Source organism: Streptomyces griseobrunneus, from assembly GCF_046713465.1.
Taxonomy (GTDB): Bacteria; Actinomycetota; Actinomycetes; order Streptomycetales; family Streptomycetaceae; genus Streptomyces; species Streptomyces microflavus.
The window spans coordinates 1,128,294-1,185,013 of the sequence record NZ_CP177080.1; the positions used below are offsets into that span (position 1 = coordinate 1,128,294).

A 56,720-nucleotide genomic window follows, 5' to 3' on the forward strand; every position below is an offset into this window, starting at 1 on the left:
ATTCGGCGGCCTGACGGGCCACCAGCTTGATGTTGGGGTAGTTCTTGAGCGCGTCGGCGAAGCCCTGGCTGCGCTGCTTGGTCAGCTCCAGGTTGTCGATGCCGGCGAGCTCGACGACCTTGGCGTTCGCCTTGCCCTTGAGCTGTTCGCCGATGTAGTGCCCGGCGTTGAGGCCCATGCCGTAGTTGTCGCCGCCGACCCAGCAGCGGTAGGCCTGCGGGGAGGCGAAGATCCGGTCCAGGTTGACGACGGGGATGCCCGCCTTCATCGCCTCCAGGCCGACCTGGGTGAGCGCCTTGCCGTCGGCGGGGAGGATGACGAGGACGTCGACCTTCTTGTTGATGAGGGTCTTGACCTGCCCGATCTGGGCGGCGGTGTCGTTGGAGCCCTCGGTGATCTCCAGCGTCACCTCGGAGTACTTCTCCGCCCGGGACTTGGCGTTCACGTTGATGGCGTTGAGCCAGCCGTGGTCGGCCTGCGGTCCGGCGAAGCCGATGGTGACGGGCTTGCCCGGCTTGTCGTCGGCGGCGGGCTGGCTGTTGCTCGCGGGCTGCGCGTTCTTCGGCTCGTTGCTGGTGCAGGCGGTGAGGAGCGCGCCCGCGGAGATGGCTGAGGCTCCGAACAGCAGCCCTCTGCGGCTGGTTTCTGGCATGACGGTCTGACCCTTCATCCGGTGGGTGACGTGGGAAGTGCGGCTCAGGACGGGTAAGTACGTCTCAGGATGGGCGAGTTGCTCAGGTCTCCCCGCCGCGCAGGGTGCGGCGCTGGACGAGGACGGCGGCGACGATGATGGCGCCCTTGGCGATCTGCTGGACGTCGCTCTGGAGGTTGTTGAGCGCGAAGATGTTGGTGATCGTGGTGAAGATCAGGACACCGAGCACGGAGCCGACGATGGTGCCGCGGCCGCCGCTGAGCAGGGTCCCGCCGATGATCGCGGCGGCGATGGCGTCGAGCTCGTACAGGTTGCCGTTGGTGTTCTGGCCGGAGCCGGCCAGCACGATCAGCATGAAGGCGGCGATTCCGCAGCACAGCCCGGAGAGCAGGTAGAGGTACAGGCGCTGGCGGCGGACGTCGATCCCGGCGAGCCGGGCGGCCTCCGCGTTGCCGCCGACGGCGACCGTGCGGCGGCCGAAGGTGGTCCGGTTGAGGACCAGCCAGCCGATGACGGTGACCGCGGCGAACATGATGACCAGCGGCGGGATCCCGAGGATGTAGGAGTCCGGCAGGCCCAGGTTCAGGACGGAGTCGACGGTGACGATCTGGGTCTTGCCGTCGGTGATCTGGAGGGCCAGACCGCGCGCCGAGGCGAGCATGGCGAGCGTCGCGATGAACGGGACCATACCCCCGTACGCGATGAGCACACCGTTCACGAGTCCTGCGGCGAGGCCGACGACGACCGCGGTGAACGCGATGCCGGCGAAGCCGTACTCCTGGGTGGCCAGGGTCGTCGCCCACACCGAGGCGAGGGCGACCATGGCCCCGACGGAGAGGTCGATGCCGCCGCTGATGATGACGAAGGTCATGCCGACGGTGACGACACCGATGACGGAGGCCTGCGTCAGGATCAGCTGGAGGTTCCCGGTGTCCAGGAAGGAGTCCGGTTCGGTGATGCCGCCGACCAGGATCAGGGCGGCGAGGACACCGAGCAGGGACAGGATCCGGACGTCGAGCCGCAGGCCCAGGGCCGGCCGGCCGCCGCCCGGTTTCGAGGGCGGCGCGTCGGAGGGGCCGGCGAGGGCCCCCTTGTCCGGCCCGTTGTGCTGCGCCGACGGGGCGGGCTGTGTCATGGCGTCGGGCTCCCTTCCATCACGAGGTCGAGTACGCGGTGCTCGTCGAGCTCCTGGGCGGGGGCAGCGTGGACCACGCGACCCTCCCGGAGCACCAGCACCCGGTCGGCGAGGCCCAGGACTTCGGGCACTTCGCTGGAGACGAGCAGTACGGCGAGGCCTTCGTCGGCCAGCCGGCGGATCACGGCGTAGAGCTCGGCGCGGGCGCCGACGTCCACGCCGCGGGTGGGTTCGTCGAGCAGCAGGACCCGGCAGCCGCGCAGCAGCCAGCGGGCGAGGACGGCCTTCTGCTGGTTGCCGCCGGAGAGGGTGCGGACGGGGGTGTCCGGGTTGTCCGGCCGCAGCGAGAGTTCGCGGGTGGCCTGTTGCGCGGCCCGCCGCTCGCCGCCCCTGTCGATCCAGCCCACCCGGGCGAACCGGGAGAGGGAGGAGACGGAGACGTTACGGGTGACGGACTCGGTCATCAGCAGGGCCTGGGCCTTGCGCTCCTCGGGGGCGAGGCCGATCCCCGCGGCGACGGCGGCGCGGACGCTGCCGGGGCGGAGCTGCCTGCCCGCGACGGTGACGGTCCCCGTGCTCGCCTTGCGGGCGCCGTAGATCGTCTCCAGGATCTCCGAGCGGCCGGAGCCGACGAGTCCGGCGAGGCCGACGATCTCACCGGGCCGCAGTTCGAGGTCGACGGGGGCGAACTCGCCCTTGCGGGAAAGGCCTTGGACTTTCAGGACGGGTTCCGTGATGTTCACGGAGGCCTCGTCCGGGCGTGGCGGGAAGACGTATTCGACGTCTCGGCCGGTCATCATGGCAACGATGTCGCGTGTCGGGGTGTCGGCGGCGGGCAGCCCGACCGCGACCGCCCGGCCGTCCTTCAGCACGGTGACCCGGTCTCCGATGCGGCGGATCTCCTCCAGCCGGTGCGAGATGTAGACGACGGCGACCCCGTCGGCGGTCAGGCTGTCGACGATCCGGAAGAGGTTGTCGACCTCGTCGGGGTCGAGTGCGGCGGAGGGCTCGTCCATCACGATGAGCCGTACGTCGTGGGAGAGGGCCCGTGCCATGGAGACGATCTGCTGCTGGGCGGCGGAGAGGTCACCGACCGCCCGGGCGGGGTCGATCTCCGAGTGACCGAGGCGGGCGAGGAGCGCTTTGGCGGCCGAACGCCCCTCCCCCGTACGGACGATGAAGCCCGCGCTGGTCGGTTCGTGGCCGAGGAAGACGTTCTCGGCGACCGACAGCCCTTCCACCAGGTCGAGTTCCTGGTAGATGGTGGCAATTCCCAGGCGCATGGCGGCGATCGGGGACTTGAGCCGGACGGCTTCGCCGCGCCAGGTGATCTCGCCGTCGTCGGGCTGGTGGGCCCCGGCGAGCACCTTGATGAGGGTGGACTTGCCCGCGCCGTTCTGGCCGAGGAGGCAGTGGACCTCGCCGGCCTGGACCTCCAGGTCGACGCCGTCCAGGGCGCGTACGCCGGGGAAGGACTTGGTGATGCCGGACATGGTGAGCAGGGGTGGTTCTGGTGCCATGACGAATCCCCTCGGCGAATGGGGTCTCCCCGGTCCGGGCGGGTGCCGGTCGTTCGGGGAGGGCCGGTGAGCGGGCAGGGCGCAGGGCTGGAGGTGCCGTGGAGCCGGCGGCACCGCGAGCGGCTGCTGACGGGTGGTACGTGACGAGTACCTGACCAAGACGGTGGTGCGTACGGTGCTGGGTGCGGGTGAGGCGATCGGCGCGGGGTGACCGGGTGGGGCAGTTGGCGCGGGTGTGACGGGTGCGGGTGAGGCGGCGGGGCGGGGGTGACCGGGTGGGGCTTTTCTAGTGCGGTCAGGCCGGTGAGAAGAGGTGGTCGCTGATGAGCCGGGCCGCGCCGATCACTCCGGCGATGGGGCCCAACTCGCCCAGCACGATGGGGAGATTGCCGGTGGCCAGGGGCAGGGACTGCCGGTAGACCTGGGTGCGGACACTGGCGAGGAGGTTGTGACCGAGGCCGGTGACCCCGCCGCCGATCACCACCAGACCGGGATTGAAGAAGCTGACGAGGCCGGCGATGACCTGCCCGACCCGGTTGCCGCCTTCGCGGATCAGGTCGAGCGCGGCCGCGTCCCCGGCCGCCGCCGCGGCGGCCACATCGGCGGCGGTGAGACGTCCCGCCACCTCCAGCCGGGCCGCGAGCTCGGGCGAGCGGCCCTCACGGGCGGCGTCCTCCGCGTCGCGGGCCAGGGCGGCACCGCTGAAGTGGGCTTCCAGGCAGCCCTTGTTGCCGCAGGCACAGGCCCGGCCGTCCGGTTCCACCTGGATGTGCCCGATGTCCCCGGCGCTGCCCGTCGTACCCCGGTAGACCTCACCGCCGACGACGATCCCGCAGCCGATACCCGTACCGATCTTGACGCAGAGGAAGTCGCCCACGGAACGGGCGACGCCCGCGTGCTGCTCACCCATCGCCATGAGGTTCACGTCGTTGTCGACCATGACGGGGCAGCCCAGATCCTGGCTGAGCGCCTCGCGGACCGGGAAACCGTCCCAGCCGGGCATGATCGGCGGCGCGACCGGCACGCCTTCGGGGAAGCGGACGGGGCCGGGGACCCCGATGCCCGCGCCGTCGAAACCTTCGGCGAGGCCGGAGGCCCTGAGCTTGGCCGCCATCGCCAGGACCTGCTCGAAGACGGCCACGGGCCCCTCGCGCACGTCCATCGGCTGGTTGAGGTGTCCCAGTACCTCCAGCTCCGCGTTGGTGACGGCGACATCGATGGAGGTGGCGCCGATGTCGACCCCCAGGAAGCGCAGTTCGGGGGCGAGCCGGATGTTGTGCGAGCGGCGCCCGCCACGGGATGCGGCGAGTCCGTCGGCCACCACCAGGCCGGTCTCCAGCAGCCGGTCCACCTCGACGGCGAGCTTGGAGCGCGAGAGGTCGACCTGATCACCCAGTTGCGCACGGGAGTTGGGGCCCCCGTCACGCAGCAGTCGGAGCAGCCGTGCCTGATGCGCGTTCGCGGGTCGTGCCGTCATACGTCTCACGCGTCCCTCCCCGCCACATCCGGCCAGTCCGTCGGGCTTTCGAGGGGAACGTAGCAGCGCTTTCCCGGAGTGGGAAGAAGTTGCGCAGGAATCAGCCCCAACTTTCTCCACACCCAGGACAAAGGTGGACCGGGAACGCTCAGGGGCAGCGGATGACCTGACCGGCGTACGAGAGGTTTCCGCCGAAACCGAAGAGCAGTACGGGTGCGCCGGAGGCGACCTCCCCGCGTTCCACGAGCTTGGAGAGCGCCATCGGGATGGAGGCGGCGGAGGTGTTCCCGGAGTCGACCACGTCCCGCGCGATGATCGCGTTGACCGCGCCGATCTTCCGGGCGACCGGCTCGATGATGCGCAGGTTGGCCTGGTGCAGGACGACGGCGGCCAGGTCCTCAGGTGCGACGCCCGCCTTCTCGCAGACCTTGCGGGCGATGGGGGGAAGCTGGGTGGTGGCCCAGCGGTAGACGGACTGCCCCTCCTGCGCGAAGCGCGGCGGCGTGCCCTCGATCCGTACGGCGTTGCCCATCTCCGGCACCGATCCCCACAGCACCGGTCCGATCCCGGGGCCGCCCGGGGTGTCGGGGGCGGACGGGTCGGCGGTGACGACGGCGGCGCCCGCGCCGTCGCCGAGCAGGACGCAGGTGGTGCGGTCGGTCCAGTCCGCGATGTCACCCATCTTGTCGGCGCCGATGACCAGCGCCCGGGTCGCCGCACCGGCCCGGATCGTGTGGTCGGCGACGGCCAGGGCGTGCGTGAAGCCCGAGCAGACCACGTTGATGTCCATGACGGCGGGCGAACCCATGCCCAGCCGCGCCGCGACCCGCGCCGACATGCTCGGGGACCGGTCGATGGCGGTGGAGGTGGCCACCAGGACCAGATCGATGTCGGAGGGCTGCAGACCGGCGGCGGCAAGCGCCTTGGCACCCGCGTGTGCGGCCAGCTCGTCGACCGGCTCGTCGGGGCCGCCCACGTGCCGGGTCTTGATGCCGACCCGGCTCGTGATCCACTCGTCGCTCGTGTCGACCATGGCCGCCAGATCGTCGTTGGTGAGCACCTTGGCGGGCTGGTAGTGGCCGAGCGCCACGACACGTGAGCCGGTCATTCGGGTTCCCATCGTTGGGTAGGGCAGGAAACATCCAGTCTTGGTCGCTACCGCCCAGTACAAGGGCACGTGATCCCACAGGAATCCGGCCCACACGTTGGAGCATTGACAACAGCCCGGCCCCCGTGCTGTGCCGACGAGGTGCGTGTGCAGGACAATGACGGGGCCAGGCTTCGGCTCCGCACACCGACAGAATCGGGTTCAGCCTCATGGGACGGGTCACCGAGCGCCGCCGCACCCTCCGTATCCGGGACGGTGCCGTCTCCTCCCGCGCCGACACGCTGGTCGCGGAGGAGCCCCTGGAGATCCGGCTGAACGGAAAGCCGCTGGCCATCACGATGCGCACCCCGGGTGACGACTTCGCGCTGGCGGCGGGGTTCCTGGTGAGCGAGGGCGTGATCGCCGAGGGGGAAGAGGTGCAGTCGATCGTCTACTGCGCCGGGGCGACCGCCGACGGGGTGAACACGTACAACGTGGTGGACGTACAGCTCGCACCCGGGGTCGTGGTCCCCGACATCACGCTGGAGCGGAACGTCTACACCACCTCCTCCTGCGGCCTGTGCGGCAAGGCCAGCCTGGACGCGGTGCGCACCACCACCCGGCACCCGGTCGGTGACACTCCCCCGGTACGCGTGACGCCCGAGCTGCTCGCCGCCCTCCCGGACCGGCTGCGGGCCGCGCAGAAGGTGTTCGACCGGACCGGGGGGCTGCACGCGGCGGCTCTCTTCTCCGAGGAGGGCGAGCTGTTGGACGTCCGGGAGGACGTGGGGCGGCACAACGCTGTCGACAAGCTGGTGGGCCGGGCGCTGACGGACGGGCGGCTGCCGTTGTCGCGGGCGGTGCTGCTGGTCTCGGGGCGGGCCTCGTTCGAGCTGGCGCAGAAGGCGGTGATGGCCGGGATCCCGGTGCTCGCGGCGGTCTCGGCACCGTCCTCGCTGGCGGTGGACCTGGCGGCGGAGAGCGGACTGACCCTGGTGGGGTTCCTGCGGGGGCCCTCGATGAACGTGTACGCGGGTGAGCACCGGATCGCGCTGGAGGCGGGGGTCCACTGACGGCCTCGCCAGCCGGCCGGGAAGCCCCGGGGCTCACTCCCCGGCGAAGGACAGCCCCTCGGCGGCCAGCGCCTCGCGCAGCACCCTGATCGCCTTCGGGCCGACCCCGTGCAGCGCCAGCGCCTCCGCCGCCGTCACCTCGGTGAGCTGGGCGAGCCGGGTGTAGCCGGCGTGCCGCAGAGCGCCGCGGGCGGGGTTGCCCGCGCCGTGGGGAAAGTCGTCCTCGGGTTCGGTGGGCCGGTCGGCCATGACGGTCCTCCAGGTCGGCGCGGATCAGCGGTGGTGGGCAGCGGTCAGCGGCAGTCCACGCGGATCAGGGCCGGTCAGCGGTCACGAAGTCACCGTAACCGCCGGATCCGACACCGGCCCGGAACCGGCGTCCTCCCGGTCCCGCACCGGCTCCCGCTCCGGTTCCGGGTCCCGCGAGCGGCGTTTGGCGATGACCGCGCAGACCATCAGCTGCATCTGGTGGAAGAGCATCAGCGGCAGCACGGCGAGGCTCGCGTGCGCCCCGAACAGCACGCTCGCCATCGGCAGCCCCGCCGCCAGGCTCTTCTTCGACCCGGCGAACTGGATGGCGACCCGGTCCTCCCGGTCGAAGCCGAGCCGCCGCGCCCCCTACCAGGTCAGCGCGAGCATCACGGCCAGCAGGACCGCCTCCGCCGCGAGCAGGCCGCCGAGCCGGGCCGGGGTGACCTGGCTCCAGACGCCGGCGACCATGCCCTCGCTGAACGCGGTGTAGACGACCAGCAGGATCGAGCCACGGTCCACCAGACCGAGCACCTTCTTGTGCCGGGTCAGGAAGCCGCCGACCCAGCGGCGCAGGAACTGTCCGGCGAGGAACGGCACGAGCAGCTGGAGCACGATCTTCAGCAGCGAGTCCGCCGAGAAGCCGCCACCGGTGGAGCCGAGCAGGAGGGCCGCGAGCAGCGGGGTGAGGAAGATCCCGGTGAGGCTGGAGAAGGACCCGGCGCAGATCGCGGCGGGCACGTTGCCCCGGGCGATCGAGGTGAAGGCGATCGAGAACTGGATCGTCGACGGCACCAGGCACAGGAAGAGGAAGCCCGCCTGGAGCTCGGGCGTCATCACATACGGAACCAGCCCCCCGCTCGCCAGTCCCAGCAGCGGAAGGATGAGAAACGTGCAGGCCAGGACGGTGAGGTGGAGCCGCCAGTGTTTCAGCCCGTCCAGCGCCTCGGCGGTGGAGAGCCCGGCCCCGTAGAGGAAGAAGAGCAGGGCGACCGCCCCGGTGGAGGCCCCGCCCGCCACGTCGGCGGCGGCACCCCGGGCGGGCAGCAGCGCGGCGATGACGACCGATCCGGCAGTCCACAGTCAGCCAGCACGTCCGGCGGCTGGAGGAGGCGGCGGGCCGGCAGATGTTCGTCCGGGACACCCATCGGGTCGACCTGACCGAGGACGGGGAGGCGATGCTCGGTTTCGCCCGGACGATCCTGCGGGCGCACGAGCGGGCCGCGGCGTTCTTCGCGGGCACCCGGCTGCGCGGCCGGCTCCGCTTCGGGGCGTCCGAGGACTTCGTGCCGACCCGGCTGCCGGAGATCCTGGAGTCGTTCCGCCGCGACCATCCGGAGGTCGAACTGGAACTCACGGTGGAGCTGTCCGGGACGCTGCACCGGCAGCTGGAGGCGGGCAGGCTCGACCTGGTGCTGGCCAAGCGGAGGACGGGCGACACGCATGGCGAGCTGGTGTGGCAGGACGCGCTGGACTGGATCGGCGCGCCGCAGCTGCGGATCGATCCGGAACGTCCGGTGCCGCTCATCGTCCTCCCGCCGCCGGGCATCACCCGGGCGCCCTGGAGGTGCTGGAGGAGCACGGGCGGGCCTGGCGGATCGCCTGTACGAGTACGAGCCTGAGCGCCCTGGTCGCGGCGGCGCGGGCGGGGCTGGGGGTGATGGTGCACTCGCGGGGGCTGATCCCGCCGGGGCTCGTGCCCGTTCCGGCGCGGGCGGGGCTGACGGAGCCGGGCGGCGTCGGCTTCGTCCTGCTGCACGGGGAGCGCCGGGACGCGGCGCAGGAGGCGGCGGACGCGCTGGCGGCGGCCATCCTGGCGGGCGGGGACCGGCTGCACCGGGGAATCGGGGGATGGCATCAACAGGCGGATAACGCCACGGAATGCCCCGTACCCTCCGAGACCGGGAGTGATCACCTCGGTCGGATTCGGTGGAGATTTGACCGCGAGCCGCTTACGCCTCCGTCAGAAGTCCGCCCGAGCCTTGCCCATCTGGCCGGATTTCGACGGTTGACCTCTACGAATGCCACAGTTTACGGGGGGTTCGGACCCTCCCGCCGGGCCCCCGGTTGGGGTAGCGTCGCGGCGCTGTGCGGAGCGCCACGAGGAGCAGGTCATTGCGTGAATTCACTGTCCCACCCATGGCCGCGCCGCCTCAAGTCGGCGGTCTGGCCGACGCGGTCTTCGACTACGCGGACACCGATCCGCAGCGGGTCGCGCTCGGCCGCAAGGACGCGGGAGGACAGTGGCGCGATGTGAGCTCGGCGGCGTTCCGCGACGAGGTGCTGGCCCTGGCCAAGGGGCTGATCGCGCACGGGATCCGGTTCGGTGACCGGGTCGCTCTGATGTCCCGTACGCGGTACGAGTGGACGCTCTTCGACTTCGCGCTCTGGTCGGTCGGGGCCCAGTCGGTACCCGTCTACCCGACCTCGTCCGCCGAGCAGGTCCACTGGATGCTGCACGACGCCGAAGTGGTGGCGGTGATGGTCGAGCACGAGGACCACGCGATGACCGTCGGCTCGGTGATCGACCGGCTGCCGAACCTCAAGCGGCTGTGGCAGCTGGACGCCGGTGCGGTGGACGAGCTGGTCGGCGCGGGCGGGATGGTCGACGACGAGGTGGTGCACCGGCACCGGCGCGCGGTGACGCCCGAGTCCGTGGCGACGGTGATCTACACCTCGGGCACGACGGGCCGTCCCAAGGGGTGCGTGATCACCCATGCGAGCTTCATGTTCGAAAGCGACACGATGGTCGCCCGCTGGGAGCCCGTGTTCCACTCCAAGCCCGGCGACGAGGCGGCCACCCTGCTCTTCCTGCCGCTGGCGCACGTCTTCGGCCGGATGGTGGAGATCGCGGCGGTACGGGGGCGGGTCAAGCTCGGCCACCAGCCGGAGCTGTCGGCGAACGCCCTGATGCCGGACCTGATGACGTTCCGGCCCACCTTCATCCTGGCGGTGCCGTACATCTTCGAGAAGGTCTTCAACGGTGCCCGGCGCAAGGCCGAGGCGGAGGGGAGGGCCGGGCCGTTCGACAAGGCCGTGGACATCGCGGTGAAGTACGCCGAGGCGCTGGAGCAGAAGGCGTTCGGTCTCGGCCCCGGGCCGTCGGCCGGGCTGCGGATGCAGCACCAGTTCTTCGACAAGGTCGTCTACAAGAAGGTCCGCGACGCGATGGGCGGCCGGGTACGGCACGCGATGTCGGGCGGCTCGGGCATGAACCGCCGGCTCGGCCTGTTCTTCGCGGGCGCCGGGGTGACCGTCTTCGAGGGGTACGGGCTGACCGAGTCCACGGCGGCGGCGACCGCCAACCCGCCCGAGCGCACGCGGTACGGCACGGTCGGGCTGCCCATCCCCGGCACATCGGTGCACATCGCGGACGACGGCGAGGTGTGGGTGCACGGCCCCAACGTCTTCTCCGGCTACCTGAACAATCCGGCGGCGACCCGGGCCACCCTCGAAGACGGCTGGCTGGCCACGGGGGACCTCGGTTCGCTGGACGAGGACGGCTATCTGACGATCACCGGGCGGAAGAAGGAGATCCTGGTGACGTCCGGCGGCAAGAGCGTGTCGCCGGCCGGTCTGGAGGAGCGGGTGCGGGCCCATCCGCTGGTCGCCCAGTGCATCGTCGTCGGCAATGACCGCCCGTACATCGCGGCGCTGGTCACCGTCGACCAGGAGTCCGTGGACCACTGGCTCTCCATGCAGGGCCGCACGCCGCTCGGCCCCGCCGACCTGGTGCGCGACCCGGACCTGGAGATGGAGGTCCGGCGGGCGGTGGTGGCCGCCAACACGGCGGTGTCGCAGGCCGAGTCGATCCGTACGTTCCGGATACTGGCCCACCCGTTCACCGAGGAGCACGGGCTGCTGACGCCGTCGCTGAAGCTGAAGCGCAAGGCGATCGAGACGGCGTACGCGGTCGAGGTCGACGCGCTCTACCACTGATCAGGGCAGACGCGCCGCAGCGGGAATGACCGGGGCCGCCCGCTCGTTGTCGTGGGGAGTACCAACCGACGACGTAAGGATCGACCGCTCGTGAGCCAGGTCCCCTCCATCACCCTCAACAACGGCCTCGAAATGCCGCAGCTCGGTTTCGGTGTCTGGCAGGTGCCGGACGACGAGGCGACGACGGCGGTCGCGAAGGCCATCGAGTCCGGGTACCGGTCCATCGACACCGCCGCGATCTACGAGAACGAGGTGGGCACCGGCAAGGCCGTCGCCGCCTCGGGTGTCGCCCGTGACGAGCTCTTCATCACCACAAAGCTGTGGAACGGCGACCAGGGTTACGACAGCACGCTGCGTGCCTTCGACGCCTCGCTGGACAAGCTCGGCCTGGACTACGTCGACCTGTATCTGATCCACTGGCCGGTCCCGACCAAGGACGCGTACACCGACACGTACAAGGCGTTCGAGAAGATCTACGCCGACGGCCGCGCCAAGGCGATCGGTGTGTCGAACTTCTACCCCGAGCACCTGAAGCGGCTGCTGGACGAGACCTCCGTCGTCCCCGTCCTCAACCAGATCGAGCTGCACCCCCAGTTCCAGCAGGCCGAGGCGCGCGCCTTCCACGCCGATCACGGGATCGCCACCGAGGCCTGGTCGCCGCTGGGCCAGGGCAAGGGTCTCCTGGAGGTGCCGACGGTCGTCGCCATCGCCCAGAAGCACGGCCGCACCCCCGCCCAGGCCGTCCTGCGCTGGCATCTGCAGACGGGCAACATCGTGATCCCGAAGTCCGTGACCCCGTCGCGGATCGAGGAGAATCTCGACGTGTTCGGTTTCGAGCTGGACGCCGACGACCTCGCCGCCTTCGCGGCGCTGGACGAGGGCAAGCGGCTCGGTCCGGACCCGGCCGGGTTCAACATCGGCGCCTGAGCGCCAGGTTCGTCCGGCGCCCCCACCCCGACCGAGGTGGGGGCGCCTTCGTCGGTCCGTCTCCGGACACCCGGCCGGCGGTCCCACTCCAACTCCAACGGGGAGAGAGCAAGATGAGCAGCGATCCGGCGCCCGTCGTCGAGGCGGGCACGTACCGTCTGCGCAATGTCGGCAGCGGCCTGGTGCTGGAGGTGTACGGCGCGGCCAAGGGCAGCGGTGCCCGGGTGCAGCAGGGCAAGGAGGACGGGACGGCGGCCCAGCAGTGGCAGCTCTCCCCGGTCCACGAGGGCGCGGCCCTCTACCACCTGGTCAACGCGCACAGCGGGAAGCGGCTGGACGTCGCCAACGCCGACACGGAGAACGGTGTCCGCATCCAGCAGTGGAAGGCCAACAACTTCGGCGCCCAGGAGTGGCTCATCGAGCAGCACCTGGAGGCCCCGGGGACGGTGACGCTGGTCAGCTTCATCAGCGGGCTCGTCATGGAGGTCGCCGAGCGTTCGACCGAGGAGGGCGGGACGGTCCAGCAGTGGGAGGACACCGACTCCCCCTTCCAGTGGTGGCAGTTGGAGCCGGTGCCCTCCTGACGGCCCGAAGAGCGTCTCGGCCGCGGCGTGACCGAGGGCCCGAGGAACGTCTCAGTCGCGGCGGCCGAGGTGGACCGTGCGGGCGGTGAGCAGGTAGACGTCGGGCCGGTGGTGGAGCCCCGCCGGGTCCTCGGGGTCCAGCAGCCGCTCCAGCAGGGCGCGGTCCTCGGCGTCGAGCAGCTCGCCGAAGACCTCGTACTCCCGGGTCAGCTTGGTGATCACATGCTCGCGCGCGGGCGCGGAGAGCGGGGCCGGCAGGTCCAGCAGGAAGCTGCGCGTGCCCTGCGGGGTCAGCCCGACCGCCGCGATCAGGGCGCTCCAGTCCTCGGCCTCCCGCTTGCTGTCGGGGAGCTCGGTCCGCATCCGGTCGAACCGGGCGGCGGAGGCCGCGTCCATCCTGGCCTCCAGGCCGGGCCGTCCGATGCCGAGGTCCCTGGGCAGCCGCCGGGTGGGGAGCCCGCCCTCCAGGAGCGCCACGGTCCCGCCTGGGCGCAGGTTCTCGGCGAAGCCGGCGAGGGCGGCGCGCTGGTCGCCCATGTGGTGCAGGGAGTTACCGGCCCAGATGAGGTCGGCCTCCCCCAACCGAGCCGCGTCCTGCGGGAGTTCGGCCTGCAGTGTCCGGACGCGGTCGCTCACGCCGAGGCGCCGGGCCCGGTCCTCCGTCCGCTCCAGCAGGGCGGGCGTGGGGTCCACGGCGACGACTTCGGCCTCGGGGAACACCTCGGCCAGCAGACAGGTGACGACACCGGGGCCGCTGCCGACGTCCAGCACCCGGCGCACCTTAGGGGCGGTGGGCAGGGCGGCGATCCAGCGGGCCGCTTCCTCGTACGGACCGCTGTTGAGTTCCGCTTCCTGCTCCAGCATCGGGCCCATGACGTCCCAGTCGAACTCCGTGCCCGCGCCTGCGGCGCCCGGTCCGTGGGTGTGGGCGTGGGTGTGCGCGTCGTGGTGGCCGTGTCCGGCGTGGCTGCTCATGGCGCCACCCTCACCGGAGGTCAGCGTTCGGGCAAGTTCTGTTGCTGCTCCGGCAAGTTGCCGCGGTACTCCTGCGGGCTCACTCCCCGGACGCGCTTGAACGCCGTACTGAACGCGAAAGGGGCGCTGTAGCCGACCTTCCGGCCCACCGCCTCCACCGTGGCGTCGCTCTCCCGGAGCAGGTCGGCGGCGAGCGCGAGCCGCCAGCCGGTGAGGTACGCCATCGGGGGCTCGCCGACGAGTTCGGTGAAGCGGCGGGCGAGCCCGGCCCGCGACACCCCGGCCCGGGCGGCTAGCGAGGCGACGGTCCAGGGGTACGCCGGGTCGTCCTGGAGGAGCCGGAGCGCCACCCCGACGACGGGGTCGCTCATGGCCCGGTACCAGGCGGGGGCCTCGGCGCCGGGCCGGGAGAACCAGCCGCGCAGCACGGCGATGAGCAGCAGGTCGAGCAGGCGGTCCAGCACGACGTGCTGCCCCGGCTCGTCCTGGGCGATCTCCGCGTCGAGCAGCCGCAGCAGCGGCCCGGTCCGGGCGTCGGCGGGCAGCAGGAGCAGCGGGGGCAGTGCGTCGAGGAGCCGGCGGCTGATCTCGCCGTCCAACAGGTAGGTGCCGACGAGGACCGCCGTGGAACCGTGGGCGGCGTTGCCCCAGGTCCGTACCCCCAGCACCATCTCCTGGGAGAGCGGCTGCCCGTGGAGGGTGGTGCAGAGGCCGCCGGGGCCGACCAGGGCGTGCGGGTCGGTGCCGGCGGCGTCGGCGACGGTGTACGGGTGGGGGCCGCGGACCACCGCGATGTCACCGGGCACCAGGCGGACCGGCTCGGCTCCCTCCGGCGGGACGATCCAGGCCGCGCCCCGGGTGACCGACATCAGGCAGATCGGGGCGCGGTCGGCGACCCGTACCGCCCAGGGCGGCTCCATCACCATGCGCAGGAGGAAGGCGCCCCGCGCCCGCGGCCCGTCCAGGAGTCCGGCGAGAGCGTCCATGGCCGACAGCGTAGACGCAGGCGGAGGGAGCTGAGCGTCTCGACGATGTTCCCGGCGCCCGGGTCCCGGAAGTCTGGAGCCATGACGAAGAACACGGCGAACGAGACCACGAAGACGTATACGAAGAATGGCGCGGCCGGCTCCACCGCGCAGGAAGGGGCGCGGGTCATGGGCACGGTTCTGGTGACGAGTGGCACCGGCAAGACCGGCCGCCGGGTCGCGGAGCGGCTGGCGGCCCTGGGGGTGCCGGTGCGCGCCGGGTCGCGGGCCGGCGAGGTGCCTTTCGACTGGCAGGACGAGTCGGGGTGGGCGGCCGCGCTGGACGGCACGGAGGCCGCCTATGTGGCGTACTACCCGGATCTGGCGGTGCCCGGCGCGGCCGGGGCGATGGCCGCGTTCGGGCGGGTCGCGGCGGCGAGCGGACTCCGCCGGGTGGTGCTGCTGTCGGGGCGCGGCGAACCGCAGGCGGCCGTGGCCGAGGAGGCGCTGCGCGGCGCGTGCGGGGAGGTCGAGCTCACCGTCGTACGGTCGGCGTTCTTCGCGCAGAACTTCAGCGAGGGCGCCCTGCTGGACAGTGTGCTCGGCGGTGAGCTGGTCTTCCCGGCGGGGTCGACGGCGGAGCCCTTCCTGGACATCGACGACCTGGCCGATGTGGTGGTGGCGGCGCTGAGCGGGGACGGGCACGCGGGCGCGGTGTACGAGCTGACGGGGCCCCGGAGCCTGACGTTCGAGGAGGCGGCGGCGGAGCTCGGGCGGGCGGCTGGGCGGCCGGTGCGGTACGTGCCCGTGAGCGGTCCGGCGTACGCGGAGGTGCTGGAGGGGTTCGGGGTGTTCGGGCCCGAGGCGGGGTTCCTGGCCGAGCTGTTCGCGACGCTGCTCGACGGCCACAACTCCGCCACCACGGACGATGTGCGGCGGGTGCTGGGCCGGGAGGCGAAGGAGTTCACCGCGTTCACCCGCGAGGCGGCCCGGGACGGAGCCTGGCACGGCTGAGGGCCGATGCCCGGCACGGCTGAACTGGAGCGGGATCCTCCGGCGCCCCGTGCGCCGGAGGTACGGCCAGGAAACATTGCCCGAACAGAAGAGTGACCGACATATTGCCGGGGCGGGCCAGGGGCCATAACTTGCCTTTATGGAGCTGGAGTTGCGCCATCTGAGAACCGTCCGTGCCATCGCCGACACCGGCAGCCTCACCAAGGCCGCCGCCACGCTGGGCCTCGCCCAGCCCGCGCTCAGCGCCCAGCTGCGGCGGATCGAGAAGGCCCTGGGCGGCACGCTCTTCGAGCGTGACCACACGGGCGCCCGGGCCACTCCGCTCGGCGAGCTGGTGCTGGAGCGGGCCCGGGTGGTGCTGCCCGCGGTGAGCGAACTCCAGGCGGAGGCGGTGCGGTTCGCCAATGCCACCGGGCCGCTGGAGCGGTTCCGGCTGGGCGGTACGCACGGCCCGCTGCTCGGCGGTCTGGTCGACCGGATCGCCACGGCGCACCCGGCTGCGCCGGTCTCCACGTACACCTCGTGGTCGGTGGACGAGATCGCCGCCCTGACGATCGACGGGCGCCTCGACTTCGCACTGATCGGCACGTGCGGCGAGAGTCCGCCGCCGCTGGCCGAGCGGCTGGTCTGGGAGGTGGTGGGGGTCGACCCGGTCTTCGTGATGCTGCCGGAGGACCACCCGCTGGCCGGCGAGGAGGAGCTGGAGCTCGCCGCGCTCGCGGACCAGTGCTGGGCCGACGTTCCGGGGGACGGCTGTTTCGCCGACTGTTTCGCCACGGCGTGCGCGCGGGCCGGTTTCACCCCGGTGTCGGTGTACGAGACGGACACCTCTTCCGTCGTCCATCTGGTGCAGGTCGGGCGGGCGATCGGACTGTGCCGGGCGACGTTCCCGCCGGTCCCCGGCCTGGTGACCCGGCCGCTCGCGGGTTCACCGCTCAGCTGGCGGCACCTGCTGGGCTGGCACCCGCACTCGCCCGCCGCGGACGCCGCGGCGGTGGCGGTGGCCGGGCAGACCCGGGCGGCGTACGCGGAGGCCGTGTCGCGCAGCCCCCTCTACGCACGGTGGCTCGCCGGGAATCCGCGGTTCGGTCTGGTGAGCTGAGGCGGGCCTGCCCCTGGGGCCCCTATTCCGCTCCGTGGGCCGGTGCGGCGGCCGCGACCCTGGCGGCCAGCTCCAGGTCCTTCTCCGTGACCGCGCCACCGGCGTCGTGCGTATGGACGGAGAGGGCCACGGTGTTGTACCCGAGCGTCAGATCGGAGTGATGGTTCAGCTCCTCCTGGATCTGCGCGATGTGGACGGTCAGCGCGGCGGCGGCGAAGTGCGACGGCAGCCGGAAGGTCCGGGTGATCCGGTCCCCTTCCAGCGCCCAGCCGGGCAGCGCCTCAAGACGGTGTTCGGTCTCGGTCCTCGACAGCGGTTCGGCGGACATGGAGCGGCTCCCGTGGGTCTCGGATGGCGTCGTACGACCGGTCGTCCGACGTTACGGTCTCCCCATGAGAACTGTCTCCCCCGACACGGGCGTGGGTCCCCTGCTGCGCGGCTGGCGGGAGCAGCGGCGGATCAGCCAGCTGGATCTGGCGCTGCGCGCGGACTCCTCGGCCCGGCACATCTCCTTCGTCGAGACGGGCCGTTCGCGCCCCAGCGAGGAGATGGTCCTGCGCCTGGCCGAGCAGCTGGAGATCCCCGTCCGGGAGCGCAACGCCCTGCTGGTGGTGGCCGGTTACGCTCCACGTTACGCGCAGACGCCGCTCGACGACCCCGCGATGGCCTCGGTGCACGAAGGGCTGGATCGGCTGCTGGCGGGGTACGAGCCGTATCCCGCGCTCGTCGTGGACGGCATGTACGACGTGGTGGCGGCCAACCGGGGTATCGCCCTGCTCATGGAGGGGGTCTCCGAGGAGTTGCTCACCCCGCCGCTCAACGCCATGCGGATCACCCTTCACCCGGCGGGGCTCGCACCGCGCATCCTGAACCTGCCGGAGTGGCGGGCGGATCTGCTGGCGCAGATGGAACGTCAGATCGCGCTCGTACGGTCGCCGGAGCTGCGCGCGCTGTACGAGGAGGTGGCCGGCTACCCGGTCGCGGACCGGGGCGCCGGTGACCGGGCCGGGGAGCGTACGCCGTCGTTCGCCCTGCCCCTGGTGATCGAGCACGGGGGCCAGGTGCTGTCGTTCATCGCCTCCATCGCGACGTTCAACACACCGATGGACGTGACCGTGGCGGAGCTGGCCATCGAGACGTTCCTCCCCGCCGACCGGGAGACCGCCGCCTACCTGCGCGACCGTCTTCCGTAGCCCTCATCCCGCCCCGGCCCGGCGGCCGGAGCGGGAGGACGGGTCCCGTACGGGGTCAGACGCGGGCCCCGTTGTCGAGCGGGTCGCGCCGGGGTTCGCGGGCGCGCCGGGAGGCCTTCCCCGGTACGGGCGGCGGTGCGCCGGTGGTCCGTTCCAGGACGAGGGCACCCGGTACCGCGGTGAACACCGAGGACCAGGTGCCCACGCAGATGCCGATGAGCAGGGCGAGCGCGAAGTCGGCCAGCGAGTCGCCGCCCAGCACCGCGAGGGCGACCAGGATGAACAGGGCGCCCATCCCGGTGTTCACGGTGCGGGGGACGGTCTGGAGGACCGCCCGGCGCGCGATGGCGGAGAGAGGAGTCTTCCGGTTCCCGGCCCAGAGTTCCCGTACCCGGTCGAAGACCACCACCGAGTCGTTGACCGAGTAGCCGATGACGGTGAGCAGGGCGGCCAGGAAGATGCCGTCCACGGGCCTGCCCAGCCAGGCGAAGGCGCCCACGACGATCACCACGTCGTGCACCATCCCCACGACCGAGGCCACGGCGAACGTCCAGCGGAACCGCATCGCGAGGTAGGCGAGCTGGACGAACACGGCGACGCCCAGGGCGATCAGCGCGTTGCGCCGCAGTTCGTCGCCGAGGCTCGGGCCGATCAGCTCGTCCCGTACCTTCGTGGTCTCACCGCCCTCGGTGGCAAGCGCCTGCCGCAGGGTGTGCTCCCCGTCGTTGTCGAGCTTTCCGGTGCGTACGGAGATGTCGCCGTCGCCCGCCGTGGTGACCTCGGCGTCGCCGAAACCGGCGTCGGCGAGGGTGGAGCGGGCGGTCTCGACGTCGACGGGGCGGCTGGTGGAGTACTCCACCAGCCGGCCCCCGGTGAACTCGACGCCCAGGTCGACCCCGCGCACCACGATCCCCGCCACGGCGACGGCGACCAGCGCGGTGGAGACGACGAGCCACCGGACCGGCTTCCGGAAGAGCTGCGGGTCCTTTCGGGTCAGCCAGGTCCGTACGCTGCCGGGGCGCGCGATGCCGTTGACACCCCGGTAGTCGCTGACGAACCGGGAGCCCGCCGCGATCTCGGTGAGCGCCCGGGCGATGACCAGCGCGGAGAACATCGAGGCGATGACGCCGATGGCGAGGGTGACGCCGAAGCCCTTGACCGGGCCGGAGCCCAGGAAGAACAGCAGCCCGGCCGCGAGGAGCGTGGTGATGTTCGAGTCGGCGACGGCGCTGAACGCCTTCCGGAATCCGGTGGTCAGCGCCGAGCGCAGGGAGCGGTTCGGCTGCGCGGCGCACTCCTCCCTGGCCCGTTCGAAGACCAGGACGTTCGCGTCGACCGCCATCCCGATCGCCAGGACGAACCCGGCGAGTCCGGGGAGCGTGAGGGTGACACCGAGGCCGACGAGCGCGGCGTACGAGATCACCCCGTACGCGGCGAGGGCGACGGCGGCCAGCGCGCCGAAGAGGCGGTAGACGACGGTGATGAAGAGCGCGGTGGCGGCGGCGCCGATGAGCGCCGCCTGTGCGCTGGCGTCGATGGCGGCGGCACCGAGCGTCGGGCCGACGGTCCGCTGTTCGACGATCTCGACGGGGACGGGCAGGGCGCCGCCCTTGATGAGCAGGGCCAGGTCGCGGGCCTCCTTCGCGCTGAAGGAGCCGGTGATCTGCGTGCCGCCGGAGGGCAGTCCGGCCTGGCAGCCGACCGAGGGGTCGACCTGGGGCGAGGAGATGACCTTCTCGTCCAGGACGATCGCGACGCGCCGCCGTTCGTCCTGGACCGGGTGGCAGGCGGCCTCACCGGTCAGCCGGGTCCAGTCCTTCCCGGCGTCCTTGTGGAAGTCGAGGGAGACGGTCCAGCCGGCTGCCTGCTGGGCGTCGAAGGAAGCGGTGGCGTCCTTGACGCCCGCTCCGGAGAGGCGGGCGGGGCCGAGGCCGAGCTGTGTCCCCTGTTCGTCGGGGAGGGTCAGCCGGCCGGAGCCGGGCTCGGACTCCGGCCTGGACTCGGGTTCGGTGCCGGGGGGTGTGGCGCCCTGGACGGCATGGAAGCTGAGCTGCGCGGTTCGGCCGATCACGGCGGCGGCCTGGCGCGGGTCCTGGACGTCGGGCAGTTCGACGATGATCCGGTCCTCGCCGGACCGGGTGAGGACGGGCTCGGCGACCCCGAGGGAGTCGATGCGCTGGCGCAGGACCTCCAGGGTGCGGTCGGTGGTCTCCCGGTTCGCCTCGACGGTGGCGGAGTCCTCGGCCTGGAGCACCATACGGGTGCCGCCCTGCAGATCGAGGCCGAGTCTGGGTGACATGGTCAGGGTGATGACGACGGAGACGAGCAGGACGGCGGCAGCCAGAACCGCTCGCACCGTGGTGGCGCGAGTCATGGAAATCCTCCGGTGGGGCGTCGGCCGCCCTCACCTCAGCGAGGACGCGACGCCGGATCGGCAGAGCAGGACCGGTGGCCGGTCGTGGGACCGGCGGCCGTGCCCGGAGGACCGCGGACACCGGGCAGCGCGCCCCGGCGTCCGGAAGGTGTGCCGAAGGAGGCCGCGGTGATCTGCTCGACGGGGCCGCGCGGCATGATCGGCACCGGTGAGCAGGCAAGCGGCCCGTCGTAGGACGGCGGCGGCGCGTGGCCCGTGAGGTGGGCACGGCCGATACCCGCCCGGGGGGTCTGCGGGCCCGGATCGGCGGCCGGTGACCGGTCGTGAAGGGCTTGGGTGTGCGGCTGGGCGGGGGCGGGCCGCGCCTGGGGTCGCTGGGGGCCGGGCGGCTGGTCTCGGAGACCACGGCTGCCGGGGCCGGAGCCGGCGGCGCTCGGGGTCGTGCGGGTGCGCCGCAGGTCGTGGTGGGGGCCGCCGGGGTGGGCGGTGCGGTCGGTCTGCGGGGCGGGCGGCGGGGCCGTCGGCGTGTACGCCACCGTGAGCGAGAGGCTGTTGAGGGCGCCGACGGGGAGCGCGGCACCTGCTGCGGGGGCACCGCCGGCCAGGGTGAGGACGGCGAGGACCAGCGCGGCCAGCACGCGTCGTGTCCGTTGCGCCGGGCCGGTCTGCAGGCGCCGGGAGCCGTGCGCCGAACGGGTCGGCAGGCGCCGGGTGTTCCCCGCTGGACCGGTCTGCCGCAGCCGGAGCGCGTTGCCCCCGGGCGGCCCCGGGTGCGGGGTCACCTCGGGCGGCCGGGCAGGGCGGAGGCCGTCACTCCGTGGCGGAGCACGGAGCTGAGGATCTGTCCGGCCCCGCGGACGACGGTGGTCGACGGGTCGTCCGCCAGCCGGACCGGCGTGCCGAGGCAGCGGGCGATGCGGTCGGTGACGTCGGGGCGCAGCGCCCCGCCGCCGGCGAGCACCGGGCCCTTGCGCAGGGCGCCGCGGATCGCGCCGTGCCGGTCCTGCCGCCACATGGACATCACCATGTCGAGGACCGTACGGACGAGGGTGACGGGCAGCGTCTCCGGGTCCAGGTCGCTCAGCCCGGTCTCGGCCTGCCGGGCGTCGGCGATGCGGCCGCCGACGAGGAGCGTGACCTCGGTCAGCTCGGCGCCCATGTCGACGACGAGCAGCGGACCGGCGTCGCGCGGCCCGGCGTGCGCTGCGGCGGCCCGGGCGCTGCTGAGGACGAGGACGCGCGTCGGTCCAAGCCCGGCGAGCAGCTCCCGCGCGGCGTTGCGGTGACCGGCCCCGGCGAGGACGGGGTGGCTGAGGACGATCACGCTGTCCGTGCGGTCGGGGCCGAGGGCCGCGTCGGCGATACGGCCGAGCAGCCGCCCGCAGGCCTCGGGGTCGACGATGCGCCCGCGCCGGACGGGCCGTTCGGTGTCCCCGTCGAGGGCGCGGCCGAGAAGGGGGTCGGCGACCAGCCCGTGACCGGGCACCCAGGCCCGGGTGCGGGAGCTGCCGAGATCCAGGGCGAGTCCCCGGGCGGCCACGGTCCTGCCGCCGAGCCGGCGGTGTCCATGGCGCACCCGGAGCGCCCCGGGCTCACGCCCGGTCCCGAGCCCCACGGCACCGCTTCCGTCACGAAGCGGTCCAGGACCTTCGCCGGACCGGCCGGTCCCGCGCGTGGTCCGAGGGTCAGGGGTCGAAGGGTCAGGGTTCGGGAAGCCGAGGTTCGGAAGGCCTGGGACTTCGCCCCTGGGCCGGCCTGGCAGGGGCACGGCACGACCGTGTCGCTGTCCGTCGTGCAGAGAACGCATCGCCCCTCACCCCCGGCCCGTCACCGGCAGCCGTCCACGCACCCATCGGCCCGCTGATAGCGAGGCATGACCAAGCCCTCACTATGCAATACCGGGTGCGGGAAAGCCACTTCCTCCCCGATTCAAAGGAGCCCGACCCGTCTCAGACCTCCACGACCTCCACGACCTCCGCCACCTCCACTGTCCCCACGACCTCCGTCACCTCCACCGGCTCCACGGCAGCCACCACCGCAACGGTCTCCCCGGCCACCCCCGGCAGGAACTCCGCGATCAGCTCCGCGAACTCCTCCGGCGCCGCGATCCGGATCCCCAGCTCCTCCGCCTTGGTCCGCTTCGACCCGGCCTTCTCCCCCGCGACCAGCAGGCTGGTGCGCGCGGAGACGCTGGAGGACGACTTCCCGCCCGCCCGCTCGATCAGCTCGTTCATCTGATTGCGCGACAGCTTCTCCAGCGCCCCGGTCATGGCGCCCGTGACCACCACCTTCATCCCCGCCAGGGGCAGCTCCGCGCCGGTCCCGGCGTCACCCTCCTCCTCCGTGCCGGGCTCCGGCGGCGGGGTGGCGCCCGGCTCCGTCATCGTCACCCCGGCCCGGACGAGCTTCTCGATCAGCGGGGCCAGCTCCGCCAGCTCGGCGACGACCGCCGTGGCCTTCTCCTTGCCGATGCCGTCGACCCGCTGGAGCGACTCGGCGTCGGCGGCGACGATGTGGTCCATGGTCGCGAAGTACCGCGCGATCCTGCGGGACATGGAGCGCCCCGTCCCCCGTACGCCCAGGGCGCAGAAGACCCGGGACAGCGGGCGCGAGCGGGCGGTCCCGATGGCGGCCAGGAGATTGTCGGTGGAGGTCTCGCCCATCCGGTCCAGGGCGAGCAGCTGCTCCCGCTCCAGGGTGAACAGGTCGGCGAAGTCCGTGACCAGGCCCGCGTCGACGAGCTGGACGACCCGGGTGGCTCCGAGGCCCTCGATGTCGAGCTGGTCGCGGCCGCCGGCGTACGAGACGGAGGCGACCAGTCGGCAGTTGCGGCCGCGGGTGCACCGCCAGCGCTGCTCGCTCGTGTCGATCTCGGAACCGCACTGCGGGCAGCTCGCCGGGAACTCGATCGGCGTCTCGTCCCCGGTGCGCAGATGGGCGACGGGAGCCTCGATGCGCGGGATGATGTCGCCCGCCTTGTAGACCATGACCTGGTCGCCCAGGCGCAGATCACGGCGGGTGATGTCGGCCGGGTTGTGGAGGGTGGCGTAGCCGACGGTGGATCCGTCGATCTCGACGGGCTCCAGGACGGCGCGCGGCGCGATGATGCCGGTGCGGCCCACGTTCCACTCGACGGAGAGCAGGCGGGTGATCTTCTCCACGGCGGGGAGCTTGTAGGCGATGGCCCAGCGCGGTGCCCGGCTGCCGGACCCGGCCTCGCGCTGGTCGGCGGCGAGGTCGGCCTTGATCACGATGCCGTCGATACCGAACGGCAGCGCGGCACGCAGGGCGCCGATCTCCTCGACCCGCGCCTGCACCTCCTCCACGGTGGTCACCCGGAGCGGTGCCACCTCCGTGGCCGCGGCCGTGTGCACGCCGAGCCCGGCGACGTACGCGAGGAGTTCGCTGTGGGGCAGCTTCGTGAGGGTCGCGGCGAGCTCTCCGGAGCCGGCGAGCGGCAGGGCGCCGTAGGCGAAGAAGGTCGTCTCCACCCGGTACGCCCGGTCCTTGGCGCGCAGGGTGCCCGCCGCCCCGTTGCGCGGGTTGGCGAAGGGGGCTCCGCCGTGCTCCGTGCGGATCGCGTTGCCCTGCTCGAACTGCTCGTTCGTCATGAGGATCTCGCCGCGCACCTCGATGGTGACCGGTGCGTCCAGCCGCTCGGGCAGTCCGACGACCGCGGCGGCCGCGTGCGAGACGTCCTCGCCCGCCGTGCCGTCGCCCCGGGTGATCAGCCGCTCCAGCCGCCCCTCCCGATAGCGGGCGGCGACTGCCAGGCCGTCCAGCTTCGGCTCGACGCTCCAGGCGGCGACCGGTCTGCCGATCCGCCGCTCCAGCGAGGCGGTCCAGGTGGCGAACTGCTCGGCCGAGAACACGTTGTCCAGCGAGAGCATCGGCACCGTGTGCGGCACGTCTCCGACGGCGGCCCCGCCCGCGACCTTGCCGGTCGGTGACGACTCGAGTATCTCGTCGGGGTGGTCCGCCTCGTATGCGGCGATCCCGCGCGCCAGCCGGTCGTACGCGTCGTCGTCGAGGGTGCTCTCACCCGTGGCGTAGTACGCGGCGGCGGCCTGGGAGGCCTCTTCGACCGCGGCGGCGTAGGCGGCGGCATCGGCGAGCACAGCGGCTGAGTTCGTCATGGTGACCATCCTGCCGCCCACCACTGACAACGCCCTCGACAGCGCCTCCCCACCCCCTCTGCCGACGTCCCACCCGTCACTCCGGAAGAACGCGGTACACCTCCCCGTACGGGAGGGAATGGCACGCTCCGACGAGCATTTGAGAGAGCGCTCTCCCATCTCTCCCACATCCAAGTGCCGCCACATGAATGGGTGTTGCAATGCTTGCGCATTCTCAGCCCTCGCCCTCTCCCTCGTCCAGGCCAACGTCGGCAACGCCGCGGGCGACCGGGCCGCCGCCGAGGTCGCCACCCAGGCCGCCGCCGATGTGGTGCGGGTGGCCGAGTTCTTGGCGGAGTGCCCCTACACCCACCGGGCACCCGACGACCCGATCGTCTTCCCGGGGCTGCCGGGCGCCTCCCACATGCACAGCTTCTTCGGCAACGACACCACCAACGGGAACTCGGACCTGGAGTCGTTGGAGAAGGGCCGCACGAGCTGCTCGCCCGACACCGACCTCTCCTCGTACTGGGTGCCCACCCTGTACGACAGCGACCGGGAGGTGGAGCCGACCGGAACGACCTTCTACTACCTGGGCGAAGGTGTCCGCGACGACATCATCCGGCAGATCAAGCCCTTCCCCCGGGGCCTGCGCATCGTGGCGGGCAACGCGAAGGCGACCGCACCGCAGGAGAACACCATCGCCCGCTGGTCGTGCCTGCACGCCGGTCACGTCAACCCCTCGCAGGACTTCGTGAACTGTCCGCCCGGCACGATGCTGGAGTCCTACCTGGACTTCCCGCAGTGCTGGAACGGTACGGATCTCGACTCGGCCGACCACAAGAGCCACATGGCCTACCCCGTGGCCGGCGCCTGCCCGTCGACCCACCCGGTGCCGGTGCCCAAGCTCCGTCAGGTGCTGCGCTATCCGGTGAGCGGCGACCCGGCCCGCTTCCGGCTGGCCTCGGGCCCCGGCTACACGATGCACGGTGACTTCTTCAACGTATGGCCGCAGGAGGAGATGGCGCAGCGCGTACGCGACTGCATCAACGCCATCGTCAAGTGCGGGTTCGACGGCACTCCCTGATCCGACGTCGTCACCCGTCCGCCCATCCACGGGTCCATCCGTCCATCCGTCCATCCGTCCACCGGTGTCCGCCCCGGGGTCCAGGCCCCGGGGCCGCGCCCTCGGCCCGGTCCAGGACACCTCATGAGTCACGCCACCCGATCCAGGCCCCCCACCGCACGCCTCCCCGTCGTCGCGCTGAGTCTGCTGGCCCTGCTGGCTCTCACCGCGTCGGCCGGCTGCTCCACCGCGACGGAGCCCGCGCCCGCCGCCTCCCCGGTACACACGGCCGCTCCCCCCTCCACCACGGCCTCCTCCTCCGCCTCCACCACGCCCACCGACGCCGCCTGGGCCCAGCTGATGACCCCGATGAACGAGAAGGCGCTGGCCCTGCTCACGCTCGCCGCCGACCGGGCCACCGTGCCCCGGCTGCGGGCCTTCGCGACCCGGCTGCACAGCGGGCAGGAGGCCGAACTCGGGCGTCTGCGGCCCCTGCTGGCACGGATGGGGCTTCCGGACACCGATGTGCACGCGGGCCACGACATGCCCGGCATGGTGACGGAAGCGGACCTCGAAGCGGCCCGGGCGGCCGAGGGGCCGCGTTCGACCGGCTATTCCTGACCGGGATCCGGGACCATCTGCGCCACTCCGCGCAGGTGCCGCGGTCCGAGATCACCGCGGGCGCCAGAGCCGACGCCAAGCAGCTGGCCGCCGCCCTCGTCACGGCGCGCGAGGCCGCGCTCACCGAGCTGGAAGGGCTCCCGGGGGCGGCACAGGCCCTCGGCTGACCTGCGCGCTGGGCTGCGGGTATAAAGGGCTGCATGACAGCCGAAGTGGAGCCGCCCGTACGTCCGACCTTGGAGGACGTGGCGGCCGTGGCCGGTGTCTCACGGGCCACCGTGTCCCGGGTGATCAACGGAGCCACCACGGTGGACCCCGCCCTGCGCACCGTGGTGGAGGAGGCGGTGGCGACGACCGGGTACGTGCCCAACCGGGCGGCGCGCTCGCTGGTGACCCGGCGCACCGACTCCGTGGCCCTGGTGATCTCGGAGCGGGAACGGCGTCCGGTCTCCGAGCCGTTCGCCGGCCGGATGTTCTCCGACCCCTACTTCGGCCGGGTCGTCAGCGGGCTCCTCGAAGTGCTGCGTCCTGCGGGCATCCAGATGGTGCTGATGCTGGCCGACGACGAGACGTCCCGGAACCAGCTGCTCTCCTACCTGCGCCACGGCCACGTCGACGGCGTCGTCCTGGTCACCTCGCACGCGGACGACCCGCTGCCCCATCTGCTCCAGGAGACCCGGCTGCCCGCCGTCCTCGCGGGCCGCCCGCCGCGTCCGTCGTCGCTGGCCTACGTGGAGGTCGACCAGCAGGCCGGGGCGCGGCTGGCGGCCGACCATCTGGCCGCGCTGGGGCGGCGCCGGATCGGGACCATCTCCGGTCCGCAGGACAGGCCTGCGGGGCAGGTACGTCTCGCGGGTTTCCTGGAGGCCCTCGCCACGCACGGCATCGAGGACGTGGCCTGCGCGGAAGGGGACTTCACACATCTGGGCGGTGCGGCGGCGATGCGCCGGCTGCTGGAGGAACAGCCCGGTCTGGACGGGGTGTTCATCGCCTCGGACCTGATGGCACTGGGCGCGCTCCCGGTGCTGCAGCGGGCCGGCCGGGACGTACCGTCGGATGTCGCGGTGGTCGGTTTCGACGACAGCAGCGCGGCGGCCGCCTGCGACCCGCCGCTGACGACGGTTCGGCAGCCGGTGGAGGAGATGGCGGCGGAGATGGCCCGGCTGCTGCTGAAGCAGATCGGCGGGCCCGGCGGGCCCTCGCCCTCCGTGGTCTTCCCGCCGACGCTGGTACGACGCCAGTCGGCCTGATCCGAGGGGGCGGCGCTCAGGTCAACTCGGCGTCTCCGGCAGCGAGATCTCGCTGAGCACCGGTGCCGCCCGCACGACCGGACCCGGCCCGTCGACCGGGCCCGGCCCGCCGGCACCCCGCTCCCCCGGGAACGGCTCGTCCGCCCGGGCGGTGCCCGTGAAGCCCTCCGTCCGCACCGGCACCTGCGGGCCGGAGAACTCCAGCAGCCAGCGGTTCAGCACCCGGTGCACCGCCTCCGCGCCCACCAGCCCGCCGCCCGGCGGTGCGGGCGCGCCTTCGGCGGTCTCGGCGGCCACGATGTCCAGCGGGTCCGTCATCCCGCGCGGCCAGAGCAGGAACGGCCGGGCCTGTTCGCCGCCGAGTCCGCCGTGCGAGCCGATCTGCTCCTCGAAGGCGTGCACGGTGCCGGTTTCGGGGTCGTACATGGAGTTGACCATGACGTCGGCGACGTGCGGGAAGGTGTCGGTGCGCCGTACGGCGGCCGCCGCGCCGGTTCCGAAGACGGCGAGCGGACCCGTCCCGTCGGCCAGTTCGGCGGCGGGGACCTCGGTACCGCCCGGCCCGAGCACCACGGAGCCGTGTTCCTCACTGCGTACGAGGAGGAAGCCGATCCCCGGATGGTCGGCGAGCGTGGACAGCAGCGCCGGGTTGCGGCGGTCGATCTCCTCGCGCGAGGCGCGCCCCTCGATGTCGGGGAAGGAGACCAGGCCGAGGTTGCCGGAGGCCAGCACGATCGGTTCGGAGCGCTTGGCCGCGTGCTCCGCCTCCGGTTCCACCTCCGCGGGCGGGCGGTGCAGGGCGATCCGTACCGCGTCACGCGCCTCGGACGCGCTGTGCGTGCCGCGCGCCCTGCGCGGCACCGGGAGCCCGCAGCCCGCCCGTACGAGGTCCTTGAGCGTCAGCCCGTACCTTCCGGCGAAGGTCTCGCCGGGGCTCTGGCCGTGGTCGGAGAGGAGCACGATCCGGTACGTGCGCGGGGTGTGGTCGGCGATCTTGGAGATCAGCGCGAGCGAGCGGTCGAGGCGCTGGAGGACCTTCTCGGCGTCGCGGCTGTGCGGTCCGGAGTGGTGGGCGACCTCGTCGTAGGCGACCAGGTCGGCGTAGACGGCGGTGCGGCCGGCGAACATGTCGCCGAGGACGGCGGCGACGACCACATCGCGCTCGACCACGGTGGCGAAGGCCCGGATGAAGGGGTAGAGGCCGCCGCGCTTGACCCGGGGGGTGACCTTGCGGGCGCGGGCCCGGGTCGACTGGCCGATCTCGCGGCCGAGCTCGGCGGCGAACGAGAGGGCGGTGCGGACGGCGTTGGCCGGGTCGGAGAAGTAGGCGAAGTAGCCGGAGCGGGAGCGCCTGCCCTTGCCGCGCCGGGCGGCCATGGACAGGACCAGGGCGAGCTGTCCGGCTCCGCCGCTGAAGAGGTTGCCCCGGCTCGCGCCGTCGATGGTGAGGAGGCCGCCGTCCCGGGTGCGGGCGATGGCGCGGCGCTGCATTTCGAGGGCGCTGGCGGGGCGGCTGGAGACCATGACGGTGCCGGTCTCCTTCTCGTACCAGCGGAAGGCGGGGACGTCGTGGTTGGAGCCGTGCAGGATGGCGAGCTGGCTGGCGCCGGTCTGGCTGGACCAGTCGGTGCGCCAGGGGGTGAGGCGGTGTCCGGAGGAGTCGGCGAGCCAGCCGGCGACGGTCGGCATGAGTCCGTCGGCCGCGGCCTTCACCAGGACGTCGTGGCCGACGCCGTCGAGCTGGAGGAAGACGGTGCCGGGCGGTCCGTCGCGGTCGGGTCCCAGGATGTCCGGGGAGCCGCGCCGACGGCGCCGGTCGGCGAGGCGGGAGAGCCTGCGGCGGTAGGCCTCGTCGTCGCGGACGGCGAGTGCGGTGGAGGTGGCGGAGGCGACGGCGGACATCACGGCGGCGACGACGACCGCGGTCTCCGGGGCGGCGTCGCCGCGCCCGTCCGGGATGAGGCGCAGCGCTATCAGCAGCAGCGAGCCGTTGAGGAAGAAGACCAGCGCGCCGAGGACGAGCGCGGGGACGATGAGCAGGGCCCGGACGAGGACGGGCCACACCAGGGCGGAGAGCAGGCCGAACGCCCCCGCGCCCCAGGCCGCCGTGAAGGCGGTACGGGTGATGGTGTCGCCGTCGTCGGACTGGAGCCGGAAGTCGGGCAGGATGCCGGCGAGGGCGAGCATGGTGAGGGTGGACACCGCCCAGACCGCGATGATCCGCATCAGCGCACCGCCCGCAGTACGCCATCTCGCCGTACGCCGTCCCGGCGCAGGCCGTCTCCGCTCGTCCACGCCGGTCCACCTCACGCCTTCTCCCCCTGCGGGCCCGTCCGTCAGGAGCCCGCTCCCCAGCTTTTCACAGCGTCGGCCCCGGTCAGGGCCGTCGTGGTGGAGGCCAGGGGGCGCATAGGCTCGTACCGGCGGCGCTCCTGGGTACGGGATGGCGTGGGCCTCTCCGGGACATCGGGTCGCGGAGGCCGAAGAAGGAGGCGGGACGTGCCGGTGGAGGTCACCTGGTGGGGTCATGCCACCTGCACGATCGAGGACTCCGGGGTACGGGTGCTGACCGACCCCCTGTTCGTACGGCGCTTCGCGCATCTGCGGCGCCGCCGGGGTGAGGTGCCGCCGCCGCAGGCCGCGCTCGCCGAGGTGGTGCTGGTCTCGCATCTCCACTCCGACCATCTGCATCTGCCGTCGCTGTCCCGGCTGGCCCCCGGCACCCGGCTGATCGTGCCGAGCGGCGCGGTCGCGGCCGTGCCCGGGCTGCGGGCCCTGCGCCGGAGGCGGGAGCTCCTGATCACCGAGGTGCGGGCGGGCGACGAGGTACGGGTCGGCGAGGTGCGGGTGCGGGCGGTTCCGGCGCTCCACGACGGGCGGCGGCTGCCGGTCGGGCCGCGCCGGGTGCCCGCGCTCGGTTACGTGGTCGAGGGCGAGGCGCGGACGTACTTCGCCGGGGACACCGGGCTCTACGACGAGATGGCCGAGGCGGTGGGCGCGGTCGATGTGGCGCTGCTGCCGGTGGGCGGCTGGGGCCCGTACCTCGGGCACGGCCATCTGGACCCGTCCCGGGCCGCCGAGGCGCTGACCCTGCTGGAGCCTCGCTCGGCGGTGCCGGTTCACTACGGCACGTACTGGCCGATCGGTCTGGACGGGGTGCGGCCGCACGAGTTCCACGGGCCGGGCGACGAGTTCGTCCGGCAGGCGGGCATACGGGCGCCCGCGGTGGCGGTGCACCTGCTGTCCCACGGCGAGCGGGTCCGGCCGGAGGCCGGCCGGTGATCCAGGAGTTCCAGTCGGTGGTGCGGGAGCTGCCGGGTGAGTCGGCCCAGCAGGCCGTGGGCTACCCGACGCTCTTCCTCCTGGTGGCGCTGGGGTCCCTGGTGCCGGTGATTCCGACGGGGGCGCTGGTGAGTTCGGCGGCGGTGGTGGCGCTCCACCAGTCGTCACCGTTCTCGATGCTCTTCGTCTTCGCGGTGGCCTCGGGAGCGGCGTTCCTGGGGGACGTCTGCCTGTACTGGCTGGGGCAGCGGGGCGTGCGCTCGAATCACGGTTCGAAGTGGCTGGAGGCGCTCACGCGCCGGGCCGCGCCGGAGCGGCTGGCGCAGGCGCAGGAGAAGCTCGACGAGCACGGCGGGACGGTGCTGATCCTGTCCCGGCTGGTGCCGGCCGGGCGGATCCCGGTGATGCTGGCCTGTCTGCTGGGGAAGATGCCGCTGAAGACGTTCGCCCGGGGCGATGTGCCGGCGTGTCTGGCGTGGGCGGCCACGTACCAGCTGATCGGGATCCTGGGCGGCTCGCTCTTCCCGGAGCCCTGGCAGGGCGTGGTCGCGGCGGTGGCGCTGACCGTGCTGATCAGTGTGGCGCCGGCGGTGTGGCGGAAGCTGCGCGCCCGGTTCGGCCACGGGACGGGCGACGCGACGAGCTGAGGCCCCCGTCATGGGACGGGGAACGCGACGGGCCTAGTAGGGCTTGGTCTCCGCCGAGGGACGAGCTGACGTCTCCGCCTTCCCCACCGCTCACCTCCTGAAGGTCACCGCAGCTCGCCGAAGGCCGCTGCGAACCGGCTCAGTGCCCGCGCCACATGCGGCAGCTCCAGGGGCTCCTCGGCGGTGAGGGACTCCCGCTGCTCCTCGGCCGTCGCCCCCAGCAGCGGCCCGGTGGAGAGCCGTACGCGCAGGGCGCCCAGCTCGTCCCCGAAGCGGTGGCCGCCCGGGGTCGGGGCGCCGAGCCGGTCGGTGAGGTGCTCCTCCAGCTCCATGGAGTCCGTGACACCCAGGTCCGCCAGCCGGGAGCGGAGCGGGCCGAGGTCCGCGTAGAGGTGGCGGCCCGCCTGTGGAGGGCGGGCCAGGACTCCGGCGGTGAGGACCGCGCGGTGGGCGGCGGCGGCCACCTGGCACTGGAGCCCCGCGGCCTGCCGGATCCTCTCCCGTACGGCCTCCGGCTCCCCGAGGGCGTGGGCGGCGGCGGGCGCCAGCGGACCGGCGACCAGGGCCCCCAGCGCGGTCAGGACGTCCAGCGTGCGGGCCCGGCGCACGGCTCCCCGCCCGGTCTCCGGGAAGCGGGCGACGGCGACCGGCCAGGCGGCGGGGGTGAGTCCGCCGGAGAGGTCGCTGATGACGGTGACGTCGTCGGGGCACATCTCGGCGGGGCTGAGCAGGACGGTGTCGCGGGGCCGGTGCACGGTGTCGCGCCAGGTCTCGTCGCTGATGATGTGCATCCCCTCGCCGACCGCCGCCTCACAGGCCTCCCGCACCAGCTCGGGCGGGGCGACGGTGGCGGTGGGGTCGTCGGCGACGGAGAGCACCAGCAGTTTCGGCCGACCGCCCTCGGCCCGTACCCGGCGCACGGTCTCCAGCAGGGCGTACGGGTCGGGGACGCCCCCGCATTCGGCGGGCGTCGGCACCTGGTAGGCGGGCGTGCCGAGCAGCCGGGCCTGGGGCATCCAGGTGGCCGGGCAGGGGCGGGGCATCAGGACGTCACCGCCGTGCGCGGCGATCAGCGCGAGGAGGAGCGGCTGGTCGCCGGGGGCCGCCACGATGTTCTCCGGCCCGCCGTGCAGGCCGCGCCGGGCCCAGTAGGCGCAGGCCGCCTCGCGCAGGACGCGGCCGCCGCCTGGCGGCTCGGGGCGGGTGCGGTCCGCCGCGGCGGCCAGGACCGCGGCCAGTTGGGGGATGACGGGCAGGCCGGGGTCGGGGGCGGGCGGCCCGTAGCGGACGGGCCCGTGGTCCTCGTGCATTCCGGCCTCCTCCGCCGCCACCGGCCACGACTGTTCCGCTACGGCTCCGGGGCGCTCTCAGGGCCCTTTATACGGAGGTTCGGGCCGGGCCGCCCGCCCAATTGCGCACCCGGGGGGCCGGTGGCCACCCGCCGGGGGGTCCCTGGGCGGCTGCGCCGGTGGCCGGCCCACCGGGCGGATCCTGGGCCGTTGAGCCGGTGGCCGGCGCCGCGTGGTGAGGCTCTCAGCGCGCCTGCTGGTTCATCGGCCGGTCTCCGGGTATTCGCTGAGCCATGTCGCCCAAGTCGTCACCGAACACATCATCCGCCGCCCCCGCCGCCGACCGGGTGCGGAGCTGGCTGCAAGGACGGGACCTGGCCGTCTTCCAGAACGTCGCGGGACGGCACTGGCCGGGCGCCGACCCCCTGCTGCCCCAGCTGAGCCGGAGCGCCAACCACGGGCTGCTCTGGTTCGGGACGGCGGTCGGCATCGCGGCCCTCGGCTCCAGCGCCCGGTCCCGCCGTGCGGCGCTGCGCGGGGTCGCTTCGCTGGCCGTGGCGTCGGTGGCCATCAACACCGTCGGCAAGGGGGCGGTCCGCCGCCAGCGGCCGATACTCGATCATGTGCCGGTCATGCGGCAGCTGAAGCGGCAGCCGGTGACCACGTCCTTCCCCTCCGGCCACGCGGCCTCGGCGGCGGCCTTCGCCACCGGGGTGGCGCTGGAGTCGAAGGGCTGGGGTGCCGTCGTCGCCCCCGTCGCGGCGGCGGTGGCCGCCTCCCGCGTCTACACGGGGGTGCACTATCCGAGCGATGTGCTGGCCGGGGCGGCGCTCGGCGTAGGAGCCGCGTTCGCGCTGCGCGGGGTCGTCCCCACCCGGGGCCAGCTCCCCGCGCCCGGCCGCCCGCCCGGTGAGGCTCCCGCGCTGCCCGGCGGGAAGGGCCTCGTGGTGGTGGTGAACGAGGCGTCCGGGACGGCCACCGCGACCGCGTCGATGGTGCGGGAGGCGCTGCCTCTCGCCGAGGTGGTCGAGTGTGCGCCCGCCGACCTGTCCACCGCAATGGAGAAGGCGGCGGGCCGGGGGAAGGCGCTGGGTGTCTGCGGGGGCGACGGCACGGTGAACCTGGCGGCCTCCGTCGCGGCGACGCACGGGATGCCGCTTGCGGTCTTCCCCGGCGGGACCCTCAACCACTTCGCCTACGACCTGGGCATCGAGACGGTCCAGGAAGCGGCGGCCGCGCTCACGGCGGGCGATGCCATACAGGTCGACCTGGGCCGGTTCCGCCCCGGCCCGAAGGGGCCCGAGGGGGCCGACGGCTACTTCCTCAACGCCTTCAGCCTGGGCGCCTATCCGGAGCTCGTACGGAAGCGGGAGCACTGGTCGCCCCGGATCGGCGGCTGGCCGGCCGGGGTGCTCGCCGCCCTCCACGTACTGCGCGGACAGCGCCCTCTGGAAGCCGAACTCCAGGGACGCAGGCGCCCGTTGTGGCTGGTGTTCGTCGGGAACGGCCTCTTCCAGCGGGTCGGCCCGGCGCCCGGCCGGCGTCACAACCTGGCGGACGGGCTGCTGGACGTGAGGGTGGTGCACGGCGGCCGGGGCCCGGCGCTGCGTCTGCTGGCGGCGGCGGTGGCCGGACCCCTGACCCGCTCCCCCGCGCACGCCGCGGTACGGCGGCGCCGGGTGCGGATCGCCGGTCTGGCGCCGGGGACTCCGTACGCGTACGACGGTGAAGTGGCCCACTCCGGGACCGAGTTGCTGATCGACAAGCTGCCGGAGGCGCTGACGGTCTACTGCCCGATGCACGTGTAGCTCTCCCCACACCGCGTCCACATCCCAAGACGCCCATCTCATCATCCGGCATGGCGGCGTACGGTAGTTGCTGAATCGAGAGAGGACGCCGCCATGCCGGACGCTGCCATGCCGAAAGAAACCGCCGTCTACACCCACGGCCACCACGAGTCGGTGCTGCGCTCGCACCGCTGGCGGACCGCCGCCAACTCGGCGGGCTACCTGCTCGGTGAACTCCGGCCCGGCATGGCGGTGCTGGACGTCGGCTGCGGCCCCGGCACCATCACCGCCGACCTGGCCGCGCTGGTCGCGCCGGGCCGGGTGACGGCCGTCGACACCGGCACCGGCATCCTGGAGCAGGCGGCCGCGGTGGCCGCCGAACGCGGTCTGGAGAACGTCGAGTTCGCGGTGGCCGACGTCCACGCCCTGGACTTCCCCGACGACTCCTTCGATATCGTCCACGCCCACCAGGTGCTCCAGCATGTGGGCGACCCGGTGCAGGCGCTGCGCGAGATGCGGCGCGTCTGCCGGCCCGGTGGGGTGGTCGCGGCGCGCGACAGCGACTACGCGGCGATGGCCTGGTTCCCCGAGACCTCCGGGCTGTCGGAGTGGCAGGAGGTCTACCGGCGGGTGGCCCGCGCCAACGGCGGCGAACCGGACGCCGGGCGGATGCTGCTCTCCTGGGCGCGGCAGGCGGGGTTCCCCGACATCACCCCGACCGCCGCCGCCTGGTGTTTCGCCACCCCGGAGACCCGCGCCTGGTGGAGCGGGCTGTGGGCGGACCGTACGACGGACTCGGTCTACGCCGAGCTGGCGGTACGGGGCGGCCATGCGAGCACCGAGCAGCTGACGGCCATCGCGGCCACGTGGCGTGGCTGGGGCGTGGAGGACGACGGCTGGTTCATGGTCCCGCACGGCGAGGTGCTCTGCCGGGGGTGACCGGAGGCGCTACGGGGACAGCGCGCGGCCTCAGGGCCGGAGCCACTCCATGACGTGCCCGGTCGCCGCGAACCGTTCGTTCCCGGCGAGCTTCCCGGACTTGGTCTCGACGACCACGAAGCCCGCGCTCTCGTAGAGGGCGCGGGCGTTGTCGTTCCCGGCCAGGACCGTGCACTCGATCCGGGCCGAGTCGTCGGCCTCCAGCACATGGCGCAGCAGGACCCGCCCGATGCCCTGGCGGTAGCGGGCGGGGTCGACGTACAGCCAGGTCAGTTCGGCGTCCGCGAAGGCCGCGAAGCCGGCCACCACCGGCACCGCGCCCGTACGGTCCCGTGCCTCGGCCACCCAGAGGTCGCCGTCGAACAGCCCCTCCTCCTCGTGCGTCTCCGCGAGCGTGAGGAAGGCCTCCACGCCGACCGAGCCGCGCAGCTCGTCCAGACGGGCGGTGTCGTGGATGCGGGCGATGGCGTCCCAGTCCTCGGGCCGGTAGGGGCGGACGGTGACTTCCCCGGGCGTACGTCGTTCCATGGCGCGACCCTCGCACCGCGCCCCCACCGCGGCAACCGAATTCCTTGCGGACCGGAGCGGCCGGAGCGGACCCGAATCGATCACGCCCCCGGCGCACGCCAACTACCCTCGTACGCATGGAGATCCTGGGAACCACGCTGCGTATCTGCGTCGACGACCTGGAGGCCGCGGTGGCCTTCTACGAGGGGCTGACGAGCACCCCGGCCCTGCGCTTCGAGCGCGGCGGGGTCTCGGTCGCCGCGATCGGCTGCTTCCTGCTGATGAGCGGGCCCGAGTCGGAGCTGGAGGTGCTGCGCAAGGTGAGCGCGACCATCGCCGTCAAGGACGTGGACGAGGCGAACGCGGCGCTGACCCGGGCGGGCGCGCGGATCGTCGCGGGGCCGCTGCCGACCCCGGCGGGCCGCAACCTGATCGCGCTGCACCCGGACGGTTCGGTCTTCGAGTACGCGGACCGCAAGATCATGGCCTGATCCGCCCCGGGCCTGGGCGGGGGCGGCCCGTTCAGGCCGGTGCGAGAGCTCCGACGACGAGGTCGGCGAGCAGGGCGCCCGCGGTGCCGTCCGGGTCGAGATCCGGGTCGTAGATGGTCACGTTGAGCCCGACGCAGCGCGGGGAGGGGAGGGGACCAGCGTACGCAGCAGCGGGGCGAGTTCGCCGGGCAGCAGGCCGCCGCCGTCGGGGCTGTCGACGGCGGGCATGATCCTCGGGTCGAGGACGTCGGCGTCCAGGTGGACCCAGTAGCCGTCGAGGGCGGGCGTCTCCAGGCTCTCCACGGTGGTCCGCGCCAGCTCGGCGGCGCCCCACTCCCGGATCTGGCCGACGGTCGCGTGGGGGATCTTCAGGGCGGCCAGCTCGGCCCGGTCCTCGTCCCCGTCGCGCATGCCGAAGAGGTGGATGTCCTCGTCCTTGAGGTAGGGGCCGAGCCCGTCGATGTCGGCGAGGTCCGCCTGGCCGCGCCCGGTGGAGATCGCCGGCTCCTCGCCGCCCGCGGCCCCGATCCGGTCGCTGTTGCCGGAGTGCCGGAAGTCGGGGGACCCGTCGACGGCGGCGAGCCCGTACCGGCCGGGACGGCGCAGGGCGAGGGCGGCGCGCCCAGCTGGATCGAGCAGTCACCACCGAGGACCAGGGCGAACTCTCCGGCCCTTACGTGTCCTTCGACGCGGTCGGCGAGGGTGCGGGTGTACCGGGCGATGGCGGCGGCGTTGAAGACCCCGTCGCCCTCCTTCCACTCCCCCAGGTCGTAGCGCGGCGGGACCACGACTCCGCCCTCCAGCGCCCCGAGGCGCTGCACGATCCGCTGCTCGCGCAGTGCGCCCGCCAGCCTGTAGCAGCCCGGGACGGTACCGGGGGCGGGGGGCCGCAGGCCGAGGTTGGAGGGGGCGTCGAGGACCACGACGGTGCGCATGCGCCCCATCCTCGCCGCTGCTCCGGGCGGCCTCAAGAGGGATTCGGCGGCCCCCGGAAGAGTGTGAAGAGAGGGTTCGGCGGGCCCCGGAAGAGAGGGTTACGCGGCTTCGGCGGCCGGGGCCGTGATCGCCCAGCGTTCGTGGTCGCGCCAGGCGCCGTCGATGTGGAGAAAGTCGGGCGAGAACCCCTCCAGGCGGAAGCCCGCCCGCCGGACCAGGGCGATGGAGGCCGCGTTGCCGGGCTGGATGTTGGCCTCCAGGCGGTGCAGGCCGAGCGGCCCGAAGGCCAGGCCCATGACGAGGCCGAGCGCTTCGCCCATCAGTCCGCGCCCGGCCGCGTGGACGAAGGCCCCGTAGCCGAGGGCACCGCAGCGGAAGCCGCCGAGGGCGATGTTGTTGATGTTGATGAACCCGGCGATGGCCCCGTCCGCCTCGCCCTCGCCAGGCTCGCCGCGCTCGCAGACCAGAAAACCCTCGCGGGCCGGGTCCCGGACGAGGGTCTCGGTGTAGGCGGCGTAGGTGGCGGCGCGCTCCGGCGGGAAGAGCCACGGGCGGTGGAGGGTGCGGCTCTCCCGGGCGCGGGCCGTGAACTCCGCCGCGTCGGCGTCGTTGAAGCGGCGCAGGGCCGTTCGCGGGCCTTCGGCGAGGTACGGGGCGGTCGGGCTCCGGTGACCGTTCGGATCGGGCATCGCCCCAGCGTACGACGGGTACGGGAGGTAGGGGCGGCAGGCCCCCCCCGTCACGTGCGCCCCCGGCGTCACTTGCGCTTGCGGCGGAACAGATAGCCGCCGCAGACCAGGCCGATGAGGAACATCGCGAGCAGAGCGAGCCAGAGCGGCATGGTCACTTCGGGGACAATCACCCGGATGGTGACCTTCTGGGTGTTCACGCAGATGAACACGATGACGAGGGCGACCAGCACCGCGACGGCGATGCGCCCCGGGGTCCACAGCCCGGTGCCACGCCTGCCGTCGCTCGTCACGTCCTTGGGACTCATGGCCCGGTCCTTCCGCTCGCTCCTCGCGTCCGGCCCGTCCGTCGTGCCACGCGGCCGCCCCCCCGGGGGTTTCCCAGCATGGCCCTGTGCCGGGTCCGGGGGGCGGTGCTGTACGGCCGTTCGAGTGAACGGGGCGCGCTGGTGAACGGGGGTTCCGGGGGCGGACGGGGTGTCGGGGGCGGGCGGGGCGGTCAGCCGGCCGGGACCACCGGGAGCTCCAGCACCCCGGTGTCCTCGGGGGCGCTGACGACGGTGACGGGCTTGATGCCCCGGTTGCCGAAGTACGCGGTGTCGCTGGCGGCGATCACGAACTCCAGCCGGTGCCCCTTCTCGTACCGGTGGACGATGCCGGGCAACTCCACCGTGAAGGGCCGGGTGACATCGGGGACCCGGACCGGTGAGACGAGGCGGTTCACCAGTGCCCTGCTGCCGTCGGGGGCGACGTCGTACACCTTGGCGAAGAGGACGAGCCTGTCGGAGGCGTCCCCGCTGTTCTGGACCCGTTCCGCCTTCGGCGAGACCACCTTCAGGGTGGCCTTCGGGGCGCCGACCACGTCGACGGGTGCGGTGAGCGGGGCGCTGCGCCAGCCGAGGTAGGTGCCCTTGGTGTCGTACGGCTTCGAGTCGGGCAGTCCGATCAGCGGGGCGATCGAGCTCTCCGAATGGCTCGTCGGCACCAGCCAGTTGGTGTACTGGCGGCTGCCACGGACCACCTTGGAGCGGTTGTCGACCAGCTTGCCGTCGCCGGACAGGTACATCTTCTGCGACAGGGCGGGCACGGCGGCCGCCGTGCCGTAACCGCTCTGCCAGGAGCGGTAGTAGGCGAACTCGGGTCCGGTGTCGGTGTCCGCCTCCTTCTGGAGGTACCGGTCGAACCAGGCGAGCACGCGTCGGCCGACGTAACTGGTCTCCAGGTTGCCTTCGCCCAGGTCGAGTTCGCCGGGGACCTGGCCGCCGCTGTGGCCCCAGGACTGCCAGATCATCTTGGCCGTGGTGCCCTGCGCCTTGAGCGTCCTGTACGTGGCGGTGGCCTCGTTGAGGTTGAACAGGCTGTCGGCCTGGCCCTGGACGATCAGGGTGGGGGCCTTGACGCGGCTGAGATAGGAGACGGGCGAGACGCTGCGGGCGTAGTCGAGCATCGCGCGGGTTTCGTCGGCCGGGTAGCGGCCGGAGTTGAGGAGCCGGATGGTCTCGCAGGCCTGGGCGGCGAAGTGCAGGCAGTCCAGCCGGTTGAAGCGGGACGGGTCCAGGCTCGGGTTGAGGAGCGGCTGCCCCTCGCCGATCAGGTAGAACCCGTTGGTCCACTGCCACTTGAAGACGCCGGGGGTGTCGGAGGTGACGCCGGTGCGTGCCCCGGTGTTGTTGGGGGCGAGCGCGTAGGCGAGGTCGTTCCAGGTGATGAGCGGGACGAGGGCGTCGACGCGGGGGTCGGTGGAGGCGGTGGCCAGTTGGATGGCGCCGCCGTAGGAGCCGCCGATCATGCCGACACGCGGGTCGCCTTCGCCGTCCTGGACGACGTAGTCCGCGCGGGTGCCGTCGTCGGCTGCGCGGGTCCCGCCGAGGAAGTCGAGGAGTCCGCTGGCGGCCTTCCCGTCGATGGCGGGGTCATCCAGGGTGATCAGACAGCCGGACCTGCCGAAGCCGAGCCCGGAGTAGACGAGGCCGACGTAGCCGCGGGCGGCGACGGCCTTGCCGATGGCGTCGGTCGAGCCGTCGGACTTGCTGCCGCCGAAGCCGTTGGTGGCGAGGACGGCGGGGGCGGGACTGTCCGCGTCGACGCCTGCGGGGCGGTAGAGGTCGGCGTCGACCACGCAGGAGCGGCCGCCCGCCTGGACGGTGAACTTCAGCGGGGTGACGGTGTACGGGGCGGCTTCGGCGTGGGCCGGGCCGGAGAGGACGAGGGGGGCGGCGAGGGCGGCCGCCGCGACCGCGACGAGCGGGTTGCGCAAGCTGGGGACAGCACCTGACACGAAGACCTCCACACCGAGGACACCTTACCGACCGGTAAGTATTGGGCCGCGCTCATGCTGTGACACGTGTCATAGCCGTGTCAACGCTCAGGACAGCGGTTGTTGACGGACCTTCACATAAGGATGCCCGGAGGGAGCGACCTGAAGTGCCCGGGCCTAGAGGAGCGCGGGGGTCTCCACGGTCAGCGTGCAGCGGCCGCCGTCCACAGGGGCGTCGAGTACCGCAGGCACCCCCAGCGGGACCGTCAGCGCGGTCGGACCGTGACCGAAGCCCAGCTCCTCGATCACGGGTATCCCCAGCGGGCCGAACCGGTCGGCCAGCACCGCGCGGATCTTCTCGTACGGTCCGCACTCCTGCCAGGAGCCGCAGACGACCCCGGACACCCCCTCCAGGGCGCCGGAGCGCAGCAGCCGGGTGAGGATGCCGTCGAGCCGGTAGGGCTCCTCCCCGGTGTCCTCGATGACGAGCAGTCCGCCCCGGGCGCCGGCCCGGGCGTGCGGGGTACCGGCGTCGGCGGCGAGCAGGCTGACGCAGCCCCCGTACAGGACCCCCCGGGCCCGCCCCGGCAACAGGGCGGCGGCCGCGTCCAGGCCGAGGGTCAGGACGGTCTCCGGCTCGAAGAGGGTGGCGCGCAGGTGTTCACGGGTCGGGGCGTCCTTGAGGAACGCCTCGGTGGCGACCATCGGGCCGTGCAGCGTGGCGAAGCCGGACCGCAGCGCGAACGCCTCGTGCAGCACGGTGATGTCGCTGTAGCCGACGAACACCTTGGGCCCGGCGGCCCGGATCGCCGCCCAGTCGACCAGGTCCACCATCCGGTGCGCGCCGTACCCGCCCCGGGCGCAGAGCACGGCGTCCACGGCGGGGTCGCACCAGGCGGCCTGGAGGTCGGCCGCCCGGTCCGCGTCCGTCCCGGCCAGGTAGTCCAACTCCGGGTGTATGTGCCGGACATGAGGAGCCACGACGGGTTCGAGGCCCCAGTCGCGCAGCACCCCGAGCCCCGCCTCCAGCCGGTCGGCGGGGACGGGACCGCTGGGAGCGACGACGGCGACCCGCGACCCCGGGCGCAGCCGGGGCGGGCGGTCCAGAGGGGCCATCCGTGAAGGAGCCACCGTCACTTCTTCAGCTCCAGCGGCGGCACGTCGGCCCGGTCGATACCGAATGTCTGTACGTAGAGGGAGAGTTCGGCCTCCAGCGCCCGAACCAGGGTCTCCGCCCGCCGGAACCCGTGCCCCTCCCCCTCGAACGCGATGTACGCGTGCGGGACGCCCCGCCCCGCGACGGCGGCGAGGAACCGGTCGCACTGGGCGGGCGGGCAGACCTCGTCGTCCAGCCCCTGGAGCAGCAGGAAGGGGGTGGTCAGCCGGTCGGTGCCGTTGATCGGCGCGCGTTCGCGGTAGCGCTCGGGGACCTCGGCGGCCGGTCCGATCAGGGACTCCAGGTACTGCGACTCGAAGTCATGGGTGCCGGCCGTCGACCAGCCCTCCAGGTCCAGGACGGGGTAGAGGATCGTGCCGCAGGCGTAACGGTCGGTGCCGGTGAGCGAGGCGGCGGCGGTCCAGCCGCCCGCGCTGCCTCCCCGGACCGCGAGCCTGCGGGGGTCCGCCGCGCCCTCGGCGACCAGGGCGTCGGCGACGGCCGCGCAGTCCGCCACGTCGACGACTCCCCACTGTTCGCGGAGCCGTTCGCGGTAGTGGCGGCCGTAGCCGGTGGAGCCGCCGTAGTTGACGACGGCGACACCGATGCCGCGCGAGGTGAAGTAGGCGGTCTCCAGGTCGAGGACGAGCGGTGCGTGGCCGGTGGGGCCGCCGTGCGCCCACACGACGTACGGGGGCAGTTCGCCCTCGGGCCCGGTGCGTTCGGGGCTGTGCGGCGGGTGGATGTGGGCGTGGATCTCCCGGCCGTCGGGTCCGGTGAACGTCCGGTCCTGCGGCACGGAGCAGTAGGCCGGATCGACCGCGTCGCGGTGGGCGAAGCCGATGACGCGGGTGCGGCCGGTCGCCGTGTCCAGCTCCACGACCTCGGGGCCGGTGCGCGGGCTCGCCGCGACACCGACGACCCGGCTGCCGTGCACGGTGAGGGTGTCGGACCAGCTGGTCCAGTGCCCCGGTACGTCGGCGAGTTCACCGGTCTCCGGGTCGAGGATGCCCAGGCGCTGGGAGCCCCGGCCGTGCAGGACGGCGATCAGCCCGTTCTCCAGCGGATGGAACCAGCGCAGCCCGATCTTCCACAGCGGCCCGCCGAACTCCTCGCCCCGGGGCGGCAGAAGCCGACTGCTGGGCACCGCGCCCCCGGCCACGGCGTCGGGGCGGATGCGCTGGAGCTCCCACCAGCCGGCCAGGTCGGAGACGAACAGGAGGCTGCCGTCGCGGTCCCACTCCACCTGGCAGACCGACTCGTCGACATCGCCCACCAGGGGCCGCACACCGGTGAACTCACCGGCGTCGGTGATCTCGGCCAGCATCACCACCGTGCCGTCCCACGGCATCCGGGGGTGGTCCCAGGCGATCCAGGCGGCCCGGCGCCCGTCATGGGAGACCTTGGGTCCGGTGACGAACCGGTGGCGGCCGTCGGAGAGCTCCCGTACGGCCGAGCGGTCGTCGGCGGCCGAGCCGTCCAGCGGTACGGCGGCCAGGACACGGCGTACGTCGGTCGGTCCGGGCCCGGTGAACTCCTCCAGCACACACCACACTTCGCCCCCCGCTCCCCGGTCCGGGTGCACCTGGGGGTCCACCCAGCGCAGTCCGCCGCCGACGTCCGAGACCGGGGTGAGCGGCCGGGGGGCGTCCGGCCCGTCGGGGGCGTAGGCGTAGAGCCGCTGGTCCGCGAAGTGGACGAACACGACGAGCGGCCCGCCCTCCTCGCGCGCCACGCCCGCCCAGGGCTGTCCGCCGTACTCGATCACCCGGCTGCGCGGATTCCACGGGGCGGGCAGCACGGGCGCGGTGGTGCCGTCCGGGCGGCGGCGCACCAGGGCGCGGCGGCCGCCCTCGGCCGGGCGCGGCTCGGTCCACCACACCTCGTCGCCGACGGTGCCGAGGTGGTCGGGCCGGCCGTCGTGCGAGGCGGCGAGGGCCGCGTCGATCGGTGACGGCCAGGAGCCGTACGGGGCTTCGGGCACGGTGTTCACGTTGGAGGTCCCCCCTGGGTGCTGGTCAGGCGGTGCGGGTCAGGCGGTGCGCAGGTAGTGGTCGAGGACGCGGACGCCGAAGTGGAGGGCGTCGACGGGGACGCGCTCGTCGACGCCGTGGAAGAGCGCCTGGTAGTCGAAGCCCGGGGGCAGCTTGAGCGGCGAGAAGCCGTAGCCGGTGATGCCGAGCCGGGAGAACTGCTTGGCGTCGGTGCCGCCCGACATGCAGTACGGGACGGTGTGCCCGTCGGGGTCGAACTTCTGGACGGCGGCGCGGAGTTTGGCGTACGTGGGTGAGTCGACCGGGGCCTGCAGGGCGATCTCTCGGTGGTCGTACTCCCAGGAGACGCCGGGCCCCGTCAGCCGGTCCAGGGTCTCTCGGAACTCGTCCTCGCCGCCCGGCACCGTACGTCCGTCGATGTAGGCGGTGGCGTGGCCGGGGATGACGTTGACCTTGTAGCCGGCCTCCAGCATCGTCGGGTTGCTGCTGTTGCGGACGGTGTTCTCGACGAGGGCGGCGGCCGGGCCGAGCTTGCCGAGGAGCTGGGCCACGTCGAAGCCGGGCTCGTCCAGGTCGGCGGTGATGCCGTGCAGGGCGGCGATCTCGGTGATCGCGGCGCGGACGGTCGGGGTGATCCTGATCGGCCACTCGTGCTCACCGATGCGGGCGACGGCGGCGGCCAGTGCGCTCACCGCGTTGGCCCGGTTCACCTTGGAGCCGTGCCCCGCCCGGCCCTCGGCGGTCAGCTTGAGCCAGCCGGTGCCGCGCTCGCCAGCCGCGATCGGGTAGAGGGAGAGGCCGTGCCCGGCGTGGAAGGTGAACGCGCCGGACTCGCTGATGCCCTCCGTACACCCCTCGAAGAGCTCCGCGTGCCGGTCGGCGAGGAAGCCGGAACCGTCCTCGGCGCTGGCCTCCTCGTCGGCGGTGTAGGCGATGACGATGTCGCGGCGGGGGCGGAACCCCTCGCGCGCCCATCCCCGTACGACGGCGAGGACCATCGCGTCCATGTTCTTCATGTCGACGGCCCCGCGCCCCCACACCACCCCGTCGCGGACCTCGCCGGAGAAGGGGTGCACGGACCAGTCGGAGGGCTCGGCGGGCACCACGTCCAGGTGGCCGTGGACAAGCAGCGCGTCGGCCGACGGGTCGGTGCCGGGGATCCGGGCGACGACGTTGGTCCGGCCCGGGGTGCGTTCCAGCAGCGTCGGTCCGATCCCGGCGGCGGCGAGCCGCTCGGCGACGTACTCGGCGGCCGGGCGCTCCCGGCAGTCGCCGCCGCCCCGGTTGGTGGTGTCGATCCGGATCAGTTCGGACGTGAACGTGACCACTTCGTCGAGGGCCTGCTCGTCCACGAGGCCGAGCGGGCCGGGGGCGTCAGCCATATTGTTCCTCCACGGCGGACGACACGATGGTCGTCACCGCCTTGAACGTGCGGATACCTTCGTACATCGTCCCGCTGGTGTAGGCGACGCGCCTCTCACCGCTCGGCGCGACGCCGGGCACCACGGTCGCCGCGGCAGCCAGATGCTCGGCGTCGAACTCCAGCTCCACGGTGTACGTCCCGCCGGTGACGGGGGTCTGACGGACGGCGAGCGCGGCGGCGTCACGCGCGGCCGTCCGGATGTCTGCTGCGGTACGGGCGGGGGTGCGGCACACGGCCGCGTACCGCGATACATGGTCCTTGACGGCGACCTTGCGGGCGCCCGGGGCGTATCCCTCGGCGTCCACGCAGGTCAGGTCGTCGCCGGTGACGAGGACGACGGGCACGCCGTACTCGGCGGCGACATGGGCGTTGAGGAGGCCCTCACTGGCGCGGACCCCGTCGAGCCAGACGCCGGTGATGGAGTTGGCGAGGTAGGTGTGGGCGAGGACCCCCTCGGTACCGGCTCCGGTGTGGTAGCCGACGAAGGCGATGCCGTCCACGTCCCCGTGCTGGATGCCCTCCACCATCGAGAGGGACTTGTGCCTGCCGGTGAGCATCTGGACCCGGTCGTCCAGCTGCTCCAGCAGCAGGTTCCGCATCGACCAGTGGGCCTCGTTGATGAGGACCTCGTCGGCGCCGCCGTCGTAGAAGCCGAGCGCGGCCGCGTTCACGTCGGAGGTGAACATCGGTCGGCAGCGCTCCCACTGCGGGGTGCCCGGCAGCACATCGGCCGGCCAGGTCACTCCGGTGGCGCCCTCCATGTCGGCGCTGATGAGGATCTTCATGCCGCCACACCGTACGCCCCGGCGGCGGACGGGGCCAGGGAGGGTGCCCCTGTCGCCGCTCCGGACCGCCGAAGGTCCCTCCGGTGGGCTCCTGCGGAGGGACCCGGCCGGTGTGCCCCGCTTCCGGCGGGTGTGCGCAGCTCCGGGCCGGTGAGCGCCCGGGCGAACACTATGAACGCAAAGCGCACGGGGGTTCTCCCCCGGGCGGGCCGCTTCCCAGCATCCCCGCATCGCGGTGCACGTCAGCGCCGTGGAGAGAGCCAGGAGCCGCACCCGTGCGCATCACCCCCCACGTACCCGCCCGCCCCGTCCCGCTGTACGGCCGGGCGCGGCGCCCCTCCGCCGTTCTGGCGGCTCTCCTCGCGGCGGTGGTCCTCGGCACGGCCGGCAACGTCCCCGTGGCGCGGGCGGACTCCGCGGCCGCCACCGCCCCCACCGCCGCCGACTGCCCGTCCGCCCTGGCCGGCCAGGCACGGTGCCACACCGGCCGGGACGCGAACGGGGCGCACTACGCGATCGCCGTCCCCGAGCGCTGGAACGGCTCCCTGGCCGTGCACGCCCACGGCGGTCCCGACCTGGGCGAGGCCTCCGACCCGTCCCGCTCCACCGGCGACCTGGAACGCTGGGCCGTCATGGTGAAGGAGGGCTACGCCTGGGCCGGCTCCTCCTACCGGCGCGGCGGCTACGGGACGCGGATGGCGGCCGCCGACAACGAGAGCGTGCGCCGGGTGTTCGTGGACCGGTTCGGGAAGCCGGGGCGGACCTTCGTGCACGGCCAGTCCTGGGGCGGCAACGTCGCCGCCAAGGTCGCGGAGACGTACGGCCGCGAGCCGGGCGGGTACGACGGTGTGCTGCTGACCAACGGGGTCCTCGGGGGCGGCTCGCGCGGCTACGGCTACCGTGTCGACCTGCGCGTGGTGTACCAGTACTACTGCTCCAACCACCCGCGCCCGGCCGAGCCGCAGTACCCGCTCCGGCAGGGGCTCCGCCCGGACTCCACGATGACGGCCACCGGGCTGCGCGCCCGGCTGCGGGAGTGCACCGGGTTCGACGCCGACCCGTCGGAGCGGACCGCGCTCCAGCAGCGCAACCTCGACGACATCCTCGCCGTCACCGGCATCCCGGAGCGCGCCCTGGAGTCGCACCTGCGGTTCGCCACGTTCACCTTCCGCGACATCGTCCCGACGCGGCTCAGGGGCCGTAACCCCTTCTCCAACCAGGGTGTGCGGTAAGCCGGTTCGCACGACGACCGGGCGATCAACGCGGGCGTGGAGCGATTCTCGGCCGACCCCGCCGCGCGCCGGGACCTGTCCTGGGACAGCGACCTCACCGGCCGGGTCTCCCTGACCGCCTGGCTGGAGCGGGCGTGGGGCCGGATCGACGGGGTGGGCATCGCGCCCTGAGCCCCGTCGTGCCTTGAACCCCGTCGCGCCCTGCCGCGCCACGGCTCCGGGCGCGTCACGGCTCCGGGCGCGTCAGCCGGTCCCGGCCTCGCCCAGCAGCTCCTCGATCCGGGCCAGCTCCTCCTCGCCGAACTCCAGGTTCGCCACGGCCTCCACGTTGTTCTCCAGCTGGGTGACGCTGCTCGCGCCGACCACGGCCGAGGTGAGACGGCCGCCGCGCAGCACCCACGCCAGGGCCAGCTGAGCGAGGGACTGGCCGCGCTCCTTCGCCAGGGCGTCCAGGGCGCGCAACCGCTCCACCAGCTGAGGCGTGAGGGCGTCGGACGTCAGGAACGGGCTGTCGCCCGCCGCCCGGGAGCCGGCCGGGATGCCGTTCAGATAGCGGTCGGTGAGGATGCCCTGCTCCAGCGGGGAGTACGCGATGGAGCCGACGCCCAGCTCGTCGAGCGCGGTGAGCAGCCCGTCCTCGGGGCGGCGGTCGAGCATCGAGTAGCGGGGCTGGTGGATGAGCAGCGGCGTGCCCAGGTCCTTGAGGACCGCGGCGGCCTCCCGCGTCTCCTCGGCGGAGTAGTTGGAGAGTCCGACGTAGAGGGCCTTGCCCTGGCGTACGGCGGTGTCGAGCGCGCCCATGGTCTCTTCGAGCGGGGTCTCGGGGTCGGGGCGGTGGGAGTAGAAGATGTCGACGTACTCGACGCCCAGGCGCTTGAGGCTCTGGTCCAGGGAGGAGCGCAGGTACTTCCGCGAGCCCCACTCCCCGTACGGGCCGTCCCACATGTGGTAGCCGGCCTTGGTGGAGATGACGATCTCGTCGCGCAGCCGGGCGAAGTCACCGGCGAGCGCGCGGCCCAGGGTGAGTTCGGCGGAGCCGGGTGGCGGGCCGTAGTTGTTGGCCAGGTCGAAGTGGGTGATGCCCAGGTCGAAGGCGCGGCGCAGGATGCGGCCCTGTTCCTCGGGGGTCCTGTCCCCTCCGAAGTTGTGCCAGAGGCCGAGGGAGAGCGCGGGCAGCAGCAGGCCGCTGCGGCCGGTGCGCCGGTAGGGCATGGCGGAGTAGCGGTCGGCGGACGGCAGGTACATACGAATGGCTCCGCGGGGAGAGGGCCGGGGGGACAGCCTCCAGGCTTCCGCAGATCGATCCAGCAGTCCAACAGGAGATTCCGCTCGGATTCATCGCCTACATTGCTCAATCATGGAATTGCGTCAGCTGGAACACTTCGTCGCCGTCGCCGAGGAGCAGCACTTCACCCGCGCCGCCGAGCGGCTCGCCGTCTCCCAGTCGGGGCTCTCCGCCTCCGTACGGGCCCTGGAGCAGGAGCTGCGGACCCCGCTGTTCAGCCGCACCACGCGGACGGTCCGGCTCACCGAGGCGGGCCGGGCGCTGCTGGTGGAGGCGGAGCGCACGCTGGCGGGGGCGCGGGCGGCGCGGGACGCGGTCGACGCCGTACGGGGGCTGCTGCGCGGGACGCTGACGGTGGGGGTCGAGCAGTGCGTGGCGGGGGTGAGCCCGGCCCGGCTGCTGGCCGCCTTCCACCGGGAGCACCCGCAGATGGAGCTGCGGCTGCGGCAGGAGGGGACGAGCAGCCTGCTGGACGGGGTGGCCGGGGGGCGGCTCGACCTCGCGTTCGCCGCCACGGTCAGCCCGGCGGAGTGGCGCGGGGAGCTGATGCCGCTGGCGCGGGAGCCGATGGTGGTGCTGTGCGCGGCGGGCCACCGGTTCGCCGGGCGGGCCGGGGTGGCGTGGGAGGAGCTGCCGGGTGAGTCGTTCATCGACTTCCACCCGGACTGGGGGCCTCGGCGTGCGGCGGACGAGGCGTTCACGGCGGCGGGGGCCCGGCGGACGGTGGGCCTGGAGGTCAACGACGTACACAGCCTGCTGGAGCTGGTGCAGGAGGGGCTGGGGATCGCGGTGGTGCCGTACCACTTCTCCCGCAAGCCGGAGGCGGCGCGGCTGGTCGCGGTGGAGGTGGCGCCTGCGGGCGGGCGGCAGGCGGTGTACGAGAGCGTGGTGGTGCTTCCGGCGGCGCGGAGCCTGAGCCCGGGGGCGCGGGCGCTGATGCGGCTGGTGCGGGAGGACGCGGTACGGGAGCCGGAAGTCCGGGAGCCGGCGGTGCCGGAGACGGGGGTACCGGAGCCGGAGGCGCGAGAGCTTGCCGGGGCAGGAGGCCGGGGCGCCGGAAGCCGCGGTGAGCTGAGCCCTCGGAGCCCGTAGGGGACCCGTGGGCTCAGCTCACCCCCGTACGCCTCAGTCCTCGTGGCCCAGCTGGAGGTCGCGTTCCGTGCGGCCGCCGCCCGCCACCTGGAGCACGGTCGCGACCGGCGGGTACCCGGCGGCGATCACCGTGTACTCGCCGGACGACAGGTCCACGAACCGGAACGATCCGTCGGGCCCGGTGGTGAGGGTGTGCACCACGTTGCCCGCCGCGTCCAGCAGGGTGACCCGGGCGTCCTCCACCGGACGGCCACCGGTGGCCCGGACGACGCCGCGCAGCACGGCCCCGCCCGCCAGCTCGATGTCCTGCCGGGTCTCACGGGCCGCCTGGACACTGACCGGGAGGGCGGCGGGGCGGTAGGCGGGGGCACTGGCGGCCAGGGTGTACTCGCCCGCGACCAGTTCGGTGATGACGTAGGTGCCCTCACGGCCGGTGCGGGTGGAGGCAACGACCTCGCCGCGTACGTCGGTGAGGGTGACGGCCGCGTCCCGGACCGGCACACCGTCCGCCGTCAGGACGGACCCGGCGAGCCGTCCGGCGCCGCCGAGGACCACGTCCAGCTCGACGGGGCGGTGGCCCACGGTGACGCTGACGGCCTGCGGCTGGTGGCCGCCCGCCGCGGCGATGAGGACGTAACTGCCGGGGCCCGGGACGCTCAGTGCGTAGCGCCCGTCCTCGCCACTGGCCCCGCGTCCGATCTGCTGCCCCTGGACGTCGATGAGTGTGAGGGCGGCCCGGTCCACCTTCGTACCGTCCGGGTGCTGGACGCTGCCGCGGACGGGCACCCCGGAGTGGTGACCGGCCCGGGGCCGGCCGGAGTCGGTGCGGGCGGCGGGGATCGGCGAGGGCTCGGTGGCCGCTTCGGGGCTGTGGTGGGACACCAGCGGTTTCTCCTTGAGGAAGAAGGCGAGGACCAGGCCGAGGACGAGCACCGGCACGAGGTAGAGGAAGATGCGCGGCATCGCGTCGGCGTACGCCTGGATGTAGGCGTCGCGCAGCGCCGGTTCCATCGCGTGGACGATCTGCGGGGTGATCGACTCGGGGGCGGGCAGTTCCACGCCCGTGGGCAGGCGGAGGTCGAGCGCGTCGGAGAGCCGCCCGGCGAACAGCGTGCCGAAGATCGCGGCGCCGACGCTGCCGCCGATCTGCCGGAAGTAGTTGTTGGCGCTGGTCGCGGTGCCGAGGTCGGCGGGGCGTACGGAGTTCTGCACGGCGAGCACGAGGACCGACATGACCAGGCCGATGCCGGTGCCGAGGACGGCCTGCCAGAGGCTGTACTCCAGTCGGGAGGTGCCCACTTCGAGCCCGGAGAGCAGCCACATGCCGACGACGGAGACGGCGCTGCCGACGATGGGGTAGATCCGGTAGCGCCCGGTACGGGTGATGAGCTGGCCGGAGACGATGGAGCCGCCGACGATGCCCAGCATCATCGGGAGCATCAGGAGCCCGGATTCGGTGGCGCTGGCCCCGTCGACCATCTGGAGGTAGGTCGGCAGATAGCTGGCGGCGCCGAAGAGGGCGACACCGACGACCGCGCCGACCAGACCGGTGACGTTGAAGACCGAGTCGCGGAACAGCCGCAGCGGGATGATCGGTTCGGCGGCGCGGTGCTCGACGGCGACGAAGAGCAGCGTCGTGACGACGGCCCCCGCCGACAGGCCGAGGATGGTGCGCGAGGACCAGGCGTACTCCGTGCCGCCCCAGCTGGTCACCAGCACCAGGCAGGTGGAGGCGAGGGCCAGCAACACGGCGCCCAGGACGTCGAGTCGGGGGCGTACGGCTGGCTTGGGGAGCTTGAGCACGACGGCGATCACGGCGAACGTGACCAGCCCGAACGGCACGTTGATGTAGAAGCACCAGCGCCAGGAGGCGTGGTCGGTGAAGAAGCCGCCGAGCAGGGGCCCGGCAACGGAGGCGAGGCCGAAGACCGCGCCGATGAGGCCCATGTAGCGGCCGCGTTCCCGGGGCGGGACGATGTCCGCGATGATCGCCTGGACGCCGATCATGAGACCGCCGCCGCCGATGCCCTGGATCGCGCGGAAGGCGATCAGCTCGTCCATGGTCCGCGACCAGCCGGCCAGCGCGGAGCCGATGACGAAGACGACGATCGCGAACTGGAAGACGCCCTTGCGGCCGAAGAGGTCGCCGAGCTTGCCGTAGAGCGGCAGGACGATGGTGGATGCCAGGAGGTAGGCGGTGACCGCCCAGGACATCTTCTCCAGGCCGTGCAGCTCACCGACGATCTTCGGCAGGGCGGTGGCGACGATCATCTGGTCGAGCGCCGCGAGCAGCAGGGTGAGCATCAGCCCGAGGAAGACCATACGGACCCGGCGGGGGCTGATCTCCTCGGCCGCCGGGAGCGGGCCGGGGTCGGCCGGTGGTGGCGGCGGCTCCCCCACGGGAGCTGCCGCACCGTCCGGCTCGTCCTTCACCAGCGTGATACCGCCCACCACGTAACGCTCCCCTTCGTCGCACCTGCGCCGCCCATTTCTCGCATCGCGCGGCAAGGCAGGGCAAACGTGATGAGGGGCGCGCAGGGCGCGTTGGGAGGGCTTATGCGCCGGTGGGAGCCGCTACGGCACACAACCGGCCACCCCGGAAAACCACCCGATCCGGTGAGGCCGGCCGTCCAGCGGCAGCCGGGCCGCGGGGCCCGGCACGGATGGGCCGCCTACTTCTCGACCTCGGTGGCGAGGTTCTGGAGCAGCTCGTCGTAGATGCGGCCGAGACCCTTGGGGGCGAACGTCCGCTCGAAGAACCCGCCGATGCCGCCCGCGCCGTCCCAGACGGTCGTGACGACGGCCTTGGACTTGCCCTCACCGGCCGGGGTGACGGTCCAGGTGGTGACCATGGAGGAGTTGCGGTCCTTCTCCACGAGCCGGCCGTCGGTCGGCTCGGTGACCTCCAGCAGGCAGTCACGGACCCGCTTGCTGGTCGCCTGGAGCTTCCAGTGGACGAGGGTGCCCTCGCCGTCGCCGCCCTCCCGGACCTCGTACTCGCTGAAGTGTGCGGTCAGCACCTTGCCGCGGACGTCCTTGTAGTCGGCCAGCGCGTCGAACACCGTCTCTGCGTCCGCCGCGATGATCCGCTCCGTCGTGGCCTCGACCTGCGCCATGGCTGTTCCTCCAGCACTTCGGTTGTTCGGGGTGATTCGGGGTTGGGGGGTGTCCTGGGCTGAGCCAACCACCTCCGGTACGGCCCCTCAAAATCGGGGTCCTCGAGCCGCTCGGGGTGCGGTCAGCACGATCAAGGGAACAAGTGTTCTATTCTGTGGCCAGTGCTACCGAGGAGGCGTCCATGCGCTGGGACAATCTGGTCGAAAACAGCCCCATGACCGGCAACAGCGCGCTCTTCGCCGCGGACGCGGTGACCACGCGCACCTTCGACACCCCGGAATTCCGGGGCATCACCTTCCACGAGATCCGGGCCCGTTCGATCCTGAACAGGGTGCCCGGGGCCTCGCGGATGCCGTTCGAATGGACGGTGAACCCCTACCGGGGCTGCTCGCACGCCTGCTTGCACTTCACTGCATGACCCTATTGAGCCCCGGGAGGGCCGATGCTCAGCACTCCGAAAGCGGACAGGGCCTGGAAAGTCATGACAAAGTCATTCCCGGCTCCGGAGGCGCCAGGCCAGCATGCCGCCCCGAGCGAGGCGGAGAGGACGGCTTACACCGTGCTGCTGCGTGAACCGACTGCGCGCTCAGGCGGCGCCGACGCGAGTCAGTGGCTGCTGCTGCGCGACCGCACAGCGAAGCGCTTGTAACGACGCACCAGCAGCAGCCACTTCGGGAACACATCAGTCGCCCAAGACGCCGTCGAGGCAGTCCTGCACCGGCCTGTGCAGGCCGGTGCCGAACCAGCCCGCGGACCATCGCCCCGGGAGCCCCGGACAGCCCCTGCGGCTCCCGTGATGCTCACCGCGGCGCCTCCGTGTGGACGCTCAGGTCAGCGTTGGCCGCCTGTGTCGTCGCGCTCTTCGTCGACTGGGAGTGGCCGCCGGCCGCCCCCGGGGTTCTCGCTACAGATGACCGCGGAGGACGCTTCTCGGAAGTTGCACCTGAGCCGCTGTTCTGACGGCGCATCATATCGTGGGAAGGCCGGGTGACCGGCCCTCCCACCCGCAGATACGTCGGCGTCGCCGGCGGGGTCAGCCCATCCCCGGGAGCGGCTCGATCCGTACCGATCGCGGATCGAACGGCGCCCTGCCCGGACGGCCGGGCAGAAGCGTTACCGTGGCCAGCGTCACGACGACCGCGCGATGCCGGTCCAGCGCCAGATCCTTCCAGGCCTTGGCGGGATCTTCGGCGGTCACGATGTCCACCAGGATGCGCGACCGCTGCGGGTGCGCCATCTGTGCCTCGACGTCAGCCAGCCGGGCCTTGATCCTACGGGTAGCAGCCTTGAATTCGGCGGCGTCCGCATCGTCGTCATCCGCGAACTCATCGGTCAGGGAGCTGATCCGGGACCGCAGGGCAACGGCCTTCGCCCGCAGCTCCTCCGTCCCCGGTGCGCTCTCGTCGACGAGGAGATCGACGGCGTCGGGGCGCGACAAGCGCCGGATCACGTACTCCTCGACGGTAAGGTCGATCGGTTCCGTACCGCGCGCCAAGTGCTTTGTCGTCCGGCACCGGTACAGCGGCGTCGTGATGCCCCGCGTGCCTTTCGGGCCGCCCCGCGACCCGGACGTCACGGTCGTCCCGTCGTCGCAGACACCGCACCGGGCGATCCCTGACAGCAGCCACCGCCTTCCCGGCCCCGGGCTCGTCGCCCGGCTCTCGTCCTCAAGGACGTGCTTCGCCTCCCGCCATATGGCCTCGTCCACGATGACCGGCCACTTCCCCGGGTGCAGCTCGCCGCGGTACTGACGCAGCCCTGCGTAGCGCTCGTTCAGGAGTACGCCGCGGATGGCGTTGTATGACCAGGGTTTGCCGTTGCGGTTGAGGATGCCCCGCCCGTTGAGTCCGGCGGCCATGCCGGAGAGGGTCGCTCCGGCGAGCAGAGCGTGAAAGCAGTCCTTGACCTCGGCGGCCTCGTCTTCGACGAGTTCCGTGCCGTCTGCGGTGTAACCGAAGCAACGCGGCCCGCTCGGCGGCAGGCCGCGCTCGACGCGCTGGCGCATCTCCCGCTGCTCCCGCTCCGACATCTGCTCGACCTCGAACGTGTCGACCTCGCCGAGAAGGCCGGCGAGGAGGCGGCCAGCGGCCGTCGTGAGGTCCAACTCGGGTCCCTTGACGCACAGCACGGACACCTCGTGCTTGCGGAGAATCTCAATTCCCTCGGCCCGTTCGCGCCGGTTCCGCCAGAGCCGGCCGAGCATGTAGACGATGATGACGTCGACTTCGTCGCGCTGTACGGCAGCCATGAGCAGCTCGTACTGGGGGCGGTGCTTGCCGTGGGTGGCCGACTTGTCGTTGTCCCGGAAGCGGCGCCCCTGCAAAGGGATTCCGCGCCGTTCGGCCAACTCGGCGGTGTCCTCGCCTTGACGGATGACACCGTCTTCGTCGCCATTATCCGCCTTGCTGATGCGCTCGTATGACGCACCCCTACTAAACGGGGTCATAGATTGAAGTATAGGTACAGGTCGGGGCATCCAGGGTGCGCCCGCCCCACCCCCAGAACTCCGTGCCCGGCTCCACCTGGACGTCCGGGGCCTTCGCGGCGTGCGCGTGGTGGGCGCGCATGCTCCGTTCGGTGTACGGGTCAAGGGGGGCGAGTACCTCGGCGATCGCCAGCAACTGGGAGGCGACCGCGTCGGGTTGGGCGACGGCGCTGGCCGCCTCCTTCCAGAGTGGCGCACCGGAGGCGGCGAAAGGGACGTTTGTCACCCCTCGGCAGGACGCGACGGCGAGGATGCACGCCTGTGCGGGGACGCGACGAGGCCGGGCTGACGGCTGCTGTACGCGCTCGATGCCTACACTCAGGCGCATGAGCTTCACAGCACTCCATCGCGCCGTCGGAGCGACACCAGGCCCACTGACCGACGATCTCCTCGACGCGGCCGTTGCTGCTGGTACGACGGAGGCAAACGACCTGGATTGGAAAAGGCAAGCTGCCTCCGGCGAAGGGGCTGACGCAAACAGACTTCCCCAAGGACGTCGCAGCGATGGCGAACAGCGGCGGTGGCCTGATCGTCTACGGCGTGGAAGAGTCGCAGAAGGCAGCGACCGGGCGCGTCGACGCCGGCGAGTTCGATGAGACCTACGAACGGACGCTGCGCAGCGCCGCAATCACCGCCATCTCCCCGCCCGTGTTCGGCCTGAACGTGCACCGTCTCGGAGGTGGCGGCAAGCGGGCCATCGCCGTGGAAGTCCCCGCAAGCATCGATGGACCCCACCTGATCTACAGGAACGACTACTTCGGCGCGCCCGTCCGGAATGACTCCGACACCGCGTGGATGAAGGAACGGCAGATCGAAGCCATGTACCGCGCCCGGTTCGAGGAACGCCGACACGCGAGGGAGGCGCTGGACGCACTGTTCAGTGAAGCGTCCGCTGGACGGGACTTCGACACGCGCGCCTGGCTGATACTGACTTCGGCTCGTCGGGGTGAATGTGTGTGGAGTCCCTGACGGGTGTGGGTGGGTGGCTGTATCCGTGGTGTGTGAGATATGCAGATGGGGGTGGGCTGACGCCTACGGGTCGTCAGCGTCGGGAGTCTGTACGGATGCAGGCGGCGGAGCTGTTTGAACAGCAGATCAAGCCGTCGGAGGTTGCAGGGCGGCTGAGGGTGAGCGTGAACAGTGCGGTCATTCCGTACGGCCTCAGCGGCAGTCGCGGCCAACTGCTGGACCGAGTGGCGTTGTTCAGCCGTGAGCGGACCGTCTGGGATCTCACTGATCAGATGGTCGACGCCCGGGTCCGGTCCGTGGCCTGGCCGGGCGCACAGGCTGATGACCAGATCGAATTCAGCGCCGACCACCACAGTCTGCACCTCACCGTCAGGGCCATCCCAGAAGTGCCCACCCAGCCACAGCCGCGGCCTGACTTCGTTCCACGGCGTCTGCGGGTCGGGGACACCCCCGCCCCTCTGACGTGTCCTCACGGATGCTCCTCTCCGTGGACCCAGCGACACGGTCAGGCGACCGCCTTCCCTGCTCGATGCGCTGTCGTCGTCCCTTGATTGTCAGGTCACGCACTGCGGTCCTACTCACACGGACCCCCGGCTCGACCCGCCAGCGCCTGCGTGACTCGGCAGCGGACACTGGACATGCTGGTGTTAGACGCCCACACCCAGCTCCGCCTCGCCCGACCGCTGGTCGCCGACCACGGGAGAAGGGGGCGGCACACAACAAGCTAAGCCCCGCCCGGTTCCAGCGCGGGTTCAGCAACCTCCACACGACACGCTGCTGGCGTCTCATAGAAACGGACTGTCTCGACAGCAAGCGAACGGGAACAAATGTCCGGGATTATCGATCTGCACCGAAACGCCCGCAGGACAGCTTCTCTTCACCCAGCATTGGACCATGGACATGGTCGACTTGGGTGCGGTCGCAGCCCTTCTCTCCGTTCCCACTGCCGTAGTTGCGGCATGGTGGACCAAGCGCAGCGCAGAAGGCGCAACGGCTGCTGCACTCCTCGCCGGGCGCATCCAGGCAAATGCCGCCATCGC

44 protein-coding genes and 7 pseudogenes (2 of these 51 cut by a window edge) are annotated in these 56,720 nt (G+C 72.5%); 22 read left to right on the forward strand and 29 right to left on the reverse strand.

Annotation, left to right across the window (positions count from 1 at the left end; genetic code table 11):
• The 5 genes from ACK8N7_RS05230 to ACK8N7_RS05250 all read right to left on the reverse strand — a co-directional run.
• A protein-coding gene (locus ACK8N7_RS05230) for a substrate-binding domain-containing protein (RefSeq protein ID WP_391457550.1) crosses the window boundary here: on the reverse strand, positions 1-652 show its 5' portion. It extends 386 nt beyond the left edge of the window; only the first 652 of its 1,038 coding nucleotides appear in the window; it begins with the start codon at positions 650-652; the stop codon falls past the left edge of the window.
• Positions 653-734: 82 nt separating this feature from the next.
• On the reverse strand, positions 735-1,787 hold the full coding sequence (locus ACK8N7_RS05235; protein WP_403210252.1) for an ABC transporter permease: 1,053 nt from the start codon (positions 1,785-1,787) through the stop codon (positions 735-737).
• Positions 1,784-3,307: a sugar ABC transporter ATP-binding protein gene (locus ACK8N7_RS05240; RefSeq protein WP_403210250.1), complete on the reverse strand. Its 1,524-nt coding sequence runs from the start codon at positions 3,305-3,307 to the stop codon at positions 1,784-1,786. The genes ACK8N7_RS05235 and ACK8N7_RS05240 overlap by 4 nt, the downstream gene beginning before the upstream one ends.
• A 295-nt stretch (positions 3,308-3,602) precedes the next feature.
• A complete protein-coding gene (locus ACK8N7_RS05245) occupies positions 3,603-4,784 on the reverse strand; it encodes an ROK family transcriptional regulator (RefSeq protein WP_500441177.1) in 1,182 nt (393 codons plus the stop codon).
• 148 nt (positions 4,785-4,932) lie between these two features.
• Positions 4,933-5,892, reverse strand: a complete 960-nt coding sequence (locus ACK8N7_RS05250; RefSeq protein WP_032756999.1) for a beta-ketoacyl-ACP synthase III — start codon at positions 5,890-5,892, stop codon at positions 4,933-4,935.
• A 209-nt stretch (positions 5,893-6,101) separates the two neighbouring features.
• On the opposite strand from ACK8N7_RS05250, the gene fdhD reads away from it, so the two are divergent.
• Positions 6,102-6,944: a formate dehydrogenase accessory sulfurtransferase FdhD gene (gene fdhD, locus ACK8N7_RS05255; RefSeq protein ID WP_403210246.1), complete on the forward strand. Its 843-nt coding sequence runs from the start codon at positions 6,102-6,104 to the stop codon at positions 6,942-6,944.
• A 33-nt stretch (positions 6,945-6,977) separates the two neighbouring features.
• On the opposite strand, the gene ACK8N7_RS05260 is transcribed toward fdhD, so the two are convergent.
• Together ACK8N7_RS05260 and ACK8N7_RS05265 are read right to left on the reverse strand one after the other, a co-directional pair.
• Positions 6,978-7,193, reverse strand: coding sequence for a helix-hairpin-helix domain-containing protein (locus tag ACK8N7_RS05260; protein ID WP_403210244.1), 216 nt, complete (start codon positions 7,191-7,193; stop codon positions 6,978-6,980).
• A gap of 81 nt (positions 7,194-7,274) precedes the next feature.
• A pseudogene (locus ACK8N7_RS05265) lies at positions 7,275-8,276 on the reverse strand (bile acid:sodium symporter family protein).
• Here ACK8N7_RS05265 and ACK8N7_RS05270 point away from each other — a divergent pair.
• The 4 genes and pseudogenes from ACK8N7_RS05270 to ACK8N7_RS05285 form a co-directional block, all read left to right on the forward strand.
• A pseudogene (locus tag ACK8N7_RS05270) lies at positions 8,261-9,036 on the forward strand (LysR substrate-binding domain-containing protein); the annotation flags it as partial. The pseudogenes ACK8N7_RS05265 and ACK8N7_RS05270 sit on opposite strands and share 16 nt — an antisense overlap.
• Before the next feature lie 296 nt (positions 9,037-9,332).
• On the forward strand, positions 9,333-11,132 hold the full coding sequence (locus ACK8N7_RS05275; protein ID WP_500441180.1) for an AMP-dependent synthetase/ligase: 1,800 nt from the start codon (positions 9,333-9,335) through the stop codon (positions 11,130-11,132).
• Between the two features lie 90 nt (positions 11,133-11,222).
• Positions 11,223-12,059 carry an aldo/keto reductase gene (locus ACK8N7_RS05280; RefSeq protein WP_403210240.1) on the forward strand — a complete coding sequence of 279 codons (837 nt, stop codon included), beginning with the start codon at positions 11,223-11,225 and terminating at the stop codon, positions 12,057-12,059.
• 113 nt (positions 12,060-12,172) lie between these two features.
• Positions 12,173-12,643 (forward strand): RICIN domain-containing protein, encoded by a 471-nt coding sequence (locus tag ACK8N7_RS05285; RefSeq protein WP_403210238.1) that lies wholly within the window; start codon positions 12,173-12,175, stop codon positions 12,641-12,643.
• Positions 12,644-12,694: 51 nt separating this feature from the next.
• On the opposite strand, the gene ACK8N7_RS05290 is transcribed toward ACK8N7_RS05285, so the two are convergent.
• Complete coding sequence (locus ACK8N7_RS05290; RefSeq protein ID WP_403210236.1) at positions 12,695-13,618, reverse strand: class I SAM-dependent methyltransferase; 924 nt, start codon at positions 13,616-13,618, stop codon at positions 12,695-12,697.
• A gap of 20 nt (positions 13,619-13,638) precedes the next feature.
• Positions 13,639-14,604: an AraC family transcriptional regulator gene (locus ACK8N7_RS05295; protein ID WP_403210234.1), complete on the reverse strand. Its 966-nt coding sequence runs from the start codon at positions 14,602-14,604 to the stop codon at positions 13,639-13,641.
• An 81-nt stretch (positions 14,605-14,685) separates the two neighbouring features.
• Here ACK8N7_RS05295 and ACK8N7_RS05300 point away from each other — a divergent pair, with 81 nt between their 5' ends.
• On the forward strand, positions 14,686-15,597 hold the full coding sequence (locus ACK8N7_RS05300; RefSeq protein WP_403210232.1) for a Rossmann-fold NAD(P)-binding domain-containing protein: 912 nt from the start codon (positions 14,686-14,688) through the stop codon (positions 15,595-15,597).
• A 139-nt stretch (positions 15,598-15,736) separates the two neighbouring features.
• Positions 15,737-16,699, forward strand: a complete 963-nt coding sequence (locus tag ACK8N7_RS05305) for a LysR family transcriptional regulator (RefSeq protein WP_403210230.1) — start codon at positions 15,737-15,739, stop codon at positions 16,697-16,699.
• A gap of 22 nt (positions 16,700-16,721) precedes the next feature.
• On the opposite strand, the gene ACK8N7_RS05310 is transcribed toward ACK8N7_RS05305, so the two are convergent.
• Entirely contained in the window at positions 16,722-17,027 is a 306-nt protein-coding gene (locus tag ACK8N7_RS05310; protein ID WP_015612540.1) for a 4a-hydroxytetrahydrobiopterin dehydratase, read from the reverse strand.
• A gap of 64 nt (positions 17,028-17,091) precedes the next feature.
• On the opposite strand from ACK8N7_RS05310, the gene ACK8N7_RS05315 reads away from it, so the two are divergent.
• Complete coding sequence (locus tag ACK8N7_RS05315; RefSeq protein ID WP_403210228.1) at positions 17,092-17,892, forward strand: helix-turn-helix domain-containing protein; 801 nt, start codon at positions 17,092-17,094, stop codon at positions 17,890-17,892.
• Positions 17,893-17,947: 55 nt separating this feature from the next.
• Here the strand turns inward: ACK8N7_RS05315 and secD are convergent, their stop codons facing one another.
• The 4 genes from secD to ligA form a co-directional block, all read right to left on the reverse strand.
• The gene (gene secD, locus ACK8N7_RS05320) at positions 17,948-20,266 is read right to left on the reverse strand and encodes a protein translocase subunit SecD (RefSeq protein WP_500441185.1); all 2,319 of its coding nucleotides are present in this window, start codon (positions 20,264-20,266) and stop codon (positions 17,948-17,950) included.
• A gap of 35 nt (positions 20,267-20,301) precedes the next feature.
• Positions 20,302-20,904 (reverse strand): hypothetical protein, encoded by a 603-nt coding sequence (locus ACK8N7_RS05325; protein WP_500441187.1) that lies wholly within the window; start codon positions 20,902-20,904, stop codon positions 20,302-20,304.
• A gap of 140 nt (positions 20,905-21,044) precedes the next feature.
• The gene (locus tag ACK8N7_RS05330) at positions 21,045-21,752 is read right to left on the reverse strand and encodes a rod shape-determining protein (RefSeq protein ID WP_403210988.1); all 708 of its coding nucleotides are present in this window, start codon (positions 21,750-21,752) and stop codon (positions 21,045-21,047) included.
• A gap of 463 nt (positions 21,753-22,215) precedes the next feature.
• Positions 22,216-24,402 carry an NAD-dependent DNA ligase LigA gene (ligA, locus tag ACK8N7_RS05335; RefSeq protein ID WP_403210222.1) on the reverse strand — a complete coding sequence of 729 codons (2,187 nt, stop codon included), beginning with the start codon at positions 24,400-24,402 and terminating at the stop codon, positions 22,216-22,218.
• A gap of 184 nt (positions 24,403-24,586) precedes the next feature.
• Between ligA and ACK8N7_RS05340 the strand changes: the two genes are divergently transcribed.
• The 3 genes and pseudogenes from ACK8N7_RS05340 (at position 24,587) to ACK8N7_RS05350 (ending at position 27,318) form a co-directional block, all read left to right on the forward strand.
• Positions 24,587-25,468 (forward strand): DUF1996 domain-containing protein, encoded by an 882-nt coding sequence (locus tag ACK8N7_RS05340; RefSeq protein ID WP_500441189.1) that lies wholly within the window; start codon positions 24,587-24,589, stop codon positions 25,466-25,468.
• A gap of 123 nt (positions 25,469-25,591) precedes the next feature.
• A pseudogene (locus ACK8N7_RS05345) lies at positions 25,592-26,235 on the forward strand (DUF305 domain-containing protein).
• Positions 26,236-26,268: 33 nt separating this feature from the next.
• On the forward strand, positions 26,269-27,318 hold the full coding sequence (locus tag ACK8N7_RS05350) for a LacI family DNA-binding transcriptional regulator (RefSeq protein WP_015612532.1): 1,050 nt from the start codon (positions 26,269-26,271) through the stop codon (positions 27,316-27,318).
• 21 nt (positions 27,319-27,339) lie between these two features.
• Here ACK8N7_RS05350 and ACK8N7_RS05355 read toward each other — a convergent pair whose 3' ends face one another.
• Positions 27,340-29,544: a phage holin family protein gene (locus ACK8N7_RS05355; RefSeq protein WP_500441191.1), complete on the reverse strand. Its 2,205-nt coding sequence runs from the start codon at positions 29,542-29,544 to the stop codon at positions 27,340-27,342.
• 273 nt (positions 29,545-29,817) lie between these two features.
• Here ACK8N7_RS05355 and ACK8N7_RS05360 point away from each other — a divergent pair, with 273 nt between their 5' ends.
• Both ACK8N7_RS05360 and ACK8N7_RS05365 read left to right on the forward strand, forming a co-directional pair.
• Positions 29,818-30,600 (forward strand): MBL fold metallo-hydrolase, encoded by a 783-nt coding sequence (locus tag ACK8N7_RS05360; protein WP_403210218.1) that lies wholly within the window; start codon positions 29,818-29,820, stop codon positions 30,598-30,600.
• Complete coding sequence (locus tag ACK8N7_RS05365; RefSeq protein ID WP_403210216.1) at positions 30,597-31,247, forward strand: DedA family protein; 651 nt, start codon at positions 30,597-30,599, stop codon at positions 31,245-31,247. The genes ACK8N7_RS05360 and ACK8N7_RS05365 overlap by 4 nt, the downstream gene beginning before the upstream one ends.
• Before the next feature lie 104 nt (positions 31,248-31,351).
• On the opposite strand, the gene ACK8N7_RS05370 is transcribed toward ACK8N7_RS05365, so the two are convergent.
• On the reverse strand, positions 31,352-32,557 hold the full coding sequence (locus tag ACK8N7_RS05370) for an aminotransferase class I/II-fold pyridoxal phosphate-dependent enzyme (protein WP_403210214.1): 1,206 nt from the start codon (positions 32,555-32,557) through the stop codon (positions 31,352-31,354).
• Positions 32,558-32,829: 272 nt separating this feature from the next.
• Here ACK8N7_RS05370 and ACK8N7_RS05375 point away from each other — a divergent pair, with 272 nt between their 5' ends.
• Both ACK8N7_RS05375 and ACK8N7_RS05380 read left to right on the forward strand, forming a co-directional pair.
• A complete protein-coding gene (locus tag ACK8N7_RS05375; RefSeq protein ID WP_403210213.1) occupies positions 32,830-34,344 on the forward strand; it encodes a bifunctional phosphatase PAP2/diacylglycerol kinase family protein in 1,515 nt (504 codons plus the stop codon).
• 108 nt (positions 34,345-34,452) lie between these two features.
• Positions 34,453-35,262: a class I SAM-dependent methyltransferase gene (locus ACK8N7_RS05380; protein WP_403210983.1), complete on the forward strand. Its 810-nt coding sequence runs from the start codon at positions 34,453-34,455 to the stop codon at positions 35,260-35,262.
• Positions 35,263-35,292: 30 nt separating this feature from the next.
• On the opposite strand, the gene ACK8N7_RS05385 is transcribed toward ACK8N7_RS05380, so the two are convergent.
• A complete protein-coding gene (locus ACK8N7_RS05385; RefSeq protein WP_403210212.1) occupies positions 35,293-35,790 on the reverse strand; it encodes a GNAT family N-acetyltransferase in 498 nt (165 codons plus the stop codon).
• Between the two features lie 116 nt (positions 35,791-35,906).
• Here ACK8N7_RS05385 and ACK8N7_RS05390 point away from each other — a divergent pair, with 116 nt between their 5' ends.
• On the forward strand, positions 35,907-36,260 hold the full coding sequence (locus ACK8N7_RS05390; protein ID WP_403210210.1) for a VOC family protein: 354 nt from the start codon (positions 35,907-35,909) through the stop codon (positions 36,258-36,260).
• Positions 36,261-36,291: 31 nt separating this feature from the next.
• Here the strand turns inward: ACK8N7_RS05390 and ACK8N7_RS05395 are convergent.
• The 8 genes and pseudogenes from ACK8N7_RS05395 to ACK8N7_RS05430 form a co-directional block, all read right to left on the reverse strand.
• Positions 36,292-37,195 (reverse strand): annotated as a pseudogene (locus ACK8N7_RS05395) (arginase family protein).
• A gap of 99 nt (positions 37,196-37,294) precedes the next feature.
• Positions 37,295-37,885, reverse strand: a complete 591-nt coding sequence (locus ACK8N7_RS05400; RefSeq protein WP_403210208.1) for a GNAT family N-acetyltransferase — start codon at positions 37,883-37,885, stop codon at positions 37,295-37,297.
• 68 nt (positions 37,886-37,953) lie between these two features.
• Positions 37,954-38,193: a LapA family protein gene (locus ACK8N7_RS05405; RefSeq protein WP_356410505.1), complete on the reverse strand. Its 240-nt coding sequence runs from the start codon at positions 38,191-38,193 to the stop codon at positions 37,954-37,956.
• 191 nt (positions 38,194-38,384) lie between these two features.
• The gene (locus ACK8N7_RS05410) at positions 38,385-40,142 is read right to left on the reverse strand and encodes a CocE/NonD family hydrolase (protein WP_500445691.1); all 1,758 of its coding nucleotides are present in this window, start codon (positions 40,140-40,142) and stop codon (positions 38,385-38,387) included.
• A 177-nt stretch (positions 40,143-40,319) separates the two neighbouring features.
• Complete coding sequence (locus ACK8N7_RS05415) at positions 40,320-41,258, reverse strand: S66 peptidase family protein (RefSeq protein ID WP_500445693.1); 939 nt, start codon at positions 41,256-41,258, stop codon at positions 40,320-40,322.
• 17 nt (positions 41,259-41,275) lie between these two features.
• The gene (locus ACK8N7_RS05420; protein ID WP_403210203.1) at positions 41,276-43,291 is read right to left on the reverse strand and encodes a prolyl oligopeptidase family serine peptidase; all 2,016 of its coding nucleotides are present in this window, start codon (positions 43,289-43,291) and stop codon (positions 41,276-41,278) included.
• Between the two features lie 39 nt (positions 43,292-43,330).
• Positions 43,331-44,674, reverse strand: a complete 1,344-nt coding sequence (locus ACK8N7_RS05425; RefSeq protein WP_403210201.1) for a M20/M25/M40 family metallo-hydrolase — start codon at positions 44,672-44,674, stop codon at positions 43,331-43,333.
• Positions 44,667-45,500 carry a M55 family metallopeptidase gene (locus ACK8N7_RS05430; RefSeq protein WP_032757017.1) on the reverse strand — a complete coding sequence of 278 codons (834 nt, stop codon included), beginning with the start codon at positions 45,498-45,500 and terminating at the stop codon, positions 44,667-44,669. Before ACK8N7_RS05430 ends, ACK8N7_RS05425 begins: the two co-directional genes overlap by 8 nt.
• Positions 45,501-45,775: 275 nt before the next feature.
• On the opposite strand from ACK8N7_RS05430, the pseudogene ACK8N7_RS05435 reads away from it, so the two are divergent.
• A pseudogene (locus ACK8N7_RS05435) lies at positions 45,776-46,846 on the forward strand (alpha/beta hydrolase); the annotation flags it as partial.
• A gap of 129 nt (positions 46,847-46,975) precedes the next feature.
• Here the strand turns inward: ACK8N7_RS05435 and ACK8N7_RS05440 are convergent.
• On the reverse strand, positions 46,976-47,977 hold the full coding sequence (locus ACK8N7_RS05440) for an aldo/keto reductase (protein ID WP_500441198.1): 1,002 nt from the start codon (positions 47,975-47,977) through the stop codon (positions 46,976-46,978).
• 112 nt (positions 47,978-48,089) lie between these two features.
• On the opposite strand from ACK8N7_RS05440, the gene ACK8N7_RS05445 reads away from it, so the two are divergent.
• Positions 48,090-49,109: a LysR family transcriptional regulator gene (locus tag ACK8N7_RS05445; protein ID WP_500441200.1), complete on the forward strand. Its 1,020-nt coding sequence runs from the start codon at positions 48,090-48,092 to the stop codon at positions 49,107-49,109.
• 33 nt (positions 49,110-49,142) lie between these two features.
• Here the strand turns inward: ACK8N7_RS05445 and ACK8N7_RS05450 are convergent, their stop codons facing one another.
• Both ACK8N7_RS05450 and ACK8N7_RS05455 read right to left on the reverse strand, forming a co-directional pair.
• Positions 49,143-51,563 (reverse strand): MFS transporter, encoded by a 2,421-nt coding sequence (locus ACK8N7_RS05450; RefSeq protein WP_403210194.1) that lies wholly within the window; start codon positions 51,561-51,563, stop codon positions 49,143-49,145.
• 218 nt (positions 51,564-51,781) lie between these two features.
• A complete protein-coding gene (locus ACK8N7_RS05455; protein ID WP_403210192.1) occupies positions 51,782-52,225 on the reverse strand; it encodes an SRPBCC family protein in 444 nt (147 codons plus the stop codon).
• Between the two features lie 182 nt (positions 52,226-52,407).
• Here ACK8N7_RS05455 and ACK8N7_RS05460 point away from each other — a divergent pair.
• A pseudogene (locus ACK8N7_RS05460) lies at positions 52,408-52,632 on the forward strand (Rv2578c family radical SAM protein); the annotation flags it as partial.
• 627 nt (positions 52,633-53,259) lie between these two features.
• Here the strand turns inward: ACK8N7_RS05460 and ACK8N7_RS05465 are convergent.
• A complete protein-coding gene (locus ACK8N7_RS05465) occupies positions 53,260-54,672 on the reverse strand; it encodes a recombinase family protein (protein WP_500441203.1) in 1,413 nt (470 codons plus the stop codon).
• Between the two features lie 543 nt (positions 54,673-55,215).
• Between ACK8N7_RS05465 and ACK8N7_RS05470 the strand changes: the two genes are divergently transcribed.
• The 3 genes and pseudogenes from ACK8N7_RS05470 to ACK8N7_RS05480 form a co-directional block, all read left to right on the forward strand.
• Complete coding sequence (locus ACK8N7_RS05470) at positions 55,216-55,680, forward strand: AlbA family DNA-binding domain-containing protein (RefSeq protein WP_500441206.1); 465 nt, start codon at positions 55,216-55,218, stop codon at positions 55,678-55,680.
• A gap of 32 nt (positions 55,681-55,712) precedes the next feature.
• A pseudogene (locus tag ACK8N7_RS05475) lies at positions 55,713-55,856 on the forward strand (IS630 family transposase); the annotation flags it as partial.
• Between the two features lie 718 nt (positions 55,857-56,574).
• A protein-coding gene (locus tag ACK8N7_RS05480) for a hypothetical protein (protein WP_500441208.1) crosses the window boundary here: on the forward strand, positions 56,575-56,720 show its 5' end (the start). Its footprint extends 706 nt past the window's final position; the window shows 146 of its 852 coding nt (coding positions 1-146); its start codon is at positions 56,575-56,577; the stop codon falls past the right edge of the window.

Coding starts and splice junctions, on each gene's coding strand:
- ACK8N7_RS05235 (WP_403210252.1), bottom strand. CDS start 1,787: ATGACACAGCCCGCCCCGTCGGCGCAGCACAACGGGCCGGACAAGGGG.
- ACK8N7_RS05240 (WP_403210250.1), bottom strand. CDS start 3,307: ATGGCACCAGAACCACCCCTGCTCACCATGTCCGGCATCACCAAGTCC.
- ACK8N7_RS05245 (WP_500441177.1), bottom strand. CDS start 4,784: ATGACGGCACGACCCGCGAACGCGCATCAGGCACGGCTGCTCCGACTG.
- ACK8N7_RS05250 (WP_032756999.1), bottom strand. CDS start 5,892: ATGACCGGCTCACGTGTCGTGGCGCTCGGCCACTACCAGCCCGCCAAG.
- fdhD (WP_403210246.1), top strand. CDS start 6,102: ATGGGACGGGTCACCGAGCGCCGCCGCACCCTCCGTATCCGGGACGGT.
- ACK8N7_RS05260 (WP_403210244.1), bottom strand. CDS start 7,193: ATGGCCGACCGGCCCACCGAACCCGAGGACGACTTTCCCCACGGCGCG.
- ACK8N7_RS05275 (WP_500441180.1), top strand. CDS start 9,333: ATGGCCGCGCCGCCTCAAGTCGGCGGTCTGGCCGACGCGGTCTTCGAC.
- ACK8N7_RS05285 (WP_403210238.1), top strand. CDS start 12,173: ATGAGCAGCGATCCGGCGCCCGTCGTCGAGGCGGGCACGTACCGTCTG.
- ACK8N7_RS05290 (WP_403210236.1), bottom strand. CDS start 13,618: ATGAGCAGCCACGCCGGACACGGCCACCACGACGCGCACACCCACGCC.
- ACK8N7_RS05295 (WP_403210234.1), bottom strand. CDS start 14,604: ATGGACGCTCTCGCCGGACTCCTGGACGGGCCGCGGGCGCGGGGCGCC.
- ACK8N7_RS05300 (WP_403210232.1), top strand. CDS start 14,686: ATGACGAAGAACACGGCGAACGAGACCACGAAGACGTATACGAAGAAT.
- ACK8N7_RS05305 (WP_403210230.1), top strand. CDS start 15,737: ATGGAGCTGGAGTTGCGCCATCTGAGAACCGTCCGTGCCATCGCCGAC.
- ACK8N7_RS05310 (WP_015612540.1), bottom strand. CDS start 17,027: ATGTCCGCCGAACCGCTGTCGAGGACCGAGACCGAACACCGTCTTGAG.
- ACK8N7_RS05315 (WP_403210228.1), top strand. CDS start 17,092: ATGAGAACTGTCTCCCCCGACACGGGCGTGGGTCCCCTGCTGCGCGGC.
- secD (WP_500441185.1), bottom strand. CDS start 20,266: ATGACTCGCGCCACCACGGTGCGAGCGGTTCTGGCTGCCGCCGTCCTG.
- ligA (WP_403210222.1), bottom strand. CDS start 24,402: ATGACGAACTCAGCCGCTGTGCTCGCCGATGCCGCCGCCTACGCCGCC.
- ACK8N7_RS05340 (WP_500441189.1), top strand. CDS start 24,587: ATGAATGGGTGTTGCAATGCTTGCGCATTCTCAGCCCTCGCCCTCTCC.
- ACK8N7_RS05350 (WP_015612532.1), top strand. CDS start 26,269: ATGACAGCCGAAGTGGAGCCGCCCGTACGTCCGACCTTGGAGGACGTG.
- ACK8N7_RS05355 (WP_500441191.1), bottom strand. CDS start 29,544: ATGCGGATCATCGCGGTCTGGGCGGTGTCCACCCTCACCATGCTCGCC.
- ACK8N7_RS05370 (WP_403210214.1), bottom strand. CDS start 32,557: ATGCACGAGGACCACGGGCCCGTCCGCTACGGGCCGCCCGCCCCCGAC.
- ACK8N7_RS05375 (WP_403210213.1), top strand. CDS start 32,830: ATGTCGCCCAAGTCGTCACCGAACACATCATCCGCCGCCCCCGCCGCC.
- ACK8N7_RS05380 (WP_403210983.1), top strand. CDS start 34,453: ATGCCGAAAGAAACCGCCGTCTACACCCACGGCCACCACGAGTCGGTG.
- ACK8N7_RS05385 (WP_403210212.1), bottom strand. CDS start 35,790: ATGGAACGACGTACGCCCGGGGAAGTCACCGTCCGCCCCTACCGGCCC.
- ACK8N7_RS05390 (WP_403210210.1), top strand. CDS start 35,907: ATGGAGATCCTGGGAACCACGCTGCGTATCTGCGTCGACGACCTGGAG.
- ACK8N7_RS05400 (WP_403210208.1), bottom strand. CDS start 37,885: ATGCCCGATCCGAACGGTCACCGGAGCCCGACCGCCCCGTACCTCGCC.
- ACK8N7_RS05405 (WP_356410505.1), bottom strand. CDS start 38,193: ATGAGTCCCAAGGACGTGACGAGCGACGGCAGGCGTGGCACCGGGCTG.
- ACK8N7_RS05415 (WP_500445693.1), bottom strand. CDS start 41,258: ATGGCCCCTCTGGACCGCCCGCCCCGGCTGCGCCCGGGGTCGCGGGTC.
- ACK8N7_RS05425 (WP_403210201.1), bottom strand. CDS start 44,674: ATGGCTGACGCCCCCGGCCCGCTCGGCCTCGTGGACGAGCAGGCCCTC.
- ACK8N7_RS05430 (WP_032757017.1), bottom strand. CDS start 45,500: ATGAAGATCCTCATCAGCGCCGACATGGAGGGCGCCACCGGAGTGACC.
- ACK8N7_RS05440 (WP_500441198.1), bottom strand. CDS start 47,977: ATGTACCTGCCGTCCGCCGACCGCTACTCCGCCATGCCCTACCGGCGC.
- ACK8N7_RS05445 (WP_500441200.1), top strand. CDS start 48,090: ATGGAATTGCGTCAGCTGGAACACTTCGTCGCCGTCGCCGAGGAGCAG.
- ACK8N7_RS05455 (WP_403210192.1), bottom strand. CDS start 52,225: ATGGCGCAGGTCGAGGCCACGACGGAGCGGATCATCGCGGCGGACGCA.
- ACK8N7_RS05465 (WP_500441203.1), bottom strand. CDS start 54,672: ATGACCCCGTTTAGTAGGGGTGCGTCATACGAGCGCATCAGCAAGGCG.
- ACK8N7_RS05470 (WP_500441206.1), top strand. CDS start 55,216: ATGGCGAACAGCGGCGGTGGCCTGATCGTCTACGGCGTGGAAGAGTCG.